Source organism: Desertivirga arenae (assembly GCF_017355785.1).
In the GTDB taxonomy this organism is placed as follows: Bacteria; Bacteroidota; Bacteroidia; order Sphingobacteriales; family Sphingobacteriaceae; genus Desertivirga; species Desertivirga arenae.
In genome coordinates, this window is the sequence record NZ_JAFEWE010000013.1 from 115,344 (window position 1) to 173,014 (window position 57,671).

51 protein-coding genes and 1 tRNA gene (2 of these 52 cut by a window edge) are annotated in these 57,671 nt (G+C 39.9%); 29 read left to right on the forward strand and 23 right to left on the reverse strand.

The window, feature by feature from the left end:
* The 3 genes from gcvP to ahcY all read right to left on the reverse strand — a co-directional run.
* Positions 1-647 carry the beginning of an aminomethyl-transferring glycine dehydrogenase gene (gene gcvP / locus J4N24_RS20000; RefSeq protein WP_207535504.1) on the reverse strand. 2,239 nt of this gene lie to the left of the window's left edge, so 647 of the gene's 2,886 nt are visible here — the first part of the coding sequence; its start codon is at positions 645-647; its stop codon lies off the left edge, out of view.
* A gap of 105 nt (positions 648-752) precedes the next feature.
* A complete protein-coding gene (locus J4N24_RS20005; RefSeq protein WP_207535505.1) occupies positions 753-1,475 on the reverse strand; it encodes a pyridoxine 5'-phosphate synthase in 723 nt (240 codons plus the stop codon).
* Between the two features lie 60 nt (positions 1,476-1,535).
* A complete protein-coding gene (gene ahcY / locus J4N24_RS20010; protein ID WP_207535506.1) occupies positions 1,536-2,852 on the reverse strand; it encodes an adenosylhomocysteinase in 1,317 nt (438 codons plus the stop codon).
* Between the two features lie 254 nt (positions 2,853-3,106).
* Here ahcY and J4N24_RS20015 point away from each other — a divergent pair, with 254 nt between their 5' ends.
* Both J4N24_RS20015 and J4N24_RS20020 read left to right on the forward strand, forming a co-directional pair.
* A complete protein-coding gene (locus J4N24_RS20015) occupies positions 3,107-3,316 on the forward strand; it encodes a hypothetical protein (RefSeq protein WP_207535507.1) in 210 nt (69 codons plus the stop codon).
* An 88-nt stretch (positions 3,317-3,404) separates the two neighbouring features.
* Positions 3,405-3,815, forward strand: a complete 411-nt coding sequence (locus tag J4N24_RS20020; RefSeq protein WP_207535508.1) for a BrxA/BrxB family bacilliredoxin — start codon at positions 3,405-3,407, stop codon at positions 3,813-3,815.
* A 103-nt stretch (positions 3,816-3,918) separates the two neighbouring features.
* Here the strand turns inward: J4N24_RS20020 and cdaA are convergent, their stop codons facing one another.
* Positions 3,919-4,710, reverse strand: a complete 792-nt coding sequence (cdaA, locus tag J4N24_RS20025; protein WP_207535561.1) for a diadenylate cyclase CdaA — start codon at positions 4,708-4,710, stop codon at positions 3,919-3,921.
* 73 nt (positions 4,711-4,783) lie between these two features.
* Complete coding sequence (gene folP / locus J4N24_RS20030; protein WP_207535509.1) at positions 4,784-5,644, reverse strand: dihydropteroate synthase; 861 nt, start codon at positions 5,642-5,644, stop codon at positions 4,784-4,786.
* A gap of 50 nt (positions 5,645-5,694) precedes the next feature.
* Here folP and J4N24_RS20035 point away from each other — a divergent pair, with 50 nt between their 5' ends.
* From J4N24_RS20035 to J4N24_RS20050, 4 genes are read left to right on the forward strand one after another with little or no spacing between them, the layout of a single operon-like run.
* Entirely contained in the window at positions 5,695-6,243 is a 549-nt protein-coding gene (locus J4N24_RS20035) for a DUF1599 domain-containing protein (RefSeq protein WP_242691746.1), read from the forward strand.
* 15 nt (positions 6,244-6,258) lie between these two features.
* Positions 6,259-7,449: a BT_3928 family protein gene (locus J4N24_RS20040; RefSeq protein WP_207535511.1), complete on the forward strand. Its 1,191-nt coding sequence runs from the start codon at positions 6,259-6,261 to the stop codon at positions 7,447-7,449.
* Between the two features lie 5 nt (positions 7,450-7,454).
* The gene (locus tag J4N24_RS20045) at positions 7,455-7,898 is read left to right on the forward strand and encodes a DinB family protein (protein WP_207535512.1); all 444 of its coding nucleotides are present in this window, start codon (positions 7,455-7,457) and stop codon (positions 7,896-7,898) included.
* Complete coding sequence (locus tag J4N24_RS20050) at positions 7,895-8,407, forward strand: shikimate kinase (protein WP_242691747.1); 513 nt, start codon at positions 7,895-7,897, stop codon at positions 8,405-8,407. Before J4N24_RS20045 ends, J4N24_RS20050 begins: the two co-directional genes overlap by 4 nt.
* On the opposite strand, the gene J4N24_RS20055 is transcribed toward J4N24_RS20050, so the two are convergent.
* The 3 genes from J4N24_RS20055 to rlmD form a co-directional block, all read right to left on the reverse strand.
* Complete coding sequence (locus J4N24_RS20055) at positions 8,395-8,901, reverse strand: phosphoribosyltransferase family protein (protein WP_207535513.1); 507 nt, start codon at positions 8,899-8,901, stop codon at positions 8,395-8,397. The genes J4N24_RS20050 and J4N24_RS20055 overlap by 13 nt on opposite strands.
* Positions 8,902-8,951: 50 nt before the next feature.
* Positions 8,952-9,344, reverse strand: coding sequence for a hypothetical protein (locus tag J4N24_RS20060; RefSeq protein WP_207535514.1), 393 nt, complete (start codon positions 9,342-9,344; stop codon positions 8,952-8,954).
* Positions 9,345-9,431: 87 nt separating this feature from the next.
* Positions 9,432-10,844 carry a 23S rRNA (uracil(1939)-C(5))-methyltransferase RlmD gene (gene rlmD, locus J4N24_RS20065; RefSeq protein ID WP_207535515.1) on the reverse strand — a complete coding sequence of 471 codons (1,413 nt, stop codon included), beginning with the start codon at positions 10,842-10,844 and terminating at the stop codon, positions 9,432-9,434.
* Positions 10,845-11,036: 192 nt separating this feature from the next.
* On the opposite strand from rlmD, the gene J4N24_RS20070 reads away from it, so the two are divergent.
* The 7 genes from J4N24_RS20070 to rodA all read left to right on the forward strand — a co-directional run bounded on the left by J4N24_RS20070 (position 11,037) and on the right by rodA (position 19,205).
* Positions 11,037-11,441 carry a GxxExxY protein gene (locus J4N24_RS20070; RefSeq protein ID WP_242691748.1) on the forward strand — a complete coding sequence of 135 codons (405 nt, stop codon included), beginning with the start codon at positions 11,037-11,039 and terminating at the stop codon, positions 11,439-11,441.
* A gap of 158 nt (positions 11,442-11,599) precedes the next feature.
* Entirely contained in the window at positions 11,600-13,126 is a 1,527-nt protein-coding gene (purH, locus tag J4N24_RS20075; RefSeq protein WP_207535516.1) for a bifunctional phosphoribosylaminoimidazolecarboxamide formyltransferase/IMP cyclohydrolase, read from the forward strand.
* Between the two features lie 229 nt (positions 13,127-13,355).
* Positions 13,356-14,378, forward strand: coding sequence for a rod shape-determining protein (locus J4N24_RS20080; protein ID WP_207535517.1), 1,023 nt, complete (start codon positions 13,356-13,358; stop codon positions 14,376-14,378).
* Positions 14,379-14,457: 79 nt separating this feature from the next.
* Positions 14,458-15,294 (forward strand): rod shape-determining protein MreC, encoded by an 837-nt coding sequence (gene mreC / locus J4N24_RS20085; RefSeq protein ID WP_207535518.1) that lies wholly within the window; start codon positions 14,458-14,460, stop codon positions 15,292-15,294.
* Positions 15,291-15,806 (forward strand): rod shape-determining protein MreD, encoded by a 516-nt coding sequence (locus J4N24_RS20090; protein ID WP_207535519.1) that lies wholly within the window; start codon positions 15,291-15,293, stop codon positions 15,804-15,806. Before mreC ends, J4N24_RS20090 begins: the two co-directional genes overlap by 4 nt.
* Positions 15,807-15,808: 2 nt before the next feature.
* Positions 15,809-17,944 (forward strand): penicillin-binding protein 2, encoded by a 2,136-nt coding sequence (gene mrdA / locus J4N24_RS20095; RefSeq protein WP_207535520.1) that lies wholly within the window; start codon positions 15,809-15,811, stop codon positions 17,942-17,944.
* Between the two features lies 1 nt (position 17,945).
* A complete protein-coding gene (gene rodA, locus J4N24_RS20100) occupies positions 17,946-19,205 on the forward strand; it encodes a rod shape-determining protein RodA (protein WP_207535521.1) in 1,260 nt (419 codons plus the stop codon).
* Here the strand turns inward: rodA and J4N24_RS20105 are convergent.
* Positions 19,198-20,100: a DUF8457 domain-containing protein gene (locus J4N24_RS20105; protein ID WP_207535522.1), complete on the reverse strand. Its 903-nt coding sequence runs from the start codon at positions 20,098-20,100 to the stop codon at positions 19,198-19,200. The two genes, rodA and J4N24_RS20105, sit on opposite strands and share 8 nt — an antisense overlap.
* 135 nt (positions 20,101-20,235) lie before the next feature.
* Here J4N24_RS20105 and J4N24_RS20110 point away from each other — a divergent pair, with 135 nt between their 5' ends.
* Positions 20,236-20,817 carry a thymidine kinase gene (locus J4N24_RS20110; protein ID WP_207535523.1) on the forward strand — a complete coding sequence of 194 codons (582 nt, stop codon included), beginning with the start codon at positions 20,236-20,238 and terminating at the stop codon, positions 20,815-20,817.
* On the opposite strand, the gene J4N24_RS20115 is transcribed toward J4N24_RS20110, so the two are convergent.
* The 3 genes from J4N24_RS20115 to J4N24_RS20125 all read right to left on the reverse strand — a co-directional run bounded on the left by J4N24_RS20115 (position 20,814) and on the right by J4N24_RS20125 (position 26,289).
* Positions 20,814-23,645 carry a S8 family serine peptidase gene (locus J4N24_RS20115; protein ID WP_207535524.1) on the reverse strand — a complete coding sequence of 944 codons (2,832 nt, stop codon included), beginning with the start codon at positions 23,643-23,645 and terminating at the stop codon, positions 20,814-20,816. The two genes, J4N24_RS20110 and J4N24_RS20115, sit on opposite strands and share 4 nt — an antisense overlap.
* A gap of 25 nt (positions 23,646-23,670) precedes the next feature.
* Entirely contained in the window at positions 23,671-25,077 is a 1,407-nt protein-coding gene (gene dacB / locus J4N24_RS20120; RefSeq protein WP_207535525.1) for a D-alanyl-D-alanine carboxypeptidase/D-alanyl-D-alanine endopeptidase, read from the reverse strand.
* A gap of 219 nt (positions 25,078-25,296) precedes the next feature.
* Complete coding sequence (locus J4N24_RS20125; protein WP_207535526.1) at positions 25,297-26,289, reverse strand: aspartate-semialdehyde dehydrogenase; 993 nt, start codon at positions 26,287-26,289, stop codon at positions 25,297-25,299.
* 52 nt (positions 26,290-26,341) lie between these two features.
* Between J4N24_RS20125 and J4N24_RS20130 the strand changes: the two genes are divergently transcribed.
* Positions 26,342-29,767 (forward strand): lamin tail domain-containing protein, encoded by a 3,426-nt coding sequence (locus J4N24_RS20130; protein WP_207535527.1) that lies wholly within the window; start codon positions 26,342-26,344, stop codon positions 29,765-29,767.
* 94 nt (positions 29,768-29,861) lie between these two features.
* Here J4N24_RS20130 and J4N24_RS20135 read toward each other — a convergent pair.
* Positions 29,862-29,935, reverse strand: a tRNA-Asn gene (locus J4N24_RS20135).
* A 305-nt stretch (positions 29,936-30,240) separates the two neighbouring features.
* Between J4N24_RS20135 and J4N24_RS20140 the strand changes: the two genes are divergently transcribed.
* The 3 genes from J4N24_RS20140 to J4N24_RS20150 all read left to right on the forward strand — a co-directional run bounded on the left by J4N24_RS20140 (position 30,241) and on the right by J4N24_RS20150 (position 32,920).
* Positions 30,241-30,600: a hypothetical protein gene (locus tag J4N24_RS20140; protein WP_207535528.1), complete on the forward strand. Its 360-nt coding sequence runs from the start codon at positions 30,241-30,243 to the stop codon at positions 30,598-30,600.
* A gap of 252 nt (positions 30,601-30,852) precedes the next feature.
* Entirely contained in the window at positions 30,853-31,575 is a 723-nt protein-coding gene (locus J4N24_RS20145) for a YebC/PmpR family DNA-binding transcriptional regulator (protein ID WP_207535529.1), read from the forward strand.
* 73 nt (positions 31,576-31,648) lie between these two features.
* Complete coding sequence (locus J4N24_RS20150) at positions 31,649-32,920, forward strand: hypothetical protein (protein ID WP_207535530.1); 1,272 nt, start codon at positions 31,649-31,651, stop codon at positions 32,918-32,920.
* 87 nt (positions 32,921-33,007) lie between these two features.
* Here J4N24_RS20150 and trhO read toward each other — a convergent pair whose 3' ends face one another.
* From trhO to J4N24_RS20170, 4 genes are all read right to left on the reverse strand, one after another.
* Positions 33,008-33,988: an oxygen-dependent tRNA uridine(34) hydroxylase TrhO gene (gene trhO / locus J4N24_RS20155; protein WP_207535531.1), complete on the reverse strand. Its 981-nt coding sequence runs from the start codon at positions 33,986-33,988 to the stop codon at positions 33,008-33,010.
* 142 nt (positions 33,989-34,130) lie between these two features.
* Positions 34,131-35,315, reverse strand: a complete 1,185-nt coding sequence (locus J4N24_RS20160; RefSeq protein WP_207535532.1) for an iron-containing alcohol dehydrogenase — start codon at positions 35,313-35,315, stop codon at positions 34,131-34,133.
* 219 nt (positions 35,316-35,534) lie between these two features.
* Positions 35,535-36,782, reverse strand: coding sequence for a porin (locus J4N24_RS20165; protein WP_207535533.1), 1,248 nt, complete (start codon positions 36,780-36,782; stop codon positions 35,535-35,537).
* A 284-nt stretch (positions 36,783-37,066) separates the two neighbouring features.
* The gene (locus tag J4N24_RS20170; protein ID WP_207535534.1) at positions 37,067-39,478 is read right to left on the reverse strand and encodes a DUF5686 and carboxypeptidase regulatory-like domain-containing protein; all 2,412 of its coding nucleotides are present in this window, start codon (positions 39,476-39,478) and stop codon (positions 37,067-37,069) included.
* A 238-nt stretch (positions 39,479-39,716) separates the two neighbouring features.
* Between J4N24_RS20170 and pheS the strand changes: the two genes are divergently transcribed.
* Genes pheS through J4N24_RS20185 form a run of 3 tightly spaced genes read left to right on the forward strand, consistent with a single transcriptional unit; the run spans position 39,717 to position 41,791 of the window.
* Positions 39,717-40,751, forward strand: a complete 1,035-nt coding sequence (gene pheS, locus J4N24_RS20175; RefSeq protein WP_207535535.1) for a phenylalanine--tRNA ligase subunit alpha — start codon at positions 39,717-39,719, stop codon at positions 40,749-40,751.
* A 21-nt stretch (positions 40,752-40,772) separates the two neighbouring features.
* Positions 40,773-41,213, forward strand: coding sequence for a Rieske (2Fe-2S) protein (locus tag J4N24_RS20180; protein WP_207535536.1), 441 nt, complete (start codon positions 40,773-40,775; stop codon positions 41,211-41,213).
* Positions 41,214-41,215: 2 nt separating this feature from the next.
* Complete coding sequence (locus J4N24_RS20185; RefSeq protein ID WP_207535537.1) at positions 41,216-41,791, forward strand: TetR/AcrR family transcriptional regulator; 576 nt, start codon at positions 41,216-41,218, stop codon at positions 41,789-41,791.
* A 27-nt stretch (positions 41,792-41,818) separates the two neighbouring features.
* Here J4N24_RS20185 and purN read toward each other — a convergent pair whose 3' ends face one another.
* On the reverse strand, positions 41,819-42,400 hold the full coding sequence (gene purN, locus J4N24_RS20190; protein WP_207535564.1) for a phosphoribosylglycinamide formyltransferase: 582 nt from the start codon (positions 42,398-42,400) through the stop codon (positions 41,819-41,821).
* A gap of 143 nt (positions 42,401-42,543) precedes the next feature.
* Between purN and J4N24_RS20195 the strand changes: the two genes are divergently transcribed.
* A complete protein-coding gene (locus J4N24_RS20195) occupies positions 42,544-43,104 on the forward strand; it encodes a type 1 glutamine amidotransferase domain-containing protein (RefSeq protein WP_207535538.1) in 561 nt (186 codons plus the stop codon).
* A gap of 62 nt (positions 43,105-43,166) precedes the next feature.
* On the opposite strand, the gene J4N24_RS20200 is transcribed toward J4N24_RS20195, so the two are convergent.
* Both J4N24_RS20200 and J4N24_RS20205 read right to left on the reverse strand, forming a co-directional pair.
* Positions 43,167-44,342 (reverse strand): zinc-dependent alcohol dehydrogenase, encoded by a 1,176-nt coding sequence (locus tag J4N24_RS20200; protein WP_207535539.1) that lies wholly within the window; start codon positions 44,340-44,342, stop codon positions 43,167-43,169.
* Between the two features lie 53 nt (positions 44,343-44,395).
* Complete coding sequence (locus J4N24_RS20205) at positions 44,396-45,145, reverse strand: SRPBCC family protein (protein ID WP_207535540.1); 750 nt, start codon at positions 45,143-45,145, stop codon at positions 44,396-44,398.
* A gap of 254 nt (positions 45,146-45,399) precedes the next feature.
* Here J4N24_RS20205 and J4N24_RS20210 point away from each other — a divergent pair, with 254 nt between their 5' ends.
* The 5 genes from J4N24_RS20210 to J4N24_RS20230 all read left to right on the forward strand — a co-directional run bounded on the left by J4N24_RS20210 (position 45,400) and on the right by J4N24_RS20230 (position 52,979).
* Positions 45,400-47,439 carry a TonB-dependent receptor gene (locus J4N24_RS20210; RefSeq protein WP_207535541.1) on the forward strand — a complete coding sequence of 680 codons (2,040 nt, stop codon included), beginning with the start codon at positions 45,400-45,402 and terminating at the stop codon, positions 47,437-47,439.
* A gap of 167 nt (positions 47,440-47,606) precedes the next feature.
* Positions 47,607-49,481 carry a PAS domain-containing sensor histidine kinase gene (locus J4N24_RS20215; RefSeq protein ID WP_207535542.1) on the forward strand — a complete coding sequence of 625 codons (1,875 nt, stop codon included), beginning with the start codon at positions 47,607-47,609 and terminating at the stop codon, positions 49,479-49,481.
* A 39-nt stretch (positions 49,482-49,520) separates the two neighbouring features.
* Positions 49,521-51,119 carry an ArnT family glycosyltransferase gene (locus J4N24_RS20220; RefSeq protein WP_207535543.1) on the forward strand — a complete coding sequence of 533 codons (1,599 nt, stop codon included), beginning with the start codon at positions 49,521-49,523 and terminating at the stop codon, positions 51,117-51,119.
* Positions 51,116-52,063: a glycosyltransferase family 2 protein gene (locus J4N24_RS20225; RefSeq protein WP_207535544.1), complete on the forward strand. Its 948-nt coding sequence runs from the start codon at positions 51,116-51,118 to the stop codon at positions 52,061-52,063. The genes J4N24_RS20220 and J4N24_RS20225 overlap by 4 nt, the downstream gene beginning before the upstream one ends.
* Entirely contained in the window at positions 52,041-52,979 is a 939-nt protein-coding gene (locus tag J4N24_RS20230; RefSeq protein ID WP_207535545.1) for a lysylphosphatidylglycerol synthase transmembrane domain-containing protein, read from the forward strand. Before J4N24_RS20225 ends, J4N24_RS20230 begins: the two co-directional genes overlap by 23 nt.
* Here J4N24_RS20230 and J4N24_RS20235 read toward each other — a convergent pair.
* Positions 52,951-53,907 (reverse strand): GDP-mannose 4,6-dehydratase, encoded by a 957-nt coding sequence (locus tag J4N24_RS20235; protein ID WP_207535546.1) that lies wholly within the window; start codon positions 53,905-53,907, stop codon positions 52,951-52,953. The two genes, J4N24_RS20230 and J4N24_RS20235, sit on opposite strands and share 29 nt — an antisense overlap.
* 271 nt (positions 53,908-54,178) lie before the next feature.
* Here J4N24_RS20235 and J4N24_RS20240 point away from each other — a divergent pair, with 271 nt between their 5' ends.
* Together J4N24_RS20240 and J4N24_RS20245 are read left to right on the forward strand one after the other, a co-directional pair.
* The gene (locus tag J4N24_RS20240) at positions 54,179-54,880 is read left to right on the forward strand and encodes an SDR family NAD(P)-dependent oxidoreductase (protein WP_207535547.1); all 702 of its coding nucleotides are present in this window, start codon (positions 54,179-54,181) and stop codon (positions 54,878-54,880) included.
* A gap of 90 nt (positions 54,881-54,970) precedes the next feature.
* On the forward strand, positions 54,971-55,369 hold the full coding sequence (locus J4N24_RS20245; RefSeq protein WP_207535548.1) for a hypothetical protein: 399 nt from the start codon (positions 54,971-54,973) through the stop codon (positions 55,367-55,369).
* 64 nt (positions 55,370-55,433) lie between these two features.
* Here J4N24_RS20245 and J4N24_RS20250 read toward each other — a convergent pair whose 3' ends face one another.
* Both J4N24_RS20250 and recN read right to left on the reverse strand, forming a co-directional pair.
* The gene (locus J4N24_RS20250; protein WP_207535549.1) at positions 55,434-56,252 is read right to left on the reverse strand and encodes an enoyl-ACP reductase FabI; all 819 of its coding nucleotides are present in this window, start codon (positions 56,250-56,252) and stop codon (positions 55,434-55,436) included.
* 162 nt (positions 56,253-56,414) lie between these two features.
* A protein-coding gene (gene recN / locus J4N24_RS20255; RefSeq protein WP_207535550.1) for a DNA repair protein RecN crosses the window boundary here: on the reverse strand, positions 56,415-57,671 show its 3' portion. The gene runs 405 nt beyond the window's last position; only the last 1,257 of its 1,662 coding nucleotides appear in the window; its start codon lies beyond the right edge, outside the window; its stop codon occupies positions 56,415-56,417.

Below are 57,671 nucleotides of genomic sequence, written 5' to 3' on the forward strand. Positions count from 1 at the left end.
TACTGGACAATTGCCCCAAACATATCCTCAGTTAAATCAACAGTTTCATGACTGCCAATAACAAGGTTGATTCCGTAAGGAGTAGACCTTGTTTTTAAAATGTCTATAGTTTGCGGAAAAAGCTCTTCTGATACGAAGAACGTATTGGCCTGCTTGTTTTTACGGAGACTATACTGCATAAACATTGCTTCAGCCGCAGCAGTACCCTCATCTAATAATGAAGCATTCGCTATTTCCATCCCGGTTAGATCTATAACCATTGTTTGGAAATTAAGAAGTGCTTGTAGCCTTCCCTGGGATATTTCTGCCTGGTAAGGGGTGTACTGTGTATACCATCCAGGGTTTTCGAAGATATTGCGGAGTATTACCGGAGGTGTTACGGTATCGTAGTATCCCTGCCCGATATAGGATTTAAATATTTTATTTTTAAGAGAAACCTGTTTGAGATGTTTCAGGTAGTCATATTCACTTTTAGGTGCAGGAAGATTAAGCGGAGTCTTTAATCTTATCTCAGATGGTACTGTTTCATTTATCAGTTGATCCAGAGATTCTGCTCCCACAACTTTCAGCATTGCTGCTGTATCTTTCGAACTTGGAGCGATATGTCTATCTTGAAATCTCTCCTGAAAATCAATGTTTAAGTTCATGAATATGAGGTATAAAAGAAGCCGCAAAAATACATATTTGCGGCTCCAGTTTCAATTTCGTCAATGCTTTAAATAGTTAATAACCTGTAAAGTTTTCAACAGGACTTACAAGTTCCCCAAACGTCTCTGATACATAGGAATAACGTTTTCAAGACCAAGATAAAGAGCGTCGGATACTAATGCGTGCCCTATACTTACTTCAAGTAGTCCAGGGATATTAACAGCAAAGTATTTTAAGTTGTGTAAGTCAAGATCGTGACCTGCATTTAGTCCTAGTCCCACTTGTTGAGCAACTTTCGCGGCTTCAATGTATGGAGCTACCGCTTGTTCTTTGTTGGCAGGATAATTATGGGCATATGCTTCCGTGTACAGCTCAACCCGGTCAGTTCCTGTTGCGGCTGCAGCTTCGACCATCTTTGGATCCGGGTCAACAAAAATTGATACTCGTATTCCCGCTTCTTTGAATTGAGCGATTGTGTCTTTCAAATAATCCTGATGTGTAATGGTATCCCAACCATGATTTGACGTGATTTGATTTAGGGCATCCGGAACCAAGGTCACCTGAGTTGGTTTATTAGCAAGAACGAGACTCACGAACTTCTGCTCCTGGCAATTTCCTTCAATGTTAAATTCTGTAGTAAGGACCGCTTTTAGATCATAAACATCCTGATACCGGATGTGCCTCTCATCTGGCCGGGGGTGAACTGTTATCCCCTGGGCTCCGAACCTTTCGCATGCCAGAGCTGCTTTTACTACGTCCGGATTGTTGCCTCCCCGTGAATTCCTTAGTGTAGCAATTTTGTTGATGTTTACTGATAGCTTAGTCATGGTATAAAAATAAGAAAACCCCGACTTTTGGTCGAGGTTTTCTCTTTATTGACACTAATATTAATATCTGTAATGCTCAGGTTTAAATGGACCCTGAACCTCAACTCCAATGTATTCTGCCTGATGGTTATCCAATACATCCAGTTCAACACCTATTTTCGCCAGGTGAAGACGTGCTACTTTTTCATCCAGATGCTTAGGAAGAGTGTACACCTTGTTCTCGTATTTATCGGTGTTTGTCCACAGCTCTAATTGAGCAAGAGTTTGATTTGTAAACGAATTTGACATTACGAAAGAAGGGTGACCCGTTGCACAGCCAAGGTTAACCAAGCGGCCTTCAGCTAATACAATAATGTCTTTGCCATCAATGGTATATTTGTCTACCTGAGGCTTGATCTCGATCTTTGTATTTCCATAAGTTCCATTTAACCAGGCCATGTCAATTTCATTGTCAAAATGTCCAATGTTACAAACGATAGCTTTGTCCTTCATGGAATGGAAATGCTCTGCGCGAACGATATCGCAATTTCCAGTAGCAGTAACAATGATGTCGGCTTCTTTAACTGCTGTTGCAAATTTCTTTACTTCGAAACCTTCCATGGCAGCCTGAAGAGCGCAAATAGGATCAATTTCAGTCACGATAACACGAACACCTGCATTACGCAATGAATCAGCAGAACCTTTACCTACATCTCCATAACCAGCAACAACAGCAACTTTACCTGCCATCATTACGTCGGTAGCACGACGAATTGCATCTACCAATGATTCGCGACAACCGTATTTATTATCAAACTTTGACTTGGTAACAGAGTCGTTTACATTGATTGCCGGAAGGTGAAGAGTACCGTTCTTCATGCGTTCGTACAGGCGGTGAACACCTGTAGTAGTTTCCTCAGAAAGACCTTTGATGCCTGCAATTAGTTCAGGATATTTATCAAAGACCATATTCGTTAAATCGCCCCCGTCGTCAAGAATCATATTCAAGGGCTGACGGTCTTCACCGAAATATAAAGTCTGCTCAATGCACCAATCGAATTCCTCTGCATTCATGCCTTTCCATGCATAAACCTGAATTCCTGCAGCAGCAATTGCTGCAGCAGCATGGTCTTGCGTGGAGAAGATGTTACATGAAGACCAGGTAACTTCCGCTCCAAGAGCTTTTAGTGTTTCAATTAATACAGCAGTCTGAATGGTCATGTGCAAACATCCAGCGATGCGAGCTCCTTTTAAAGGTTGCGACGCTCCGAATTCTGCACGTAATGCCATTAATCCAGGCATTTCAGCTTCCGCCAATTCAATCTCTTTGCGTCCCCACTCTGCAAGTGAGATATCCTTAACTTTGTAAGGAACATAAGTTGTCTCTACTGATGACATAGTTGTTATTTTATTTATTAGTTGCTCAAAAAAGCCAGTAACCTAGATGGTTGAGGTTGCAAATTTATCAATAAACTCAATATTTATTGTTTTTTAAAAGCAACAAAATTAGGGTATTACTTGAGATCGATTTGCAGTTTTGTGGCTTAACGTTCGTACCTTTGTCATAGGCTTATTTTATGAATAAAAACCTGCTTTTTCTCACAATTCTATTCTTGTTTCTATCCTGTAAGAAGTCTTCTAATAGTGTTTGCATGGATTGCATTGCTTACAATCTCGAAAGTTTAAATCCTGAGCTTCGTATCGGTGCTCCACTGAATCAAGAGGAAAATTGTGGCTCAGAGGAGGAGCTAAAAGATTGGGAGGACCGCTACTCCGCTCAATTTGCAGGTTCTCCGACCTACATATATTGTATGAAGAGAAGTGGTAAGGATACTACATATATCGTTAAAACAACAAGATAAATGTGACAGAGTCTTGATACCTTAGACTTTCACGTATAGTTGAATAGCACTAATTTTGCGTTTAATATACAATAGAAAATAAAAGAGTATGTATCCAGAATATTTAGTTGCCCCAATGCGGGAAGAACTTACTAAAGTTGGTTTTGAGGAATTGAAGACTCCTGAAGATGTGTCTGCGGCGATCAACACTCAGGGAACCGTATTTGTAGTGGTAAACTCTGTATGTGGCTGTGCAGCTGCCAATGCACGTCCAGCTGCCCGAGCTGCTGTTCAAAATGATAAACATCCAGACAAATTTGTTACTGTTTTTGCTGGTATGGAAAAGGAAGCTGTAAACGCCGCCCGTGATTTTATGTTACCTTACCCTCCATCTTCGCCATCTATGGCTTTATTTAAAGATGGGAAATTGGTACATATGATCGAACGTCATCAAATTGAAGGACGTCCTGCTCAGATGATCGCTGATAACCTTATTGGAGCTTTCGAGCAATACTGTTAGTATAGAACCACTGATAATTAGTGATTACACCGAGGTTGGATAATAACCATCGGTGTAATCATAAATAATCGGTGCAACCATTACGAATCGGTGTAGTTCTACCTTATAGATCTCCGAGTAAGAGCTTCTCTAAATCTTCTGCGTTGAGATTCATTTTGACCCTTCCCTGTTTGGCATAGGCGATAGTTCCCGTTTCCTCTGAAACTATTACAGCCACGGCATCGCTCATTTCTGATATTCCGATACCGGCTCTATGTCGCAAACCAAAGTGCGGTGGTAATTTTTCGTTATCAGTAAGAGGTAGAATACAGCTGGCACATCTTATTTTTCCATCAGATATTACCACAGCTCCGTCGTGCAATGGGCTATTTTTCTGGAAGATACTTTCCAATAAGCGTTTGGAAATGATAGCATCCATTTGTTCCCCGCTATTTTGATAGTACTGTTCATCAAAGTATTTTGCAAAAACGATAAGTGCTCCGGTCCGTGTCGCTTGCATATATTTACATGCATCTACAATTGGTTTAAGCGAAATTTCGTTGTCTTTAGCTGCTTCTTGTTTGCTTGCAAAGAATGTTTTCCAAAGGCGGTTACGATGAATAAATGCATTTTTGCCAATAAGAAGAAGGAATCGCCGGATCTCCTGCTGAAAAACTACTACTACAGCTAAAACCCCTACACCAACAAATCCTCCTAGAAAGTGACTTAGGAGGTGCATGTTCAACTGCAGGGTAACCAGATATACAAGGTAAATTATAATTAAACCAAGAAGAATGTTCAGTGCAATTGTTCCCCTTATTAGATTGTAAATATAGTAGATGATGAATGCTACTACTATAATGTCTATGATGTCTAATAGGCGCAAGTGCAGGAAACTAAGGTCAAATCCCTCCATAACTCTGTAAAATAACATTTTTTATTGAATTGAAATGATGGGTTGTTTGATTCTCCAGCATTCTTTAAAAGATTTATTCGGTCTCTAGTGCCCTAAGTAATTTTACAACCTGAGCAGCTTCTTTCACATCATGAACTCGGACAATATCTGCACCCTTTTGAAGCGCAATGGTATTTAAGATTGTAGTACCATTTAAAGCTTCTTCACTTTTAATTTTCAAAGTTTTCCATATCATTGATTTTCTTGAAATCCCGGCAAGCACTGGAATACCAGGAATTGAAAATCTTTCAAAGCTATTTAGTAGTTGAAAGTTTTGTTCAATCGTCTTAGCAAATCCAAATCCTGGATCCAGGATGACGTCTTTTACTCCCAGTTCTTTAAGCTTTATAGTTTTTAATGAAAAATAGCGGAGTATATCAGAAAAAATATTTTCATAATGCGTATGTTGTTTCATATCCTGTGGCGTTCCCCGCATATGCATAAGAATATAGGGAGCTTTTAACTCAGAAGCAGTTTTAAACATATTGTGATCTAATTCCCCTCCGGAAATGTCATTTATAATATGGCCTCCTTCACCTAAAGCAGCCCTGGCCACTTCGGCTCTAAAGGTATCTATAGAAATTATGGCGGCGGGATAGCGCTTTGAAATTTCTTTGATAATAGGAATAAGCCTTTTTTTTTCCTCATCCATAGAGATGTCTATCGCCCCTGGTCGCGATGAATATGCTCCTATATCGATCAGATCTGCTCCCTCTTCCAGCATTTCTTCGGTTCGTTGTATCGCTGTTTCTACTGAAGACACCCGGCTACCAGAATAAAATGAATCTGGAGTTATATTAAGAATACCCATTACTTTGGGACGGAGAAAATCAATTAGGGTTCCCCGCGCATTAATAGTCTTCTTTTTCCGAATAATCGTATTTTTATCGCTCATTAATGCAAAATAGGGGTTTATCCCCCGTTAAATCAAATATTAAACACGTTTTGGCTACTAACACATTAGAAGAATACAACGCAGTAATAAATGCATGTAAAGATCTTTTTATAAGGAAAACGCAGGATTACGGAACAGCATGGCGTATTCTTCGACCAAGTTCAATAACTGATCAGATTTTTATCAAGGCCCAGCGTATCCGTACTCTCGAGGAAAAAAAAGTATCTAAGGTAGGAGAGGGGATTATTCCGGAGTATGTAGGAATCATTAACTATTCCATAATTGCCATGATTCAGTTGGAATTAGAGGAGTCTGCTCCTATGGAGATAGTTGTTGATGAAGTTGAAAAACTTTACGACCTTAAAGTCAGAGAAACAAGGGATCTAATGTTTGCGAAGAACCACGATTATGGAGAAGCCTGGCGTGATATGCGTATAAGTTCATTAACTGACCTTATTCTCATGAAGATCTTCCGAGTTAAACAGATTGAGGATAATCAAGGAGAAACGATCGTTTCGGAAGGAGTTAAAGCTAACTACCAGGATATGCTGAACTATTCTGTTTTTGCCTTGATCAAACTTAATTATCCCGAATCCTGAAAAACTTAAAATATAATGAGTTACCAAAACGCTTTTAGTGAAAAGACCCCAACTCCCGTATTACTTCGGGTAACCAGTCTTCTTGTAGGGCTGCTTTTTATTTTTTCAGGCCTTATTAAAATAAACGATCCGCTTGGCTTTAGCTACAAGCTCGAAGAATTCTTTGAAGTTTTCCATATCACTTTCCTTAACCCCCTCGCTGTTACTATATCGATTACTTTATGCGCTATTGAGATCATACTTGGGGCTGCGTTACTGCTAGGGATTAAAGGTAGGCAGGTTGCTTTGGGACTACTAACAACTATTGTCTTTTTTACCTTTCTGACTTTCTACGCTGCTTTTTTTGACGTTGTCAGGACTTGTGGGTGCTTTGGAGATGCCATCAAGCTCACTCCCTGGCAGTCATTTGCGAAAGATGTGGTCCTTTTAATCCTTATTCTCTTTATTTTTCTGAATCGCCAAAAGATTCAACCGGTTTTAAGATCAGAGAAAGTTCAGAGCGGCGTACTTTGGATGATAACAATTATTGCTTTTGCAATGGGGTTGTATACTTATAACTATCTTCCTGTCAAAGACTTTTTGCCCTACCATGTTGGAGCTAATATTCCCGAATCAATGAAGATTCCTGATGGTGCTCCTGTCGATGAGTTTGAGATCACCTACAATTTGGTGAACAAGAGAACGAAAGAGACGAAGCAAATGACAGATAAGGAGTATATGAAGACAGAGGTGTGGAAAGATGCTGATTGGGAGATCAAAGGAGAACCGGGGAGGAAACTTATCAAGCGTGGCTTTGAGCCTCCTATAAAAGACTTGAAGATTGCTGATAGTCAGGGAACAGATTATACGAGTGAGTTGATGGAAAACCCGTATTATAATCTTGTTATTGTAGCATATAATCTAAACGCTGCTAACAAAAGGGCTATTGGTGATCTTAATGCCCTGGCCATCAACGCAGCTGAAAATTACAATGTCAGAACTATATTGCTAACCTCCAACTCGGTGGAAACAGCCGAGAACTTTAAAAAGAATAATAAGTTGGCAATGGAATTATTTTATTCGGATGCTGTGCCTTTGAAAAGTATGGTCAGAGCTAATCCCGGGTTATTATTACTGAAGGATGGTATGGTGATTAACAAGTGGCATTATCATACAATGCCTAGTTATCAGGAATTGGAGGAGCAATATTTCAGACATCAGAACTAATCTCTATGCTGGAAGATCTTATTAATTATACAGCTGTTGCTGATAAGATTATGATTGATGTACTATTGGCAACTGATAGAACAATGCCAAAAGCAGAAGGACTCTTTTCTCATATTCTAAATTCTCAGCATATTTGGCTGAGCCGGATTAATAAAAAAGGGGCTTTATTTGAACGCTTTCAGCAACAGCCCAGGGAACAATTGCTCTCACTACACTTGGAAAATATAAAGGAACTTAGTAAGGTGCTAAAGGAAAGAGATCTTAATGAAAAGATTAGATATTTCAACTTTTCCGGTGTTAGCTTCGAAAGCAGGTTGTCCGACGTGTTGTTCCACGTGGTAAATCATTCCTCCTACCACCGGGGTCAGGTAGTTTCACTACTTAAGTTAGCCGGAATTACCCCTCCGGTAACAGATTATATTATTTTAAAACGACAAGAGAAACTTTGAAAATATTTTTAGTAGGATTTATGGGTTGTGGAAAGACGACCTTTGGGAAAAAACTCGCTTCTAAGTTAGGCTACAAATTTGTAGACCTTGACAAATCTGTTGAAGAGAGTGTAGGTATGTCGATTCCTGATTATTTTGAGAAATTTGGCGAGACCGCTTTCCGTGAAAAAGAAAGAGCTATTCTGCAAACCAGGACTTATTCCGAAAATTCGGTTATTGCTACAGGCGGTGGAGCACCATGCTTTTTCGATAATATGCAGTGGATGAACGAGCACGGTATTACCGTTTATATTTCCCTTACCGCCAAAGCTTTGGCCAGTCGTTTGGAAAGTGCAACAGATGAGAGGCCGGTTCTTCAGGGATTAAAAGGTGAAGATCTTGAACGGTTCATAGCGTCCAAGCTTGCAGAAAGAGACATCTTTTATACCAAAGCTTCGATGATCGTTGAAGGCATTAATATTAGCCCTGAAAACTTTATTCCGAAGTTGGAAGAATATCAACGCAGATAAACCGCATCCTCCTGATTGCCGTTTAATAAAACATCTACATGTTCTTTAATAACGGTAGCTAGTTCAAGACCGGTAAAATCGGGAGTTACCGGGAAAATTCTGTGACTTCTATTTACTAAAACAGCCGTTCGTAACTTCTTCAGAGGAATATCAAGGAATACACCTAAGCCATAGGCCAAAGTGCGGCCGCTATTAAGCACATCATCAACAAGAATAACTACTTTATTCGAGCACACTTCTATTCCAATATCTGTTTCGGCCTGTAGGTGAGAGCTAGATTTATTAAGTTCTATCTTCATCAGGGATACTTCAATTCCTGATACATCCTCAATGGATTTCTTCAACCTTTCTGCAAGAATATACCCATAATCAGCAATTCCAGCAATCACGATGGAGGTTTCCTCCAGATTGTCTTCCCATATCTGATAGGCCATACGGGTGATCTTTTGTTGAATTTGAGTATTATCAAGAATTAAAATCTTCTTATCAGGCATCCTCTAAAAATTTTCGAAAAATAGATATTTGAAATGAATTACAAAATGATTTATTTGTACGGGAAGAATACAAAATTAGCGCCTTCCGGTACTATTACAAAAAGACACATAAAGTCCTCTGCATTTTTAAATTGCTTAATAAACCGCTCCTTCTTCTCTGGATGAATCACTCCCTTCTCAATAAATTCCTCCAGATACGAGGCATTTATCGACCAGGTTGTATTTAATTCTTTATGGTCCAGGATAGGTTCTCCTACCTTAACTTCATGCTGATGCGCAATGAATATTGGGTAAGCAGAAAGCCCTTCCACTATAATCTCAACTGAAACTTCTTTTATTGATTCGCTATAAAGCTTCAAGTCCTTTTCAAGACTTTTCAGTGGACTTTCCTTTTTGGGAGTTTCACCGCCCCCAGGTTGATTTAATAATTCATTTAGTTCCATAAACTTTATCCCCTAAAGGAATTTTAACCTTCCAAGGTTTCTATTATTTAAAGATGAATGTTTGTAATTGACTCTACCTGCTAAATTCTATTGTTGATTTAACTCTAATAAAACAACATTCTCCACATGTTGTGTGTGTGGAAACATATCCACAGGCCGGATCTTAGTCACAGAATATTTTTCTTTTAATAAAGCAATATCCCGTGCTTGAGTAGCAGCATTACAACTAACGTATACGATCTTGGGTGCTTCAATCTCCAATAAACGCCCTACAACATCCCCGTGCATTCCTGCTCTGGGAGGGTCGGTGATAATTACATCAGGTTTACCATGTTTTTCTACAAATTCAGCAGTAAGGATATCCTTCATATCCCCGGCGTAAAATGTTGTATTTGTTATGTTATTGATTCCCGAGTTAATCTTGGCGTCTTCGATAGCGGTTGGAACGTATTCAATTCCCACCACTTCTTTCACGCCACGTGCCACAAAGTTTGCAATTGTACCTGCTCCTGTGTACAGGTCGTATACCAGTTCATCTCCTTTAAATCCGGCAAAGGCTCTGGTGATTGCATATAATTCATAAGCCTGGAGTGAATTGGTTTGGTAGAAGGATTTAGGACCGATCTTGAAAGTAAGACCTTCCATCTCTTCGAAGATATAGTCGCGGCCCGCATATACATTGATATCCTGATCAAAGATCGTGTCGTTCTTCTTTTGATTAAGGATATATAATAAAGAAGTAATTTGAGGAAAACGCTCTTTCACAAAGCCCATCACTTTTTCAACTTCCTCTTCATTAGCATAAGCAAAAACAACTATTACCATCAGTTCTCCGGTTGTAGCTGTTCTTATAATAAGGTTTCGGAGTGCTCCCTCGTGGGCTCTTAGATCATAAAATGAAATATTGTGTTTCAATGCGAATTCCCGAACACTATTCCTTATTTCATTAGAGGGATTGCTTTGAAGATAACAGGTTTCAACATTAAGGATTTTATCGAAACGTAGAGGGACGTGAAAACCCAATGCATTCATCTCCTGATTGTCTCCCCCCTGAATATCCCCGTCAGTCAGCCAGCGCTTGTTAGAAAAGGTAAACTCCAGCTTGTTTCTGTAGTAACGCGTCTCAAAAGAGGGCAGGATTGGTTCGATGATAGAAGTATCCACTTTGGCAAGTCTCTCGAGCGAGTTAACAACGCTTTTTTGTTTGTACACCAATTGCGCTTTGTAATTCATATGCTGCCATTTGCAGCCGCCACAAATCCCAAAATGCGGACAAAAAGGTTCAGTGCGGTGTTCAGAAGGAGTAATTAACTGAGAAATTTTAGCTTCAGCAAAATTTTTCTTTTTACGAAGAAGTTCAACGTCTACTACATCGCCCGGAACTGCTTTTTCTATAAAAAGGACTAGTTCGTCAGCTTTTCCAACGCCTTTCCCTTCTTCGGCAATGTCTACTACTGTTATGTTCTGAATGTGCTTTCTCTCAGCGGGAATTCTTTTCATGTGGCCGCAAAGATAAGGACTATGATTCGTATGATTCAATGATTACTATGATTCGTATGATTTAATAATTACTACGTTTCAACCATGCATCATCTACTGTTAAAACTATCGGGGATAAGCTGAGAGTGCTTTGCGTCATTGTCTACAAGGAGAGGCTTCTATATATTAGGACGACCTAAATAAGAACAATTAATGACCTCAAGAATTATGAATGCAGAATACCCGCTAAGTGAACTTACGGGAAAAATTATCGGGTGTGCTATGGAAGTACATCGGAAGCTAGGAAACGGTTTTCAGGAGTCTATTTACCAACGTGCTTTAGCCGTTGAAATGGATTTACAGAAACTGAATTTCAGTAAAGAGCATGAAATGGAGATATTTTATAAGGGAGTTTATCTCGGGAAAAGAAGAGTTGACTTTTTTATAGAAGGGTTGATAATGCTGGAACTGAAAGCGGTTATCCAACTTGAGGATGCCCATCTTGCTCAGGCAATTAATTATCTCGAAGCTTCTAAAATGAAAATTGGCCTCCTTATAAATTTCGGAAATAGGAGCTTGCAATTTAAAAGAGTTATGAAGCCAGGAAGCAAGCGTTGACGCTACTAAAGTTTCATTAATTTAAAGTGTGGTTTAGCTCAGTCATTTCCCGCTTTATGCACAGCTTTTCTGTAAGGTTAAAAAAAGAAAAAATCATCGAATAATCTTAAAATCATTCAATCGTAGTCCTTATCTTTGCGCCTTCAAAATTTCACTCAATGAGCCAACCTGTTAAGATAAAAAACGCTTTAATTTCAGTCTATTACAAAGACAACCTGGAACCTCTTATTCAAAAGTTAAACGAGCTTGGGGTAACATTTTACTCTACTGGTGGAACAGAGAAGTTTATCAGAGACCTTGGATGTGATGTAGTACCTGTAGAAGATTTAACTGGTTACCCTTCGATTTTAGGAGGAAGAGTGAAGACACTTCATCCGAAAGTTTTTGGAGGAATCCTGTCCCGAAGAGAATTACAGGAAGATGTTGCTCAGGCAGAGCAGTACGAAATTCCTGAACTGGACCTGGTAATTGTTGATCTTTATCCTTTTGAGGAAACGGTTAAGGCTGGTCTTCCAGAACAAGATATTATCGAGAAAATAGATATTGGAGGAATTTCTCTGATCAGAGCAGCTGCTAAGAACTTTAAGGATGTAGTTATAATTGCATCTAAAAGCGACTATACGAATTTGCTTGATATCATTAGTGAAAGTAATGGTAGTACTACCCTTGAGCAACGTAAAGCTTTTGCAAAAAAAGCATTTAATGTTTCTTCTCATTATGATACTGCTATTTTTAACTATTTCAATCACGAAGATTCATTAACCGTTTTTAAGCAGAGCGAACAAATAGCTCAGACCCTTCGTTACGGAGAGAACCCACATCAAAAAGGATATTTTTACGGAGATCTTGACGCCATGTTCACAAAGTTGAATGGCAAGGAACTGTCTTACAATAATCTGGTAGATGTTGATGCCGCGGTAGCCTTAATTGATGAGTTTACAGAACCTACTTTTGCTATCCTTAAGCACACGAATGCCTGTGGTGTAGCCTCCAGAAATAACCTTACTGAGGCTTGGAAGGTTGCTTTAGCTTGCGATCCGGTTTCAGCATTCGGTGGTGTGATTATCACAAACCGTGAAGTAGATGGAGAAACAGCTAAAGAGATCAACGGTCTTTTCTTTGAAGTTTTAATTGCTCCTACGTTTACGCAAGAGGCCTTACAAATTCTTACTGAGAAGAAGAACCGTATTCTGCTTCAGAGAAAAGAAGTTGAATTGCCTAAAAGATTGTTCAAAACCTTGTTAAACGGGGTTATTGAGCAAGATAAAGACGCAACAGTTGAAGGCCCGGAGCAAATGACTCCGGTAACGGAAATAAAGCCAACTGCCCAACAGCTTGAAGACTTGTATTTCGCTAACAAAATTGTTAAGCATACGAAATCAAATACTATCGTATTAGCAAAAGACGGACAGTTGCTGGCTAGCGGTGTAGGCCAAACATCACGCGTTGACGCGTTGCGTCAGGCCTTAGAGAAGGCTAAATCTTTTGGATTTGACGTTACTGGTTCTGCAATGGCTTCAGATGCCTTCTTCCCTTTCCCAGACTGTGTTGAAATAGCTGCAGATGCCGGAATAAGCGTTGTGCTTCAACCTGGAGGATCAATAAAAGATCAGCTTTCGGTAGATAAAGCAAACGAAAAAGGAATAGGAATGGTCGTAACAGGAGTACGACACTTCAAACATTAAAAATAGAAGCATTAACCCTCTTAAATTTTGAAATTAAGAGGGTTACTTGTTTATAAACGGGCATAACTTTTTGCCTGAATTTACGTTTACCTCTCAGAGTAAGAAAAACAGTATAACTTCTGCCTGAAATTAGCCTGGAAAAAATTGATACTTCGGTTTAAGCAAAATTTAAAGGCAAAAAAAAATACGTAAGTTTGCACCTTTATTAAAAACGTTTAACATTTCTTTAATGGGTTTATTTAACTGGTTTACACAAGAAATCGCAATTGACCTTGGTACTGCAAATACCCTTATCATACATAATGACAAAGTAGTAGTTGATGAACCTTCTATTGTCGCTTTTGATCGCACAACAAACAAAGTAATTGCTATCGGAAGGCAGGCTATGCAAATGGAGGGAAAAACTCACGAAAATATACGCACAGTTCGTCCCTTAAAAGACGGTGTTATCGCCGACTTCAACGCAGCTGAGCATATGATCAGAGGCATGATCAAAATGATTAACAGAGGTAAGGGCTGGTTTTTCCCCTCCTTACGTATGGTAATTTGCATCCCTTCAGGTATTACTGAGGTGGAAAAGCGTGCAGTACGGGATTCGGCTGAAATTGCAGGTGCAAAAGAAGTTTATCTTATCCATGAACCAATGGCAGCTGCTGTAGGTATTGGCATTGATGTAGAAGAGCCTATGGGAAATATGATCATCGATATTGGTGGAGGAACTACTGAAATTGCCGTTATTGCTCTTTCAGGTATCGTTTGTGATCAGTCAATTCGTGTAGCTGGAGATAACTTTGATAGTGATATTGTACAGTACATTCGCCGCCAGCATAATATCATGATCGGTGAGCGTACTGCTGAGAAGATCAAAATTGAAGTTGGCGCGGCACTGCCGGAGTTACAGGACCCACCAGCAGACTTTGCAGTACAGGGACGGGATTTGATGACCGGAGTTCCAAAGCAAATTACAGTATCCTATACTGAAATAGCCCATTGTCTTGATAAGTCGATCTCAAAAATAGAAGAAGCTATATTAAAAGCTCTGGAAATTACTCCTCCAGAATTGTCTGCTGATATTTATCAGACAGGTATTTATCTTACAGGAGGCGGTGCCCTTCTTCGCGGCCTTGATAAGCGTGTAGCTGCCAAAACGAAATTGCCTGTTCACGTTGCAGAAGATCCTTTGCGTGCTGTTGTTCGTGGAACTGGTATCGCTCTTAAAAATATTCACGGCTATAAATTCTTAATGCAATAATTACAGTGAATGAATGGGAGGCTGAGTGAAGGGATTATTTCATTCATCCTCTCATTCACTCATTCAATCCTTAAAAAACATGCGTAATCTTTGGCTTTTCCTAAGTAAGTATAACGCATTTTTCTTTTTCATAATTTTCTTCTCTATCTCAATAGTCCTTTTTGTTAGGAATAATTCTTTTCAAAGGGCAAGCGTGCTGAATTCTTCCAATCAGATCGTAGGGAAAGCTTACGAGACTACAAATTATCTGAAATCCTATTTAAACCTTGCTGTGGTTAATGATAGTCTTGCTGCAGAGAACGCAAGGTTAAGGGGAGAAATGAAGAGTGCATTCTATTCCGACAGTATTGTAAAAAGAGAAATTGTTGATACCATTCAACATCAGCAGTATTCCTACATCGTGGGTGAGGTGGTAAACAATTCCATTCATCATAAGGATAACACCATTACGATCAACCGCGGACGGAAACATGGAATTAAGAAAGGTATGGGAGTAATAAGTCCAACGGGGGTTGTAGGCCTGGTATTAAACGTCTCAGATAACTATTCTACGGTTCAGTCATTATTGCATAGTGACACACGTATAAGTGCCTGCATAAAGGAAAATAACGCTTTTGGTTCTTTAACCTGGGGAGAAGAGAATTATGATCCCATGGTTGCCTTACTAAAGGATATTCCGAACCATGTAAAAGTTACCAAGGGACAACATATTATTACTTCCGGATATTCTACCCGTTTTCCTAAGGGAATAGCGATAGGTAGAGTAAGGCGAACGGGAGTAAAAGGAGGAGAAAGTTTTCTGAATATAGAAGTCCAGTTAAGTACCGATTTTTCGACCTTACAATATGTGTATGTAGTTAATAATTTATTAGCTGCAGAGCAGGAACAAGTAGAAGCAATACAGCCGGCAAAATGATCAGAATAATTATTAATAATTTAATCCGATTTGTTGTTCTTGTTTTTATACAGGTATTTCTGTTGAAAAATATTGGCTATTACAACCTGGCTACGCCTTTTCTATATATCCTTTTTGTTCTGCTACTTCCGTTTGAAACACCAAACATCCTTCTATTTGTGTTGTCATTCTTGTTAGGTTTAACTATTGATACTTTCTACGACACCCTGGGGATCAATGCTGCTGCTACCTGTGTGTTAGCTTTTGTGCGGATAATATTTATTAATCTTACTGTGCAACGCCAGGGTCTTGAAACGGAGCCTGAACCAAAGCTGGGGATCATGGGATTCCGGTGGTTCTTCTTTTATACTCTGATCCTGACGTTATTCCATCATCTCACCTTGTTCTTGCTGGAAACATTTACTTTTTCTGATATCAAGTATACACTAATTCGAGTGGTTTTAAGTTCTATATTTACAATAGTCTTAGTCCTGTTATCAGAGTTTATCTTCTTCCGTAAGAAAGAACGCTAAAAATGAATAGTTTTTTTGAACGTCGTTTTGTAATCCTGGGAATCTTTATATTCATAGCCCTCGTCTTACTTTCACGACTTTTTTATATCCAGGTAATTGATAAAAGTTATTTTTTATCAGCCAGCAATAACGTATTACGTAAAAAGATCATATATCCTGCCCGGGGGGTTATCTTAGACAGGCACGGGAAAATATTGGTTCAAAATGAACCGGTATATGATCTGATGGTTATTCCAAATGAAGTAGAAGCGTTTGATACCCTGGAATTTTGTCGCCTTATTGGCCTGGATAAAGCAGGATTTGATAAGCGGTTTTTAAAGGCAAAAAATTATTCACCTTACCGGGCTTCCATTTTTGAAAAGCAAATATCAGCAATAACCTTTGCCAGCTTTCAGGAGTCTTTACAGGAATTCAAGGGCTTTTATGTACAGAACAGATCTGTGCGAAGATATCCGGATAGTCTTGCCGGCCACTTTCTTGGATACATTGGGGAGGTTAACGATGCTGAAATAGAAAAATCCGGGGGCTTTTATCGTCCCTCAGACTATATAGGAAAAACTGGGGTAGAAAAAGCGTATGAAGAGTTATTAAGGGGGCAGAGAGGAGTAGAGAACTTGATGGTAGATGCTTTCAATCGTCCTAAAGGTCACTTTGCTGATGGCAAGTATGATACACTTGCTGTAGCAGGGGAAAGCCTTGTTTCCTCTTTAGACATACGCATCCAGCAGTTGGGTGAAAAATTGATGCAAAATAAGGTGGGAAGTATTGTGGCTATTGAACCAGCAACAGGAGAGATCCTTGCTTTCGTAAGTAGTCCCGGTTATGATCCTAACTTACTTGTAGGTCGTCAGCGGGGTAAAAACATGAGCGGCCTTTTCAAAAATCCTTACACTCCACTTTTAATTCGACCTATCCAGGCTTACTATCCACCCGGCTCTTCCTTTAAGCCAATGGATGCACTGGTTGCATTGCAAGAAGGCCTGATTCAACCTAATACAACTTTCCACTGTCCTGGAGGCTACAGGGCTGGTAACCATTGGGTAAGATGTGAGCACGTGGATGGAACCACGGATCTTACAAAGGCAATTAAGATGTCTTGTAATACATATTTCTGTTATGTATTCGACAAGTTGATGAATCGAAACGGCCCCAAGAACATTCGTTATGCTTTTAACGACTGGCGTAAGCACATAAATAGCTTTGGTTGGGGTGAAAGATTAAATATCGACTTACCTAACGAGAAAAGAGGCCTTGTACCTGAGGATGAACGTTATGACAGGATCTTTGGAAAGAACAGGTGGCGTAGCAGCACAATTATTTCATTAGCGATAGGTCAGGGAGAACTTCTGGCCACTCCTTTACAATTGGCCAATGCCGAATGTATAATAGCCAACAGGGGCTATTATTATACACCTCACTTAATTAAGAGTATAGGTAATAGAAATATAGTAAAACCAGAATTCCAGGTTAAGCACCAGGTGGGGGTAGATTCCAGATATTTTGAACCGGTAATAGAAGGAATGCAGCAAGTTATTGAAAGCGGTACTGCTGTTGCTTCAAGGATACCAGACGTAACCTTTTGCGGTAAGACAGGTACTGTACAAACCCGGGGAAAGAACCACTCTGTATTTGTTGGTTTCGCTCCACGTGAAAATCCTAAAATTGCAATTGCTGTAGTCGTAGAAAATGCCGGTTATGGCGCTTCATGGGCTGCTCCTATTGCCAGTTTTGTTGTCGAAAAGTATTTAAAAGACAGTATTACCCGGAGACCTTCCGGCATTGACGTGAAACGTTATATGAGTGCTAACCTATTGCCAATGCTGCCGGGAATGAAACCTCAGGATAAGAGGACAAAACTACTTGACTCATTGAAGGTATTGAAAAAGGATAGTATCAAAAACAAGGAAAAGATCATCAGCCTGAAGAAGGCTATTTATCTTACCTATGCTAAAAAAGATACGGCGAGAAAAGCGGGGATAGCCAAACCATTAGCGGGAAATGATAGCTTGAAAAATAAGACCCCAGCCAGACCTTTGGCAAAGCCGCTTAAGCCAGCAGCAGATGGAGGTAGAAGCAGGAAAGATACATCAAAGGTTAAACCTAAAGTAACGACAGGAAGACCGATTCAGGGTAAATAACATGAAAGATCAGAGAAGCCTTTTATTTAATGTTGATTGGGTGATTATTTTGATCTACCTGGCTTTATGTATCATTGGTTGGTTCAATATTCATGCTGCTGTTTATGATCCTGCAAATCCCAGTATTTGGGATATGGATACAAACTATGGAAAGCAATTTGTGTTCCTGCTTGGCGCTGTAATCCTTGGTTCACTTATTCTATTGATGGACAGTAAGTTTTTTAATTCCATCGCGCCTATCTTTTACGGATTTACGCTCCTATTGCTGATTCTCGTATTGATAGTGGGTAGAAACGTAGGGGGAAATCAGGCATGGATCCCAATTGGAAGCTTCAGGTTACAACCCTCTGAATTTGCAAAGTTTTCTACATGTTTGCTGCTTGCAAAGTATTTAGGTACTAATAACCTGAAACTTAATGATTCAAAAACACTGATCATTAGTTCGATTATCCTTTTAATTCCAATGGGGCTTATTATGCTTCAGCCCGATACCGGATCAGCTTTAACCTTTACCTCTATTGTTTTTGTACTTTATAGGGAAGGCTTATCGGGTTACTTTTTGGTTATTGGTGTGCTTTTTATTGCGCTATTTGTTTTGTCTTTGATGTTTAATAAGTTCCTCGTAATTGCGGCTTTACTGATCATTGGCGCACTTGCTATTTATTTCAATAAACGAAACAGGAACCTTATCACGGTGATAGCCTCTGGAGTCATTATTTCAATTGCCTTTATTTTCTGCGTTGATTTCGCTTATAAGAACGTTTTACAGTCACACCAACGAAACCGTATAGATGTTATTCTAGGGAAGATCGACGATCCGCGGGGACAGGGATATAACCTTAACCAATCTAAGATCGCCATAGGCTCTGGTGGATTATGGGGAAAGGGATATCTTCAGGGAACACAGACGAAGTATGATTTTGTTCCCGAGCAGAGTACCGACTTTATTTTCTGTACAGTAGGAGAGGAATGGGGATTTATCGGCAGCCTTGTAGTAATTGGGCTTTATTTAACACTTCTTATCCGTATTGTTAACGTTGCTGAACGCCAAAGGGCTAGTTTTTCTCGTATTTACGGCTACGGGGTTGCATCCATTCTATTTTTTCACTTTTTTATTAACATAGGAATGACCATCGGTCTTGTTCCGGTAATTGGTATTCCATTACCGTTTTTAAGTTACGGAGGATCATCCCTATGGAGTTTTACCATCCTGTTGTTTATCCTGTTAAGGTTGGATTCAAACAGAATGGGATTTATCTAGAATATCTTCTTTGCAAGATGCCATAAAACTTCTCTACAGTATCCTGCTTTGCAGGCCAGTTATTTTTTGCAGAATAATTTGTCTTAAGGAAAGTTTCTGCTATTTCAAACGATTCAAAACGGTTCAATATTTCAATAGCTTCACTGTAGGCAAGGCTATAGCCATTAAACAGCTCTTTTATAAATAGAAGTTTGTCGTTCAAACTGATCGCCGTTTTTAGGTCAGTAACAGGTTGTGAACTATACTGAGTGGTCTGGATAGACTGAGCTTTTTGAGCAGAGATCAGATCATTTAAGGTTGGTGGCGCAGTCGGTGCTTCTGCAACATCAATCGTTGTCACTTTCTCGGGGATGACTACTTCCTTAATCACCGGTTCTTCCACTATGGCAGTTACTTGAGCAGGCTCCGGTAAAACAATTTCTGGCGTTTTATTTTCAGTAGCAGGAGCTGGTGTAATTTCTTCTGCGACTAGGGCCGGCGGGGTTACAGCTTCTGCCTCCTCTACCGGTAGCTCCTCAATTGGTTCCGGTATTTGTTCATCAACAGGCTCGAAAAGAGTTGGTAAAGGTTTAACCTCAGTGGCAGCTTCCTTTTTTTCAACCGGCTCAACTGGGGGTTTAAACTCATTAGTAACCAAAGCAGGGAACGGTGGCGGTTGAAGAACTTTGGGAGGCTCAATCGCAGAGGATTGGGATGACTTAGGCAATGGAGCGCCCCCTTTATTGATTCTTCTCAATATCTTAACATGTTCCGAAAGAAAGTCGGCATTAGCCGAGAATAGCTCTAGCTCAAGGTCATTCAGCTGTTCAGGATTTTCAGAAAGATATTGATACTGTTCGTTTATCTCGACTACTATAGATCCAATTTTCTTAAAAATCTCTTTTTGTTGTATCATGAACAGAATAAATAAGTGTGTTATTAATAATGGTAATGCCTATCAAACTTAGAGAAAATTTGGTAGAATAAGCAACAATGGCCGTCACTTCAAGCAAAAATTCTGATATTCGCGCTGAGCAAAGGGTGAGTTAATATGTTATTCAGTGAACTGCATTTCAGGACCGGTTCGGGACCAAAGGGAAGTATTGAGGTAATTTGCGGGTCGATGTTTTCAGGTAAAACTGAAGAGCTTATCAGGCGGCTGCGCCGGGCACAGATAGCAAAGCTTAACGTTGAAATATTTAAACCAAGGATCGATACGCGTTACAATGATAGCGATGTTGTCTCTCACAATGCAAATTCAATTCCATCCACTCCAATAGAAAATTCCTCCTCTATATTATTATTGGGAACCGATACACAAGTAGTAGGAATTGACGAAGCTCAGTTCTTTGATGAGGGCTTGCCTGACGTATGTATACAACTGGCAGCAAAAGGTATCAGAGTAATCGTTGCAGGTCTTGACATGGATTTTCAGGGAAAACCTTTCGGGCCCATGCCAGCTCTTATGGCTATTGCAGAGGATGTAACGAAAGTTCATGCAGTATGTGTTCAATGCGGGGCACCAGCTACATTTTCTTATCGCACGGTAGCCAGTGGATCGAAGATCTTGTTAGGAGAGATGGAAAGTTACGAGCCTCGTTGTCGTGTTTGTTTCAACACTACCGCTTATTAATGTATAATAATCGTCTTTAAAGTTTTAGTCCTCCCATTAGTTCGAAGTTTGTAGAAGTAAGGGCCGCTGGCCAGGCTCTCCGTATTCAATACCTGGAAATTATACTTACCTTTTGCAAAAGAGCCACTCGTTACTGAATTTACCTTCTGGCCCAACATATTATACAAGTCTAGTTGGATATCGGAGCGTTCCGGCAATGAAACTGACACATAAGGTAAGTGATCACCAGAATCATAGTAAGTATAAAGACTGATATCTTGAATTTCAGGATTATCCTGTCTGCTGATCAAATTATAAGATGACAGGGCAACATTGGCAGTTTGATAAACCTGATCAAGATTGTCCGCACCTATATAGGCAAATGCGACTTTTATGGAACTGTTAGCGGGTATAGTAAAAGGACCATATCCTGTTACAAAAGATACATCAGTTCCACTCCCAGTAGTTCCAAGTTCTGTTGCAGCTATACCACTTGACAAAGAAAGGAACTTTTCCTCATCAGTAAAGTTGTCATTCACTAAGAGGTTTCCGGAAAGGCGGTTGCTTAAAGGATAATAAGCAGGATTCGCATTGCTTAAAAGCTTGACGGCAGCATAGGGACTGCTTGAACTGCCTTTATCATATACATAGGCAATCTTATTATCAGTATCGAACTGAGTCGCGTTAGTTGCCCCACCGTTAACATCCCAATCATTAAACATTCCAATGTAAACATTATTCCGGGTAATGTTATTCTGATTAAAAACTTCATACTCTATAATGAGGAAGTTATCCGTTGTATTATTTGAAATAATATAAGACTTTTGCTTTACGTATACATTTAGCCGGTCTGGATTACCATTGTCGTTAAAAGCAGCAGAAGCGTTGATGGTATCAGCAATTTGCTCTCCGCTAACTTTGACCTGTCTTACAAAGTCATCATCTGTAGATGATTCTGTAGTACGAACATTATTAGAAATTGTTTTTGAAGAGGAACCTATCATCAGTCCAGCTTCGTATAATAATTGTTCCCCCTTATACTGGAATCCATTAGTGCCTTCTTCTCCCCCAGCCTGCAAAAAACCTAATTTTCCATTGCTGGTCACTGTTGTTGCAATAGTGGAGGTTTGAAGGTTGAGGTAGTCCCGGTTCACCTGTACCGTAAATCCTTCGAAATCAATATAACTTTTGTTAGGGGTACTGTATTCAAGCCGGAGCTGAGCAGTGTAATTCTCAGGCGTTTCAGGTTTAATAAAGAATTTGAAGGGTCCTATATTAGAAGCCACTCCCAATGTGCCCAAATTAGGAATTGTGGCTTCAGCATTTGTTACTATAATGTTATCCTCACTGCTTTTCAAAGTAATCGTAAGGTTACTTACAGGATTAAGAAAGTTTTTTATGTCAACATAGAGGGTTATCGTATCTCCTGCTGCAAAAGTGCCGCTCGCATTGTCCATGTACCTTATCGCTTGTTTTTTGATAGAAGGCTGGCTTTCAGTTAATGCACGATAAACATTTAGTCTTCCCTTTCCTAGTTGCCCAGCAAATACAGGGTTAGTTTGATCGATATTATCTGTTGTAACCCTGATTTGTTCTCCCACTTGCTGCATAGACAAATTGGGGAAGTAAGCTTTAACTAAGGCAGCAGCGCTGGCAACAACGGGCGAAGCCATAGATGTCCCCGTCTTCGTATTATAGTTTTTATTGAAGACAGTACTTATGATATCCGTTCCCGGGGCAGCCAACGAAATATATGACCCATAGTTACTGGAAGAGTTTTTAACATCATTCGATTGTACATTAGCTACCGCCAGCACGCCTGAGAAAGCTGCTGGATACTGAGGAACATTACTACCCTCATTGCCTGCTGCCGCCACAATAAGGCAGCCTTTGCTAATAGCATAGTTTATAATGTCCTGTCCATAAAAGCTTGTAGATTCTGAACCCCAGGAGCAATTAATGATTTGAGCACCATGGTCCGCAGCATATTTAACCGCTTCATATCCTCTTAAAATATCTGTCCCATTGTCATCTGCAGCCGTTTTAAGAATCATCAATTTCGCACAATTAGAAGCAACGCTTGCAACCCCCTTAGCATTATCTGTTACAGCTGAAGCTATTCCGCTTACATGCAGACCGTGGTCACTGTTAGAGCTGATAATATTGGGGTTATTATCTTCCGTAATATTGTTACCTGACGCACCTACAAAGTCCCAGCCCTTATAGTTATCAATATAACCATCTCCATCATCATCTTTTCCATTCACAGGGTCACTATTATTCAAATATATATTTGCGGCAAGATCGTCATGTTCAGTATCTGAACCTGAATCAACTATTGCTATCACAACTTTTTCTCTTCGATCGTTTCTGATAAGATCCCAGGCTAGAGGAGCTTTAATTTGGTTTAGGTAGGATTGCAAACTGATGTAGGTATCATTAGGACTGTAATTAGCACGGTTGATGAAGACTGGTTCAGCGTACTCAACATTTTCATTTTTTCTTAAGTCGGTTATAACATCCCAAATATCCCTGTTTCCCGGAAGTACCAGTTCGTAGATTCTGTTAAGCCCAAATTCTTCTTGTTTCTTTAAAACTGCTGCATTTAATTTTAGCTTACCAGCAGGGAACTTTTGTTCAATCTTACTAACAACTCCAAGTTTCAAACCAAGGTCATTATCTTGCGAAAGTGTCTTAATATTTTCTACTGATGTTTTAAGTTTTACTATCACACGATTTGGAAGGTACCTTGAACTGGTTTTCGCACTGGTGTGGTTGGTCGACTTTCCCTGACCGATCGCCTGCGTTGCAAAAAGTAATATATAGAAAGCAAGTAGAAGTATTTTCATTGGGGTAGTCTGATTAGTAATCTCATTATTTAAGAACATCCAGCACTTTAAAGATTTTTTGTTTGATAGCCGAAGTTCCACCATTGTAATTATTTGTAATAATACTAAATACTACAGGGGTTCCCTCAGCTGCCGTCTGATATCCAGCATAGCACAAAGCATTGCGAATACTTCCACTTTTCATTTTTATATTGTTGTATAGTGGAAAGCTATCGTAATAATTATTGAACCAGTTTTCCTTTTTCGCAGATAAAAGTATTCGTGCTAAGGCTTCTGTAGTTACTTTATTTTCCGGCGATAGGCCGCTTCCGTCCAATACCTCTAAACTATTTGGGTCAAGCATAATTTTGTCACGCCAGAATTTTTTAATTTCTTCTGTGCCAGTGTCAAAGGTGCCTGGTTTGCCTTGTTTTACTGCTATAGTTTTTAGAATATTTTCCGCATACAAGTTAAGGCTTTTTTGATTTAACCAATACACAACTTCGGTAAGCGAAGGCGATGAATGAGAACTCAGAATTTTTTCAATGGGCTGGTAAGTAATGCTTTCAGCGTTTAGTTTACGCCAGGTCGTAGCGGCCCCCCCTAAAATACCTGCTGATGATAATTTATTTTTAAACTCAATAGCTAATGATAAAGCAGGATCAGGACAGGAAATTTTAATGGTTTTTTCAAGATCAAGCCCATAAGTACCGCGTAAATAAACAATGTGGGTATAAGGTGCAGAGTAGGCATATACGTTGTCGCCTGATCCTGCAGATCCAGTTGTTACCTCATTTATAACCGATAAATCGAGTAGGGAAGGAAACATACCTGTAAGCTTACTTGGACTTCCCGGTTTACTGCCAGCTTTAAAGTTTACCCCAATTTCATTCTCACGCCAGCTCACTGAGCTTGCTCCTGCACCGTAGTAGTTTCCTATATCCTGCCATATCCATCCTTGCGGAATAATTTGAGTGCCAAATAACTGGTCATCTGCAATAATTCGTCCTTCAATTTTTCTTATCCCGGCCTGTTTTATTGCCTTGCTCCACTTTTCCAGGATTACATCAGCTTTCGTCTCCTCATACCTGTTACTCCCAAGGGTAGGGTCTCCGCTTCCCTTAATGATCAAATCGCCCTTTAATGTTCCGCTAATAATAGTTCCATTATAACCAATAGTTGTTTCCCACCTAAAATCTTTGCCAAGAACATTAAAAGCTGTTGCCGATGTAACTGTTTTTAAGGTGGACGCGGGAGACATCCCTGTCTTCTCATTTTTAGCGAAAATTATATCACCAGTTTTGGCATTAATAACAGTCAGAGAGGCTTGTCCGTACTTAAGTTGCGGGTCGTTCTCCAGGCTTGCGAAGGCTACGCTTATTTTTTGATTTAAAGATTGCGTAAATGCGGGTATTGCAATAGTTAGCAGGATTGTCAGGAGTTTCAGTTTCATCGTTGTATTATAATACAAAAAAACTTCAGGAACAAGTACTTCAGATCATGTAAGCAAAACCTTAGTAGTCACCTTTTGTGAACTTGAAATTCTAGAGAAGTTCCACTTTAGGTTTTTCTTCGAAGGATATATAGTTTCCGGATCCGGGGCTTAAATTATTGGTTAAATAAAAAAGCGGCACATTTTCATATGCCGCTTTTGAATTATTTGTTTATAATCTTAACCTAAAAGACCTTGTTTCTGAAGATATTCTGCAATTTGCACTGCATTGGTTGCTGCTCCCTTACGAAGGTTATCTGCCACGATCCAAAGATTTATGGTTTTCGGTTGAGACTCGTCACGACGAATGCGTCCAACAAAAACCTCGTCTTTTTCATGAGCATCTTTTGGCATTGGATAAACTGCATTTGCAGGATCATCCACGACTACAACACCTTCTTGCTGTTCTAAGATGCTACGAACTTCAGCTAGATCAAAGTCGTTTTCAAATTCGATGTTAACAGCTTCTGAGTGTCCGCCCATAACTGGGATACGAACAGTTGTAGCTGTAACTTTAATTGAATCATCTCCCATGATCTTATTCGTTTCCTTGATCATTTTCATCTCTTCTTTAGTATATCCGTTATCCTGGAATACATCAATTTGAGGGATTACGTTAAGGTCGATCTCATGAGCATATGCTTTTGGTCCTTCAATACCGTTACGCTCGTTCATTAATTGTTCTACAGCTTTAACTCCAGTTCCTGTTACAGACTGGTAAGTAGAAACAACCACGCGTTTGATCTTATATTTCTCGTGAAGTGGTTTAAGTACCACTACCATTTGAATTGTAGAACAATTAGGGTTAGCAATGATCTTATCTTCAGACGTTAAAACGTTAGCATTAACTTCAGGAACAACTAATTTTTTAGTAGGGTCCATACGCCATGCAGAAGAGTTATCAATTACTGTTATCCCTGCTTCTGCAAACTTTGGAGCTTGCTCCAAAGAGGTTCCACCGCCTGCTGAAAACAATGCAACTTCTGGTTTAAGCGCAATTGCCTGGTCGGCCGAAACCACCTTGTACTTCTTTCCCTTGAATTCAACTTCCTTACCAACACTTTTTTCTGATGCTACGGGAATCAATTCAGTTACCGGGAAATTGCGCTCTGCTAAAACTTTTAACATCACCGAGCCTACTAAGCCCGTAGCGCCTACAACTGCGACTTTCATTTTGTTTTTTTAATTTTACTTTGTTTATTTATAGTAATAAAATTCCGCAAAGATGAGAAAATGTTTAGTCTTTTCCCTGATCTTTTTTGCGAAATTTGCCTTATCACAAGTGAATGACAATTTTGATGATGGAAATTTCGTCAGTAATCCGGCCTGGACAGGGAGCAATTCAAGTAATGATTTTTCGGTAATTAATAACCAATTAAGATCAAATTCAACAGCGGCCAACAGCAGTTTTTATCTAAGTACTGTCAATACCCTCGCGACTGCCTGTACATGGGAGTTCTATTGTAATCTCCAGTTTGCCACGTCCGGGTCTAACTATGTAGATATATACTTAATTTCAGACCAGCGAAATTTGCTGTCCGCTGCTATTAATGGCTATTTTGTTCGTATAGGAAATACCAGCGATGATATTTGCCTTTACAAGCGCAGTGGGGCAAGTAGTACCATTACTAAGATTATTGACGGAATTGACGGAAGTGTTAATAGTAGCACTAACAATCGGATCAAGGTAAAGGTAACGCGGTCAGCTGCTGGTGTTTTTACCCTTGAACGCGATATTAATAATTCGGCAGGTACTTACATTACGGAAGGGTCTGTCGCTGATATTAATTTTTTGACCTCTGCTTTCTTTGGATTTCTGGTCCAGCAATCCACCTCTTCATTCTTTCAGAAGCATTTTTTTGACGACGTGGTAGTCCGGCCACTAATAACGGATAATACTCCGCCGGACATATTATCAGCTAAAGTCCTTTCAAAGCAATCAATAGAAATAGTGTTCGATGAGGAGGTCGAGGATGGTACAGCTAAAATACCAGCTAATTATTTTCTAAACAATAATGTTGGATCACCTGCTTCTATAACTTCTGGTGTTATTCCCAACAGTTATATTCTGACATTTTCTAAAGACCTGATTACTGCAAATTACACCCTTTGCGTGTCTAACGTTGCCGACCGGTCAGGTAATACTATAGTTGCAAATACTCCGGTTAATTTTCAATTTCTTGCACCTTATACTGCAAAAAAAGGAGATGTGCTATTCAGCGAGATCTTTGCAGATCCATCACCTCAGGTTGAGTTGCCAACAGTTGAGTTTGTTGAAATTCGAAATGTTTCTGATCAAACTATTTCTTTACAGAATTGGAAATTTTATGATCCTACGGCCATAGCTACACTTCCTCTTATAGTTTTAGAGCCTGATGATTATCTGATAATGTGCGCTAAAGCTGATACCAGCGAGTTGAAAAAGTTCGGAAGGGTTCTGGGTGTTTCTCCCTGGCCCTCATTAAATAACACTGGTGATTTTATTGGTCTAAAAAATGAAAAGGGTGCTTCAATAGACTCTGTAGAGTATAGGGATGATTGGTTTAAAGATGCTGAAAAGAAAGGTGGAGGTTGGACACTTGAGCTTATTGATCCAAAAGCGGTGTGCAGGGGGACTCAAAACTGGACTGCAAGTACAGACATAAGTGGCGGTACCCCGGGTAGAAAGAATTCGGTGAAAGACCTGGATACTGCACCAATAGCATTGAAAGGAGCTACTGTATTAGATAGCGTTACCATTCGTTTAAGCTTTAATCGACCCGTTGATAGTCTTTCAGCCTCTGTTTTCCGCAATTATGTTTTAAATAAATCACTTGGAACTCTTATCAGGGTAAGGCCTGTTTCCCCAGGGTTTGTTGATGTGGATCTGATTTACGATCAGGAAATTCCGTATGGCAGCAAGTATGAGATTGTGGCGAAAAACATCACCGACTGTGCAGGGACAATTATTCAGTCAACTAGTAATACGGCAGTTTTTGATTATGCTGCACCTTACGTTGCTGCAAAGAGAGATGTAGTGATTAACGAAATTTTTGCAGATCCTTCTCCCCAGCTAGGTCTTCCTCCAATGGAGTTCCTTGAGCTATTTAACACGACCACGACCCCTATCTCCCTTCACAATTGGAAGGTTGCCGACCATGCATCTTCAGGAACTCTGCCACTTCTATCTATTCAACCCGGCGAATATCTGATTCTCTGTGCTAAAGCAGACACTGCCGAATTTAAACAATACGGAAGGGTTATAGGGATCTCGCCCTGGCCAAGTCTTAATAATTCAGGCGATCTGCTAAAGCTGATAAGCAATAAAGGAATTGTTATTGATTCGGTAGATTACAAGGATAGCTGGTATAAGGACTCTGAAAAGAAGTCGGGTGGATGGACATTAGAGCAAATGTATTTAAACGCCAGCTGTAAAGGGATTCAAAATTGGGCAGCAAGTATAGATGTGAGTGGAGGTACCCCTGGTAAGTTAAACTCTGTAAGTATGTTACCTCTTCCTCAAGAAGTATTATCAGTAAAGGAAGCCGTGTTAATAGATAGTATCACCCTCAGAATTGGTTTTAATCGTAGTGTTGACAGTCTCTTTGCCTCCTTCCCTGAAAATTTTGCTATTAACAATGGAATGGGAAAACCAATTTCCGCGAGAGCAATGGCGCCCGGTTTTATGGATGTTGAACTGCAATTTGATAAAAATATAGGTAGGGGGAAAGTTTATACTGTTACAGTGTCTCACGTCACCGACTGTTCGGGAACTCTCATAAAAGATGGAAATAATTCTATGTCTTTTACCTGCCCCGACAGGTCAGGAAAAGAGGAAATATTGATTAGTGAAATTCTTTTTAATCCAAGACGGGAAGGGGTTGATTTTGTGGAGATTTACAATAATTCAGAGAAGGAATTTGATTTAAAAGACCTGGCGATTGCGACAGTAAAGGGAGGGGCTGATAGCCTTGTCAGTATTAAGCGTCTCTCCACAACGCAAGTGTTGTTTAAGCCACATAGCTATCTGGCTTTAACAATAGATCCGGAAAACATAAAGAAAGAATACGCTTCAGCAAATTCGGAAGCTTTATATAAAATGTCATCAATGCCGGCCTTCAATGACGATGCGGGAACTGTGGTTATAGTTTCAAATGGAGTTAGAGCTGATCAGTTTTCATACTCTGAGAAAATGCATTTTCCTTTAATAAAGGATGCCGAAGGCGTGTCATTGGAAAGAGTTAGTTTTAGCAGAGCATCCACCGAACCAGGGAATTTCAGGTCTGCAGCCTCTTCGGCCGGATTTGCTACTCCTGGGTATAAGAACTCTCAGGCTTTTGAAGCTTTTTCCGGAGATGAGGAAGTTTCTTTGGTATCTAAAACCTTTTCGCCAGACAATGACGGATTTGAAGATGCATTAACTCTTCTTTATCATTTTGGTCAAAATGGGTTAGTTGCTAACGCCTCAGTTTATAATGATAAAGGTGTATTGATCCGTAAGCTTTACAGGAATGTAACTTTGTCAACAGAAGGGGCACTGGTATGGGACGGAATGGATGATCATGCTGCTCGCGCCTCTGTCGGTATCTATGTGTTGTATCTTGAGGTGTTCGATTTGAATGGAAAGGTAAAGAAATACAGAAATAGTTGTGTGCTTGCAGCAAGGCTTTGAAAGAGTTAGACTCTAAGGTCTTCAGTTACGGTCTATATTTCAGCCAGTCTAGCCTTTAAACTAAAAAAGCCAACTTTTTCAAAGTTGGCTTTTGCTCCTGAAGCTGGGCTCGAACCAGCGACCCTCTGATTAACAGTCAGATGCTCTAACCTGCTGAGCTATTCAGGAGTATTTTATAATTGGGATTTCTCCCGCCTTATTATGGCGCAATATTCGGGATTTTGATTCAATTTTCAAATATTAATAATGTTCTGCAGGATGCATTTTAAGGAACTTCCTCATTCTCCGATAATTAATTTTTCCTTTAGGAGTAATATCTTCCCTAAGTTCCTGCATTTGCTCATCTTTTTATTACCGGAACATCATATATTGCATAAAAATTATCACGATGATCCTACATGAGTACGAGATGCAGCCATATTGAAGAATAATGGGTACTCATAATTGATTCAGGTGTAGTAACAATTATCGCAATGAAAAAAAGTTTTACCGTTCTGATGTTGCTTGGCGCTTTGGGGATGAAGTCCAATGCTCAAACTCGTATCGACGCCAGCGAAATTAGTAAGCATCTTAATGATTCTGTAACTACTTCTCAGAAAATTTCTGGAGGAAGAGTGCTTGAACGCGCCCATATTACACTCCTGTATCTTGGAGGAATTTTTCCTGAACATCTTTTTACGGTTGTTATTAAAGAACCGGCCCGCTCTCTTTTTAAGATCAAATCTCCCGAAGATTTAAAGGGAAAGGATGCAAAAATTACAGGGAGGGTTACTGAATATGGAGGGCGACCTCAGATTGCGGTTACAGATTTAAGGCAGCTGAAAATAGAATAAAAAAGCCCTGCGTTCATGAGGAACATCAGGGCAACCTAAACCTTATCACAATTTGTTATTATAACGCTATTCCCCGCCAGATGTTTCAAGAAATTTAGTTTTAAACGCCTTTTATCTAATCTATTGTTTTGATGCATTTTACTCTGGTAAGTTCTTTTAGTATCCGAAAAAACTTATCCCTTGTCTTTCCTTTTAATTGTTAATTTTGCCCCTCTATTTCAATTTTTTGGACAATAAATTTTAAGATATACAATGGGAAGAGCATTTGAATTCCGTAAAGAAAGAAAATTTAAACGCTGGGCCAAAATGGCTGTGCAATTTACTCGTTTAGGAAAAGAAATTGCCATGGCTGTTAAAGCTGGAGGACCAAACCCGGATGGCAACTCTCGATTGAAAACTGCAATTCAAAATGCTAAGGCGGTTAATATGCCTAAAGACAGGGTGGAAGCAGCGATAAAAAGGGCATCAAGTAAAGATTCCTCTGATTACGAAGAAATTGTTTATGAAGGCTATGCTCCCCATGGTGTGGCTGTCTTAATTGAAACTGCAACTGATAATACAAACCGTACAGTAGCTAACGTTCGCAGTTATTTCAACAAAGTGGGTGGTGCTCTTGGAAAAACCGGGTCATTAGACTTTATCTTTCAGCGTAAGGCCGTTTTTCGTTTCCTGCCTGGTGAGTTGGACCTTGAAGAACTCGAGTTGGAGTTGATCGACGCGGGGTTGGAAGACCTTTTTGTGGAGGATGATGAGGAAGGAAATGACATTGCTGTAATTCACACCTCTTTCGAAGATTTTGGAAAGATGCAGAAAACGCTGGAAGAAAAGGGCATTGAAGTGAAAAGTGCAAAGTTGGAAAGGATAACACTTTCAACTGCGGAGGTGAATGAGGAGCAGGCTGCAGACGTATTAAAACTGATAGACAAATTGGAAGAAGACGATGACGTGCAGGCAGTATATCATAATATGGCCTAATCAGTTTCTTTAAAAAATTGGATCGCAATTTGTTTTTATTCATTTAGCCCCTTGATCCCCAAAGAAAATATAAATGACTTTTGAAGAGTTTTTTGTTAAGAAGAAAATTGATCTTGATGCATTATCAAAGGCAGATCCGGAGCTTTTTGCAGAGTTCAGGAGTCATTATAATCAGATGGGGGAAAAAAGCTTTGATCATACAAAAAAGTTCTGGTTTAATAAATTAAGGAGACTGTATCATCTTGTTACTCCTGAGAAGGCGGTTACTCAGCTTGAAACTAAAATAGCATCTCAGGCAGAGCCCTTAAGTTCTCCAACAATAGAGCAGAAGCCTGTTTCGACTGACGGACCTATTGAGCCAACCAAAGCTTCTCCTAAGCCCGCTTTCAGGGCAAGAAATATACCGGCAGCGAAAGCCGAAGAGAAAAAAGACGAGTCTTCACTAAATGAAAGCACGGAGAGCCAGGTAACTCCAGTAAAGAAACCGGGCTTTAAACCAAGAAATATTAGTCCAGCTGCTCAGAACTCTGAGGACGCCAAAAGCCTGGAAAGCAGGCCTGGTAAGACTGAAGTATCAGATACTCCCATCGTTAATTCTGAAGGAAATGAAGATATAGTTTCGCAACAGGCTTACAAGCCCAAGTTTAAAATGCGAAATATACCCAGGAATCCAGGCGGTGAAGCTGAACAAACAGGAGACTCAACTGAGGAAAAGCTAATCCCGGAATCGAACAACAACCTTGGGGATGAGCCAAAGTCCGCCGAATCTTCAAAACAGGCGTATAAGCCTAAATTTAATCTTAAGAATATAGCGAAGGGAAGAGCTGAGGGCGATGAAACTGTTGCTGGAGAGGAGAAAGTTGATATCCTTCCAAAGGAAGATACTGTTAAACCATCTGAGCCTGTTGAGAAGCCAGCATACAAGCCTCGCTTTAATATGAAGAACCTTCCGAAGGCTAAACCTGAGGAGGATGTAGTTCAAGAGCCGGAGAAAAGTCTAATAGAAGAAGTTCCTGATCAAAAAGTGGGAAGTGGGGATAATGAAATTAAAGGTGATGAATCAGGTAAAGATGAATCTGTGGAGTCTGTTGCAAAGCCCGCTTACAAGCCTCGCTTCAACATGAAGAACCTTCCCAAGGCCAAATCGGAGGAAAATGTGGTTCAAGAGCCAGAGAAAAATTCAGTACAAGAAGTGCCGGTTCAAAAAGTGGCAAGTGAGACTGCTGAAGATAAACGAGATGAATCAATTGCAAATGAATCGGAGGTGCCCGTGGCGAAACCCGCTTACAAACCTCGCTTCAATATGAAAAATGTAAAGCCGAAACCACCAGGAGAAACAGAGTAGATTTCTTCAGTTGGCGATTGAAGAGTATATTGATAAGAGAAAGGTGTCTTAGGTATTGCATTGCAAATACTAAGACACCTTTCTTTATTATGTCATTACCGGTTTAAGACCTTCAATAAATTCCGACCGGCCTTTCTTATTTAAATTCACCTGCTGCGGCACTTTCACGTAGTACCCTGTTCCATCATATGGGCGTTTACGAGGGTGAGCCTTGCAAGCATCAGAGCAACATCCATCCAGCTTGGTACCGCAATCATCACACTGCGTAAAATGTTCATTGCATTCAGGATTGGCACAGTTGATCATTTTAGCAGTAATAGTACCACAATTATAACATTTAGAGATAACTACTGGATTAACACTATTCACCTCTACTGCAACACGGTTGTCAAATACATAACATTTACCATCAAAGTCTTGACCACCTACTTCTTTTCCGTATTTAATAATTCCGCCATGCAGTTGATAAACCTCAGGAAAGCCTTCATGAAGCAGTAAAGCGGAAGCTTTTTCACATTTAATACCGCCTGTACAGTAAGTAAGGATCTTCTTGTCTTTGTACTGTTCCAATTCCTTAATTTTCTCAGGAAACTCCCGGAAGTTATCGATATCAAGCGTTACCGCGTTTTTAAACCTACCTATCGAGTGTTCATAGTTTGAACGCACATCAAGAATAACTACATCTTCACGGTCTTTCATTTCCAGAAAGTCCTTTGGTTCTAAATGAACACCAGTTTTTTTGGTTGGATCGATAATGTGTGGATCCCGCAAGCCCGAATGAACAATTTCAGCTTTGTAACGACAATGCATTTTGATAAAAGAAGGTTCATCTACTTCGTCGATCTTAAACTCTGTAGCATTAAACCGACCGTCAGCATAAACGGCATTCATATAAGCCGTGCAAGCCTCAGGTGTACCAGAAACAGTTCCATTCAAGCCTTCGTCCGCTACTATTATTCTTCCGACAAGTCCTAAGGAATTACAAAAATTGAGGTGGTCAGCGGCAAATTGTTCCGCGTTTTCTATTGTACTATAACAATAGTAGAGTAATGTTTGATATTTCGCCATAGTTCATTAATACTGCTGCAAACAGCGTGAAATGCGGAGTAAAGATACGGGTTTACAGGGATTTGTAAAATGGCTGATTCAAATGAAAAAAGCCCGCATTTCTGCAGGCCCTTCGCTTTATATGAGTATTTGGGTTGAATCTTCAGGCAATGGTTGCATTTGTTTGTAATATACCCTTATAAGCATTCATATAGATTGCCTTAATATCATCTACAGCCACCTCCCTGGGGTTGCCTCCTGTGCAGACATCCGCCATTGCCTGATGAGAAAGTTTTTCTATATCAGCAGGGTTAAAACTTGTTTCTGATAGTTTTGGTATATTAAGCTTCTCAGCCATTTTAGCAAGCGCGTCAATTGCTTCAAATCTTGCTTCATCTGCTGGTAACCCGGTTACATCTCTCCCTAATGCGGCTGCTATTTTTTTGAATTTTTCAGAACATGCCTGCGAGTTATATTCCTCAACGTAGGGTAGGAGGATAGAATTAGCCACACCATGAGGAAGGTTATATTCTGAACCCAGCTGGTGAGCCATAGAGTGAACGATACCTAATCCACAATTGGAAAATGAAAGTCCTGCTATATAGGAAGCCCAGGTCATTTTAGATCTTGCTTCCAGATTTGTTCCATCTGCCACGGCTTCTTCAAGGGATTCGCCAATTAACTTTATGGCTTCCAAAGCAAGCGTATCAGACAAACGGAAGGCCCCTTTGGTAATGTATGCTTCGATCGCGTGAGTAAGAGCATCCATTCCGGTAGCGGCTGTAAGGGAAGCTGGTTTCTTTATCATTAACTCAGGATCATTTACTGCAACACTTGCCAGGCAGTTGGGGTCTACCATTACCATTTTTATCTTTCTTAATTCGTCTGTAATCACATAATTAATTGTCACTTCAGACGCTGTTCCTGCTGTAGTGTTGACCGCGATGATCGGAACAGATTTATATTGGGATTTTCCAATTCCTTCGTAATCTACAATATTGCCTCCGTTCGTCTGTAGAATTCCAATAGCTTTTGCAGCGTCTTGAGGAGATCCCCCTCCAACAGAAATAAGCCCATCGCAATTCTCATCCTTGAAGACACGCAAGCCGTCAGTGACATTTTTACAAGTAGGATTAGGTTCTACCTCATCAAATACAACAAAATCTATTTCAGAAGCTTTCAAAACAGCTGTTACTAAATCTACCACACCTATCGAGCGTAGTACTTTATCCGTTACCAGTAAAAGCTTGGTAAGACCAAGTTTCTTAACTTCAATAGCGACTTCTTTTACTGCTCCGGGGCCAATCAAATTAATTGCAGGCCAATAAATTCTTCTAAATCCTTCCATAAAATAAGATTTGTTTATTGATGCAGGAGCAAATTAATATTGCTCCATTTGCTGCAAAGTTAGTTTTAGGCTCCCTTGAAAAAATGACTAAGCTTACTGGTTCGGGTGACGCTGGTTAAGGGGGTAGGTGAGCTAGGTAAGGTTGGTGGAAGATATCTGACATCCTTAAAACAACAAGGCCTTCCAGAATAACTGAAAGGCCTTGTTGTTTAAGTATATTTAAAAGTTGAGCTGGGCTTGTATCCTTAAAAGATTACCTTTTTGCCAATTAAACGGTTTTGCTGCATCTTCGAACTTTCTTTTGGTAAGGGTATATTCTGTTACCAGTTCAAAATTCTTATGTGGTTGCCATTCTAAACCTAACTCAAGTTCTCTAACATTATAGCTTCGTGCATCTAACTCGTGTTTTTTACCACCATTATAGTAGTGGTATCTTGTAAAAGGAATCAGGATCTGGCCCCCCGCTTTAGTAAGGTAAGAAGCAGTTACATAACCACCTTCAAGATGTCTCTGTGCAATTTCTCCTTTTCCGTTTGCTCCGTTGCTTACAAACTCAGGCCCCGTTCCCCAGTTGTACTCTGCCTGAATACCAAATGGTTGAGGGTAAAGAACAAAAGTTGCAGCTACCCGTTGATCGGTATATTCATTTTTCGTTTTTGAAACAACTCCTGATGTTAAACTTGTTAACACATATTTTCCGGTATATGCCTGAATTCCCGGCTCTATAATTTGCTTTTTCCCAATCTTGATTGGATAAGTTAAACGCGATACGATGTGCGGAGTATTATTAGCTTCGGGCTTATTCGCTGTTTGACCGTTATAGGCTCCAAAGGCGAAAACGCCATAATCACCACTTCCCTTCAATCCCGAACTTACTAATGTGGCGAATAGATGTCTGATCTCTTTTGGTGCCCAGTAAAAGAACACTCCAAGGTCACGTTCGTTTGCAACTGCACTATTTACTCCGTCATTCCTATCCAAAGGAAGACGATTTTGACTTGACTGCATATTTTCAAACCCGAAAGGAATTTTACTTTGCCCTACACGAAAACGAAATTCATTATCATTGTCAATTCCCAAATCAACGTACGCATCTCTCAATTGGCCAAAATGTAAATTATCAGAGGATGCAGATGAGGCGAAGTCGGGTTGTACGTAAAAATAGACTTTCTTATGGACCTGACCCGAGAAGATTACACGAACTCGTCGAAGGAAGAATCCTCCGTTAGAGCCAATAGAGCGGTCCCCTTGTTCGTTTCTTACCTGACCATTCGTTTCCAATAAGCGGTTGTAGCGAGCTTGGACGTATCCACGTATGCTTATCTTTTGATACCATTCTGATTTCTTTTCCTCTGTGGATGGTTTCACAGGTTCTTTCTTAACGGTGTCCTGTGTCGATTGCGCCCAGGTGGTAGCTGTCGTAATTGAGAGAAAAGCAATGGTAAGAGTTTGAATTAAAGTCTTCATTTTCTTTGAAATTGAGGCGAAAATAGTACTTGTATTAACTCTGCTTAAATTTAGAGTTAAGCATAATGCTGATTTAATTAAATGGTTATACAGTGTTAACATGAACTTAACATTGCTCTCTTAATGTTAATTTTATGTTAACCGCCGCATTCTAAATCAAACCTAATTCGTCAAAAATTCCTCCATGAATTTTTAAAAGTAAATATTTAATAGAAAAATAATATTAAGATGCGTTGAGAGGTAATTATGCCGAAAGATCAGCTGTGGACTATTTAAAACCTGTACTAGAATCCATAGAACAAGCGGAAAGCCTTTTGAATAGGGCGTCCCGGCACCCATGACCATCCGTAATCGAACCTAAATATAAGACGTTGTATACCAATGTATACTTCTTTATAATCTTTCAGAGGCTGTGTTAAATAAGCTCCACCAACAATTTCCTCAAGGTTCAATCGCCTGATGAGAGGTACTTTCTTCAGTACAGCGCCTGCGAAATTATGTTCGTAGTGGGCTTCAAAGTAGCTATTGTTGGTAGCATAGGAGTAGTAGTCCAGAAAGTGGAAATTTGGAAAAAGAGGATTATAGACTGCGGTTTGATTTCCCGTGAAGTGCCGGAGATCAGGGAAGAAAAGGGACTTCGAAGAGAAGAATTTTCCGGCCGACATATAGAATGAGCTGTAACCCATTAATCCTGTTTTTAACTTATCCTGGTAAAGGTCTATCGATCCGAAGTCGTAGTCAACCGCCGAATTTATTACACCTTTAATGCCTTTCCTATAAGTAAGTTTTAAGGTAGGATACCGGGCAGGTTCGTAAATTTTTCCGTCTGGCCGTCTCGTATAATGCTGGCCATAGGTATATGAGAGCTTGGTTTCCAAGCTGAAGGCATTGTTCACCGGAAATAGATTGTCTCCAGGGAACAGGCGATTGAAATCAGCGAAACTAGAATCATTAGCACTATTTCTGATAGGAAACCTCTTTGCCATTTCTACCCCTCCGGTAACCATCAGCCCATCTGTTATTTCTCGTTGTGCACTTAAGGATAAAAAATTTGATTTATACTGTCTTAAATAGTTTTTCCCCTCAAAGAGGGAGGTAAGAGAGTTGTAAAATAAATTAACTGTTCCCCTGTTATTTAAATCCAGAAAATCACTTCCGCCTTTAATAGTAAAGCTTTCATGCATCAGTGTATCAGTACGATAAGTAAGCTCGGCGTTTAGATTTAATAATTTATTGTTAGAACTATAGCGTGCGTTGGGCTCAAACTCCAGTGATCGCTTGAAGTTGAACTGCTTCGTATATCTAACTTTCACGTCAGCTCCCCAACCCTCAGTAGTGTTATAAAATAAGGTTCTGTTTAAAGGGTAAAAATACCAGGAACTCCTGTTGCTGAAGTTGTTTAATGTATAGCCGGTAAAAGCATATCTAACCGGATTAAATTTGTTTCGTACCCTCTGGATAGAATCAACATAAGCCTTCGAGCGTTGTAACTCCTCTAAGCTGTCCTTCACCGCGTAGTTCCAGTCTTCTTCTTCACTCAGAGGGATCGGACGGTTCTCCTCCCACCATTCGGTGTCTTTTTTGTTCACGTCGTTTGGCATATGAAGGATTTCGTCTGTGAACAAGTCTTCCCGAAAAGCAGGATTCGTAACATAATTACTGTATAGTCCGGTAAAGTAACCCGAAAACCCGAATCCAAGAACCCGGCCGCTAAACTTAAAAGTTATATCTGATGGCAGCCAGTATTCATTGTCTACTAAGCGAAACTGCTGACTGATCCTTAAGGTGTCAACAAAGTTAATGCGTGCATCGCGGGTAAGGAAGAGGTCAATGCTATAGATCCTCCAGGTGCCACCAACAAGGTATAAATATCCCCTGAATGCCGGGTCATACTTATGCTTTGGAGAAATTTGAATTTTGTGTATTTCTTTTCCGTTAATATTGCTCGTTCCGAGTAGCTTGAAATTATAATAGTTAAACGCAAAGTCTGCTACGGGCGAAACAAAACTTTGATTTCCCCATGCTTTCCACTGAATCAGGTTTTGGTACAGATTCACCTGAAGGTCGAGAGCCCTGTTAAAAGAAAACCCTTCCCGGTCTCCGGCTACCTTAGAGGCAAGCATTTCTTCTTTTACATGAGGGTAATTGAAGTAGAATTTAGACTTTGTTTCCGACTGATAAATAATTCCTCTCCGGTTTGAGTCTAAGTTTAAAGTCTGTTTGACATCTTGTCCTAGTAATCGTTTAGGTGCATCTACAAGTTTTTGCACCCCCTTCGTATAAACTTCACAGCTGTAAGAGGGCGTTTGTCGCAAATATTTACGGTTAGCCATTACTTTTTTGATCATTGCATAAGAGGGGTCTTCCTGTTTACCGATCACTACTTCCTTCAACTCGTAAACGTCAGGTTTTAGAATAATATCTACAGTATCCGATCGGGTTAAATAGACTTCCCGTTCAGCTTCTTTATAACCAACATATCTGAATAACAACGTATGGTGACCGGTATCAATTTTGAGAGAGTATCTGCCTGCATCATTAGCCATAGAGCTAACGCTTGTTCCTTTAAGGTAAATAGAAGCAAAAGGGATAGCATTACCTTTAATATCAGTTATTGTCCCGCAAATTTCAAAGGTGTCCTGAGAATAAGCTGATGAAGAGATAAATAGAAAAAAGACAATAAAGTACCGGAGCATTGGAGCTAAATAAGCTTTAAATAAAAAATTACCTTAATATGTTTTTAATATAATATAAAGTATAACGTTTTATACGTAGAATTTATTGAAAGTGGTTAAATAAAAGTACTTTAATCGCATTAATTGTGAATTTAATAGTATTAGGGCTAATGCATACTAATTAGGTAACTAAGCCTTTTCTTTTTTAGAATATTTAACGCTTCTTCATTGATATTTTAAAATTTATCTTTGCAGCCGTATGCAGGAAAAAATCAACCAATATACTTCGGAAATAAGTGCCTTTGAACCAAAGTCAGTAGATGAACTTGAAGCTTTTCGCATCAGGTTCCTGGGAACAAAAGGGATTATTAAAGATCTTTTCGATGAGTTCAAAACAGTTACTCCAGAAGAAAAAAGGCTTTTGGGGAAGGTTTTGAATGAATTCAAGAAGCTCGCCGAAGAAAAACACCAGTCATTTAAAGAGCAGTTCGAATCGGGCATTCATTCGGGCGAAGCGAAGCAGGATTTAAGCTTGCCTGGTGAAGGTTTTGAAGTGGGATCACGTCATCCGCTTTCCCTTGTAAGAAAGGAGATCATTGAAATTTTCAAAAAACTAGGCTTTAACGTTGCTGAAGGACCAGAGATTGAAGATGACTGGCATAACTTCTCCGCGCTGAACTTTCCAGAAGAACATCCGGCAAGAGATATGCAGGATACCTTTTTTATTAAAAAAGATGCCGGTAATGGTGATATAGCGCTGCGTACACATACATCATCAGTACAGGTGAGGATGATGGAGAATGGCCAACCGCCATTTAGAGCAATAATGCCAGGACGGGTTTACAGAAACGAAGCTATTTCTGCAAGGGCTCATTGCTTTTTTCACCAGGTAGAGGGCTTATATGTTGATGAGAACGTCTCTTTTGCTGATCTGAAGCAAACGCTTTTTTATTTTGTACAGGAACTGTATGGCGAGGGAACTAAAGTTCGCTTCAGACCATCCTATTTCCCATTTACAGAGCCTTCAGCAGAGATGGATGTTTCATGTTCAATCTGTAAAGGTGCCGGATGCCAGATGTGTAAGCACACTGGATGGGTAGAGATCCTGGGTTGTGGTATGGTAGACCCTAATGTGCTTGAAAATTGCGGAATTGATAGTAAAAAATATACAGGATATGCGTTTGGTATGGGTATTGAACGTATTACTAACCTGAAGTATCAAATAAAGGATCTTCGTTTGTTTTCAGAGAACGATGTACGGTTTTTGAAACAGTTTCAAAGCGAATTGATTTAGGTTCAGGTTAGAGCAATAGCGATGAAAGGACATACATCAAAGATTACAATTCAAGGCCTGATAAGGCTCATTGCTATTGTCCTTGTTTCTAGTATTTTTCTCGCATGCGGAAAGGATTCGCTTGGTATCCCTGATGTTCCTGTAGATTATCGGATCTCAGTACAAGAGTTTAATATAAGAAATAAGAACGGGATTCTTGTTGTGAGCGGGCATGGCGTAGCGGGATTGATCATAACAAAAAATAGTGGTGCCTACCTGGCATTCGATCGCTGCAGTACGGTAAACCCTGAGTCCCGTTGTCCTGTAAATCCTGAAGAAAGCGGACTTACTGCAATAGATACCTGCAGTGGCGGTGTCTTTTCACTATATGACGGTGCTCCCGTTAAAAGTCCTGCAAAGAAGAACCTTCGACAGTACTCCGTCTATATTACTGGCGGTTCCTTAATTCAGGTTAGCAATTAAGTATGGAGACAGATAAGATAAGAGAAGAAATTATCCGTTCTGCACAGGATCTTTTCCGTAAATATGGCTATCATAAAACCAGTGTTAACGAAATTGCAAAGAGGGCCAAAATTGCGAAAGCTACTATTTACAAGTATTTTGAGAGTAAGGAAGTATTACTGCATACCATCCTTATGGACTATCTCCGCATAAGTGTGAATGAGATTATTGAAAATACTAACGAGGAAACTAATAAGTCTGCCTACATAAGTAATCTTATTCTTAAAACGAGCAGGCTTTCTTATGCTGTTTGTAACGAATTTATAGGTTGGGATTTTATCAGGGAGAACACGAACTCTCAGGAATTTTTGAAGACTCTATCTGATGATCTTGAAAAGTTACTTATAGGTTCATTTCTTGAAACGCATATGTTTCAGCAAGAGGAAAATAGTATAGAGAAATTGAACTTCTTAATCAAAGCAAGTAAAAGCATTGTCTTTTCCTTTGCTTTTACATCCGTCAGCGATTCTGACGTAAGGAAGAACTTTGTAAGCTTTCATAAGGAAATTTTGCCTTATTTGGTAAAAGCTGCAATTTGAAACCTCCTTAAATAATCAAAAAAACGACTAAAAACTCTTCATTTTTTTCAGCAGGCTTTCCACTACTTTTGGGAAATGAGTATGCTCCAGCTGTTGTCCTTTAAACTTGATCATCTCCAGGTCATCACCTTTTTCAATTTTGAATCTTGATTGGTGGATAATTTCTCCTTCATCAAAGTGTTCGTTCACAAAGTGAATGGTAATACCAGATTCTTCCTCTCCATTTGCTAATACGGCCTTATGAACGTTATCACCATACATTCCCTTTCCACCATATTTAGGAAGCAGGGCAGGATGAATATTAATGATCTTATTAGGAAAGGCCTTTAAAAGATTTTCCGGAACAAGCCATAAAAAGCCTGCTAATACAATGATATCTATTTCAAGGCTTTTCAATAAATTCACTACAGAATTGGTCTTATAGAACTCGTACCTGTCAAAAACGTGAGTCGGAATTTCAAAATTATCAGCACGTTGCAGCACGTAAGCATCCGGGTTATTTGTAAGTACAATAGCCACTTCAGCCTCATTGTGCTTTTTAAAATGTTCCATTATTTTTTGAGCATTAGAGCCCGATCCTGACGCGAAGATTGCTATGCGTTTTTTGATATCCATAATTCAGCGGTGAGCAAAGATATGTTGTAAACAGTTGTTAATATCGAATTAAAATTGAAAAAAACAAATAGAATTTGCCTCTGTAGATACTAAAAGCTTAAAAAAGAGCTACCTAGAAGAAAACTAAATTTTGAATTATGCCAAGACTAAGTAACAGAAGGATTGCAATTTTAACAGAGACCGGTTTCGAGGAAGTAGAATTGACAAGTCCGCTTCAAGCCTTGCAGGAGGCTGGTGCGACTGTTCAGGTGGTATCGCCACAACAAAGTACAGTGAGAGGAATGAAAGATCATGAATGGTCGATTGAGGTTCCCGTCGACTTGAATATTGCTCATGCAAATCCGGATGATTTCGATGGTTTACTTCTTCCTGGCGGTGTTTTTAATCCCGACCAGTTAAGACAAAATCAGCAGGCAATAGATTTTATCAAGGCTTTTTTTAAGACAGGAAAGCCCGTAGCTGCAATCTGTCATGGCCCTCAATCTTTGATCACTGCCGAAGTTGTAAAGGGCAGGCGTTTAACTTCTTTCCCCTCTATTGCTGTCGATTTGATAAATGCAGGAGCAGAATGGTCAGATGCCGAAGTGGTAGTAGATCAGGGACTGGTAACCAGTCGCAACCCTGGAGATCTTCCCGCTTTCAACAAAAAAATGGTAGAGGAATTTGCTGAAGGAGTGCACGCGGGTCAACACGTCTGAAATAAAATAATAGATAATAGGAAAGCCGCCTCGAACTAAGCGGCTTTCCTAACTCTTTTATTTTACATGTTAGGCAGAAACACTGCTCTCATGCAATTATCCGTTTTATCATTGAACATTCCATAGGCTTCGGGCCCGGCTTCCAGTGGCATTGGGTGTGTTAAAAGAAAAGAGGGATCAATTTTATCCTGAAGGATCAGATCGATCAGCATTTGAACATAGTGTTGACCGTGCATTTGACCACCCCTCATAGTTAAACCCTTATTCATCATTACCCCCATGGGGAATTTGTCTATCAGGCCCGCGTAAACACCCACAACAGAGATAGTTCCTCCTTTTCGGCAAGCCATTATTGCTTGTCGCAAAACTGCAGGCCTGTCTGATTCGAGCCTTAGTTTCTGTTTAGCCTTATCATAAATCTGCTCTATCCCGGTAGTTCTTGCTTCCATACCTACGGCATCTATACACACGTCGGGGCCTCTGCCGCCTGTAGCTTCCTTCAACGCGTCCAAGATATCTGTACTTGTATAATCCAGTGTTTCTGCTTTCGAAAACTTTGCTGCAGCTTGTAGCCGATAATCGAAGCTGTCTATCGCAATTACTTTTTCGGCACCCATTAAATAGGCTGTTTGAATTGCCATTTGTCCAACTCCTCCTGCTCCCCATACCGCTACAACATCACCTGGCTTTATATTTCCCATTTCTGCAGCCATATAACCCGTAGGCATAGCATCAGAAATAAAAACAGCCTTTTCATCAGGCACTTCCTCCGGGACCACAAAAGCACCGTTATCAGCAAAAGGTACCCTGATATACTGCGCGTGACTTCCGGCATAGCCGCCAAATAGGTGTGAGTAGCCAAATATGCCAGCAGTTGAATAATTGTAGGCCTTTTCCTGCATAATAGCATGGGGATTGCTATTATCACACAAAGACCAGGACCCACTACTACAGTAATGACACTCCCCGCAACCAATCACGGATACTACAACCACACGGTCACCCTTTTTAAGTTTCCTTACATCTTTACCTGTTTCAACCACCTCGCCCATGAACTCGTGGCCAATAATATCTCCTTCACGCATAGAGGGTACAAATCCATTATAGAGATGAAGGTCAGAGCCGCAAACAGAGCTCATTGATACTTTTATAATGGCATCACGGGAGTTTAGGATAGTAGGATCTGGTACAGTTTCTACTCTGAGATCTTTAACTCCGTTCCAACAAAGAGCTTTCATATTTTTTGAGTTTCAAAAAGGTTGATAATTTTTTCCATTCGCCGTGCCGATACTTACTTTCTTCCTGAAGGTTGTCCGGTGGTTGTTGGTACTTCGCCAGCTTCAATATATTGCTTAAAGTTCCTTACATCTTCGCGAATAATGTTTTCTGCTACAGGATTGAAAAGCTTAGCGATACCTGTGGCAATACCACCTACGGGAGCATGATAACTGAATACTACCTGCACCTCTGTACCCCGACCGCCAGGCGCATCTTTAAACTCCACCTTCCCGGCATTTTCTATTACCGAACCTTCTAGCGCACTCCATCCGATAAATTCATTTTCACGTTCTTTGACTATCTGAGCGTCCCAGCTTACTGATGGTAAGTATGAGCCAAACTTTGCCTTCCAGTGTGAATGTTTTTCATCAGTCTGCGTTACTGATTCCAGGTGACGCATAAATAGAGGCAGGTTTTCCAGTTTGCGCCAGAATTGGTAAACCTCCTCCCGTGGTTTGTTAACAGTAAAATATTGTTTTATGTTGATATTCTGTGGCCTCACTCCATCAGTCCCTGTTCGTTCGTAAATTGGGCAGTGACCACTTGCTCCTCTGGCAAATAACACACTACCAGCAACTAGTTTAGAAGCTGCCGCTACGGGATGTCCTACCAGGCTTTTGATACCACTATAGATCAGGAAAGTTCCTGCAATTACAGAAAAGATACGCTCAGGTGTATTTACATTTATAACCTGAGGATCAGTCATCATACCAGTATGATCTTTACCAGTGTTGCGGTACATATCAGGATAAATTATAGCCATGTTTTTTAGGTTTTTTGTCAATGTTTAATTCGTTCTTTCTCAGCAATAAAAACACGCATTGTCTTTATCTCTGTCCGAGTTTCTGGTCAGGCGTGTTTTTATTATCAACGCCCAGCTTATTATTGAGTTTAACTTATTTTTAAATTCCAGACAATCTGCGGGAAATACTGTTATGGTTAAGAATGAATAGAAATTGTCATTTAAGCACCTACTTGGAGATAATCTAATACATATACTTGTTGACGGAATTATAAATGAAAAAAGCCATCCTCTTTATCCTTGCATTGATTTTTCACAATTCGTATGGTCAGCACCTCAGAGACAGTTCGTCATTAAAGGAAGTGCATGTAAAAGCTTATTTTACAGAGCAGCCTTTGTTGAAAGTTCCTTCTTCTATAAGTGTTATTCCTGGTACCGCCCTTCAGGATCAGAATCCCTTTTCTCTGGTACCTTCGGTAAACACTATGCCAGGAGTCAGGATGGAAGAACGTTCCCCGGGCAGCTACAGGTTCTCAATCAGGGGTAGTTTGTTGCGGTCTCCATTTGGTGTAAGAAATGTGAAAGTTTACCTTGATGATTTTATCCTGACGGATGCTTCAGGCAACTCTTATCTGAACCTGATCGATCCGCGAGCAGCTTCTTCTATAGAAGTGATAAAGGGTCCTGAGGGAAGTATTTATGGTCCAAATACTGGTGGCGTGATTTTGGTTCGCCCATTTGTGGGGGAAGACAGTCTCTATATTAATGCATCCCTGGGGGCTGGATCATACAACACCCTTAATCAGCATTTATCCTTTTACAAACAAAACCGGAAGTTTAGGATAGGAATCCATGAGGGCTTCCTTAGGTCTGATGGGTATCGACAACAGAGCCGTTCAGAACGTAAGTACATTCATTTAACACCCGAATGGAATTATTCTCCTGTATCAAAATTAAAGAGTCTCTTGCTTTTTTCCGATCTGCGCTATCAAACTCCCGGAGGTTTAACCCTTTCACAGTTTGACAATAGTCCGGATAGTGCGCGGAGACAGGCAATAGTTCAAAAAGCGAATGTAGCTAATAAAACGTGGCTTGCAGGACTAGCACATGAATTGCAAATTAGTCCAAGGTTAAAACATGTTGTATCCCTTACTGCTTCCGGAACAGACTTTGAAAATCCTGCTATTGCAAATTATGAAATAAGAGATGAGAGTTCTCTTGGACTAAGGACTTACCTTGAGTTTGATAGTAAGCAGTTCATTTTCCCTTTTAGCTTTCAGTTAGGCTTTGAGGGTCAGCAGACAAAAATGCTGAAGGAAAACTTTGCAAATGAGACAGGTATGAAAGGAGTGCAACAGCAGGGAGCTGACCTCAAAGCCCAGCAGCGCTTTTCATTTGCTCATTTTTCAGCAACTTTATCGAAACAATTATCAATTGAGTCAGGATTAAGCATTAATCACTACCGTTATAATTATGGCTCACTTTTTCCTGAAAGATCAGCAGTATTGAGGCGCAGTTTTCAAGATGAACTAATGCCACGTTTTGCAATTTTGTACAGGCCGGTTTTTTCTCTTAGTTTCAGAGCTTCTCTCAGTCGCGGTTTTTCTCCACCCTCCTTAGAAGAGGTAAATCCCTCCGGAACGGCAATCAATACAGTTATCCAGGCAGAAAAAGGTTGGTCACGGGAGTTGGGTTTCCGGCTGTCTCTCCTTAACAACCGGGTTTACTGGGATGCCGTGTATTTTAATTATAGGCTTAATGATGCCATCGTAAGAGGAATTAATCCCAACGATACAGATTATTACGTTAATGCTGGTAAAACCGATCAACAAGGATTAGAATCCGAATTGTCTGTTCAACTACTGCCTTTCAGCCAAACCAGGGTGGTAAGGTCAATACAATTTAAAAATAGCCTGACACTTAATCATTTCCGCTTTAAGGAGTATATTTTCAACCGTAACGGCCTCAAGGATTATTCCGGAAATGAGTTAACTGGAGTTCCGTCAAAAACGATTGTATCCTCTGTTAAGGTCAGTTTTCCCTCCAGTATCTCGTTTTTTGTTCAACATAGCTATACTTCCGAAATACCTTTAAACGATGCTAATACAGCTTACGCCGCTACTTATAACCTAATTAGTGCTCGTCTTTCCCTGAAATCCGTAAGCAGAAAATATCCAATAGGTTTGTACGCCGGTGCTGATAATCTGCTTAATCAGAACTATAGTCTGGGGAACGATCTTAATGCAGCTGGTGATCGTTTCTATAATGCTGCTCCTAAAAGGAATTATTATTTTGGTTTAACCTATAACTACTAATACCCGGCTTTCGGTTTGGTAACTAAGAATGATCTATTCTTTGTAAATGAAATTATAGGATGAATTTTTTTGTATAGAAAGAAATTATTTTTCTCTATTTAATTGGATAGGTTATATTTAACGGTTCGATTGATGAGTTTTTCGTAAAGCTTCCTGCGGGATAAAAAATGGAGAAAATAAACTTAAACCAGTCTGTTTTTCAGAATCTTCTGGAGAATATGCCGGGCATGCTATATAGATGCGAATTTGAGTCGGGTCGACCAGTTTTGTACGCAAGTAAAGGCAGTTATGATTTAACAGGGTATTTTCCTGAAGAGTTAATACAGGCAAAGGTAGGATTGGGAAGTCTGATTCTTCCTGAAGACAAGATATGGCTTTGGGAACTTTTTACGCAGCAGTTGGGAAAAAATGAAGATTGCAGTTGCGAGTACAGGATCATCACAAAAGCCGGCAGGCAAAAGTGGGTTAGAGAAACAGCAACAGGAATCTTTAATAGTGATGGCATATTACTCTATCTGGAGGGATATATTGTAGATATTTCAGATAAAAAGGAGCATCAACAGATCATGTCGTCGCTTGAAACGCATGTTACTGCCATGGATACGAGTGAGCGAAGGCTTAAAGCATTGCTGAAAGTAATTCCAGATTCCTTGCTTCGAATTAATACAGCTACAGAAAAGTGTTTCCTTTATTCCCAAGACGGAGGTATGAGCGATTATAGAAATCCTGATCTTGAAGGTCCGCTTTCCGCCCTCTTTCCACAGGAAATTTATGAGGCCTTACTGGCTCTGGCCAGGCGAAGTATACTATCTGGCCGGATGGTAACTCATGAATATCAGCTTCGGGAAGGACTTGATGAGTGGTATTACGAGGCTCGCATGATGAAAAGTGGAGAAAAGGAAGTTATGGCGATCATAAGGAACATTTCAGCTACTGTTTTTGCTCAAAAGGAAAAGATTAAGGCCTGGGAGGCCCTTAGCAGACGGGAAGATCATTTCAAAGCCATTGCTGAGAGCTCGCCAGTGCTGATCGTGGAAGTAGACAGACAACTGAAGATTAAATACATTAATACCCTGGTCGCACGAAAACCCGAAGAAGTTATTGGTCAATCTGTTTTCTTTTTTACTGACGCGAATTATACGGAGATTTTTAAAGAGAAGCTGGAGCTCTGTTTTCAAACTGGTGAAAAACAGCGTCTGGAGGTTGTGGCTCAAGGGGCATTTACCCAGGAAGAATGGTACGATATAAACGTTGGACCAGTTAAAGACCGCGTTGGTAACATTGAGAGCCTTGTACTTCTTGCTCAGAATATTACCCATATTAAGACGAGTGAAAAGGAGCGAGAGCAACTGCTAAAGGAACTGAATCATCGATACAATGAATTGATGCAGTTTAATTATGTGGTATCACACAACCTGCGTGCTCCGGTAGCAAATATTCTTGGCATCTCTTATCTGCTCGAAAATGGCCTTCCTCAGGAAGAAACAAAAGAGGTATTGTCTAATTTGGGTAAATCGGCAGAGGCAATTGATGACCTGATAAGAGACCTCAATGATATCTTAGCGGTAAGATCTCCGCTGAACGAGAAGAAGGAACTTGTATACCTGCAGGATGTTATTCAAGGTATTTCACATGACCTCCAATCGCAGATAAAACAATCGCAGGCTTCGATCTCAACTGACTTTACGGAGGCAAATGAGTTGGTAAGTATTAAGAGCTATGTTCAAAGTATTCTTCATCATCTGATATCAAACGCAATTAAATATAAGCATCCGGAAAGAAAACCTGCGATCTTAATCAAAGCTTACCGGGAGGAGGAATCCACGTACATCGAGGTTAGTGATAACGGAATGGGAATAGACCTTAAGCTTTACAAACATCAGATCTTCGGACTCTATAAGCGCTTTACTAATGTAGTTGAGGGTAAAGGACTGGGTCTTCATATGGTAAGATCTCAGGTTGAATCTATGGGAGGGAGTATTTCATTAGAAAGTGAACTGGGATCCGGCACAGTATTTAAAATCAGATTAAACAATATTTAACAAACCTCAACCGAGCTTTTTCTATCTTTGCTGCCTTAAATGCAGTCAATCGATAACTATTTCGAAAAGTATCCGGAAAGGGTCTTCACCTTTCTTATAATACTGGCAATTCCTGCCTTTTTTATTAATCTTGGATTGTTACCACTGTTTGCCGACGAACCCACCAGGGCTAATGTTGCACTAGAAATGATCCTTAGCAAGAATTATTCGGTACCAACGGTTGGGGGAGAATATTACTACAATAAGCCCCCGCTTTATAATTGGTTGCTGGCTGCATTATACCTGATTTCGGGAAGCTATTCAGAATTTATAACACGGTTGCCAGCCGAAATTCCGATGTTTCTGTTTGCAATAACTATTTTTGCCTCGGTTAATTATTTCCTGAAAGACAAACGGATAGCTCTGGTAAGTGGAATGTTGTTTATGCTAAACGGCAGGATGCTCCTATACGATTCCATGCTTGGTCATATAGATATTTTCTATTCCTGGCTTACCTTTATCTCGTTCATGTGCATGTTCTATTTCTACCAGAGAAAGCAATGGTTCCTGCTCTTTTTATCAACTTACATCATTACTGCTATAACTTTTCTATGTAAGGGTTTGCCTTCTATTGTTTTCCAGGGCTTTAGTATAATAACACTTCTGCTTTACACCCGTAATTTTAAAAAGTTTTTCAGCTGGCAACACATACTATCTGGCATCATCTGTTTGTTCATAATAGCTGCATATTTCTATAACTACTCGCTGCATAATCCAAACCTCGAAGGCTACTTCGCCACCATTTGGGATCAAAGTAGTCAAAGGACGGCGGGTAGGGCAGGGCTGGCAAAAAGTATAAAACATCTTTTAATGTTTCCCGTGGAGCATTTAAGTCATCTGTTCCCCGTCAGTCTTATGCTGCTTTTTTGTTTTCATAGAGAATTCCTTAGGGGCATCAGGAAAAATGAATTTCTGAAATTTATTTGCCTGATCTTTCTTGCAAACATTTGGGTTTACTGGCTCTCACCAGAAACTCGTCCACGGTATTTATTAATGCTTTATCCTCTGGTTACTATAGTATTTACGCATGCTTACTTTACCTATCGGAAAAAAATTCCATTGCTTGATAAAATAGTTAACGTTATTTTCCTGGTAATAGGTATCCTGGTGTTGCTGGCGGTTCCAATTGCTGTAATAGCAGGCAAACTACCATCAGTGTCTTTCCTGCTTGTTAAAGCAATTTTTATAACAGTCTTAATTGGAGTAAGTCTGCTGGCAATATGGAAGGCGAAGAACTACAAGATCATTCCTTTCCTGGCTCTGCTTATTTTCGTAAGGTTGGGATTCAGCTTATTTATTCTTCCCGAGCGGAATGCTAAACATGAAGGCAATTATTACAAAACAGTGTGTACTGAAATGGGGAAGACCAGCACTAACGCAGCATTCTATTTCTACCAATACCATCCTGAAGTTGTAAGCATTCCTTTTCACGACAGGCTTATTTTTTACATTGAGAGAAGTAGAGGCTCGAAGGTTAAATTTACTGAGGTGGATAGCAAGCCAGGTTATTATCTTACCTTTGACCGCGATTTGAAAAATCCTGCTGCAGTCTTGCTTAAGACATTTGAAGGCAATCTGAAATTATTTAAAGTACAATGAGGGAACTTTCTGTAGTAATTACAGTTTTAAACGAGCGAGAGAATATTACTCCATTGATTGACGCTATTCGTAATGCATTGAATGGGATAGATTATGAAGTAGTTTTTGTAGACGACGGGTCGAGTGACGGAACTCAGAGGGAAATTAAGAAACAGGCAGATGACCGCATTGTGCTGGTTGAGTTGAGAAAGAATTACGGACAGAGTACGGCTATGACGGCTGGAATTGATCATACTACTGGCAAATATGTAGCCCTGCTTGACGGCGACCTTCAGAATGATCCTTCTGATATTCCTTTTATGCTGCAAAAGTTGAAGGATGAAGATTGGGATGTTGTTGCCGGAAATAGAAAGAATCGTCAGGACGGTGTTTTCCTTCGCAAAATTCCTTCAAAAATCGCAAATGCTCTTATCAGAAGGATGACCGGCGTATATATTAAGGATTATGGCTGCACGCTGAAAGTCTTTAAGAGGGAAATTGCGGAAGATCTTGGAATTTACGGAGAGCTCCACCGCTTTATTCCTGTATTAGCAAAATTGCAGGGTGCAAATATCACTCAGGTAGACGTAAAGCACCACGCACGGATGTTTGGAAAATCTAAATACGGATTGAACAGAACATTTAAGGTGATGTCAGATTTGATCACCATGGTTTTCTTCCGTAAGTATATCCAGAAACCTATGCACCTTTTCGGCTCACTTGGTTTTATTGCGCTTTTCCTGGGGATTGTCATTAATTTATACCTGCTTGGATTAAAAATTATGGGACATGATATTTGGGGGAAGCCTATTCTTATCCTCGGTCTGATTTTTCTTCTGGGAGGAATTCAGCTGATAACCATAGGAATATTAGCCGAGATAAATATTCGTACATACTTTGAAGGAACTAACCGCAAGACATATCAGGTAAGAAGAGTGTTTAATGGACAAGAAGAAGCTAACTAATGCCGCTAAGATCTTATTAAAGATCGCGGTAACAATCCTGTTGATCTTCCTTATCTCAAGAAAGATCGATTTTGTTCAGGTAAAAAACATTTTCCTGAAAAGCGATCCTCTGTATATCTTTTTAGCTCTTGTTGCTTATTGTCTTTCCCAGATATTTTCCTCCTGGCGTTTATTAGACTTTTTAAAAAGCATTGGGATGGAGATAAGTTATGGCTACAACCTTCGCTTATACCTTCTTGGCCTATTTTATAACGTTTTCCTTCCAGGTGGAATAGGAGGAGACGGTTTCAAAATCTATATCCTCAGAAAAAAATATCAGTTGCCCACGAAGCGTATCTTTCTAGCCTTGTTCTTAGATCGTTTAAGTGGCCTATGGGCTATAGGAACATTGTGTGTTGTTCTGATTATTTTGATTCCTCAGGTAAAGATCGCGCTTGCACTTCCAATTGCTATCCTGGTGCTTGGTACAATTGTTTATTACGTTGTTCTTAGGAAGTTTTTCCCCGACTACTCCAAATGCTTTTTACCAGCGCAGTCCAAAGCTTTAGTCGTACAATCCTTTCAGTTACTTGCCGTGATCTGTATCCTTCTATCGCAGCAATTTGTTGGTAAATTTTCACCTTACTTATTCAGTTTCCTTGTTGCTTCAGTGGCCACTATTATTCCAGTAACCTTTGGAGGCTTCGGATTAAGAGAGTACGTTATGACCCATGCTTCCAGCATCTTTAATATGGATCAGTCGCTGGCTGTCTTTGTTACCCTGGCGTTTTTTATTGTTTCTACCATTGCAGCTTTACCAGGAATGTATTTTGTTTATCGCTCAAACGAATTTGCCAACCCGCCTAGTGACGAAGAAGCAGCGCAATTCGAAAAGGAGGCAGACCGCTCTATTGAACAACAGTCTCCTTCTGCTTAAACCACTCAAAAAATGACTGTAGTCCGTCCTTTAGATTAGTTGAAGGGTTATATCCAAGAAGCTCCTGTGCTTTTGTTATATTAGCATAAGTTTGAGGAACGTCACCTGGCTGTTCTGCTTGTCTGTCAATAATTGCTTTCTGACCGCAAGTTTCCTCTACAGCTTCAATCAGCTCGCTCAGGGTAACTGTCTTTCTGTTACCGAGATTGATAATTTCAAAACTACTTTTTTCGTAATCTATTGCTGCTAACACCCCTTTTACAGTATCAGCAACATACGTGTAATCCCTGCTGGTACTACCATCGCCATAAACGGGGATAGGTTGGCCCTTCAAGATTGATTTAAAAAACTTGTGGATAGCCAGGTCAGGGCGTTGCCCTGGTCCATACACGGTAAAGAACCTTAATGCAATAAAGCGAATTCCGTAAAGGTGACTGTAAACATGACCTAGCATCTCTCCTGAAAGCTTTGTTGATGCATAAGGACTAATTGGAAGTAGTTTCTCTTCCTCATGCCATGGCACATTCTGGTTTACACCATACACGCTGCTTGAGGAAGCAAAAACAAACTGTTTAATCCCTCTTTCCTTCGCAAATTCAAGCAGGGTTTGTGTTCCGCTAACGTTGACATCCTGGTACAAGACAGGGTTATTAATACTAGGTCTTACCCCAGCCTTTGCTGCCAGATGTACTATAATATTAACGTTCTCAATTTTCCTTAAGTCCTCAATATTCCGGATATCACCCTCAATAAATTCGAAGTTTCCATTCTCTAAGAATGGCTTTATATTTAATCTTTTCTGCTCAATGGAATAGAAAGGATCAAAGTTATCTATACAGCTAACGTAAGTATCTGGGTCTTTCAGTAATTCTTTAATCAGATTACTACCAATAAATCCAGCTCCGCCTGTAACCAGAATATGTCTCATGCACGTGTTATGAACTCAAGGCCAAGTGGTACCTGCGTTATTCAGGAAAGCAAATCTACCTTGAAAATAATTTGCAAAGCTACAGTTTTAAATCTTCCTGCCTATAACTACGGCTCATATTTAAGTAAAACCTTTCTTTAGAGGTCAAAATTAAGCTTTTGGGGCACACCATCATTTCACCACAGCGTTTAAGTAATATTATTTACTTTCGCAGCCAAAAGGTACAGTTTTAGTATGGCTGTTCAGGATCTTAACTATAAATGTATAAACGATGAAAATTCTTATAACAGGGGCAAGTAGCGGAGTTGGATTTGAAGCAGTTCTTGAGCTGATCTTAAAAAATGATAATGAAGTAATTGCACTTGCACGCTCCCAGGATAAGCTAAAAAGATTATATGAAATTGCAAAGGATCTGAATCCGGAAGCGAACTTGTTTCCTGCAAAGTTCGATATCGTTCACGACGATTACAGTTCCCTGGCTAATTTTGTACAAGAACGTATCGGAAGCATTGATGTATTGATAAATAATGCAGGGCAATTGATCAACAAACCTTTCGCTGAAACTACACAAATTGATTTTGTCGAGATGTTACAGAGCAATCTGCTAGGGCATGTTAAAATGATTCAGAATATGTTGCCGCTGTTAAATGAAGGGGCACATGTCGTAAACATTGGTAGCATGGGAGGGTATCAACATAGTGCTAAATTCCCTGGTCTGGCTGCTTATTCAGCCAGTAAGGCTGCTTTACATACTCTTACTGAATGTTTAGCTGCAGAATACGCAGAGCGGAATATGCGCTTTAATTGTCTTGCCCTCGGATCTGCACAAACAGAGATGTTGGAGCAGGCCTTTCCTGGATACACCTCCCCGGTAATGGCTTTTGAAATGGGAAAATATATTGCAGATTTTGCATTGACTGGGCATAAGTTTTTCAATGGAAAGGTAATCCCTGTCGCTCTAACCACGCCTTAGTTGAGAAGGCTGTGGTATTGGAAAAAAAAGTATTTTTTTCTGTTACAAAGGAAGGATAGCTGTCGTCTAAGTAAAACACACACTTAGATTATGAAACTTTATCTGACCTTACTTGCACCATTACTACTCCTCTTCTCAGCATGTCAGAAGAATGAGTATGTTGACGTTATTGATAACAGGACGATCATTGTTAATGTTCCAGCAACAAGTTGGACGTCGACAAATGGGGGTAAAAGCTATTTCGCTACGGTTGATATGCCCGAAATTACGAATGAGTTTAACGAAAGGGGAGGTGTTCTTGTCTATTTAACTTTCGGAAACAGAACATATGAGAAGCTACCCCAAGTTTCCAATGGTGTATCCTATAGGTTCACCTCCAGTCCGGGACATATTGACCTAGGCTTGGAAAGCTCTGACCCCGGTGTCACTATTTCCCCTCCGGGACAAACAATAACAGCGAAGATAATACTTGTAGAATCCCAATTCTGAATATAAATAAAGAAGCCGGCCTGTAATCAGCGCCGGCTTTTATGTTGTGTTGTTTTTGTCTTTATTAGCTTGTAATGCCCATTTTATTCAGTACTTCTGCACTTACACCTGTAGTGGAGTAACCACCATCGTGGAATAAGTTTTGCATCGTAACCATTCTGGTTAGATCAGAGAATAGAGCCACACAGAAGTCGGCACAAGAGGCTGCATCAGCATTTCCAAGAGGGGAAATTGCATCTGCATAATCAAAGAAATCACCAAAGCCTTTGATTCCAGTACCTGCAGTTGTTTTGGTTGGGGACTGAGAAACGGTATTGATTCTCACTTTTTTCTCAACACCATAGTGGTATCCAAAGCTGCGGGCAATAGACTCTAGCATAGACTTGATATCAGCCATGTCAGTATAAAAAGGATAAGTACGCTGGGCGGCCATATAAGTTAAAGCCACAACACTACCCCATTCGCTAATTGCATCGAGTTGTCTTGCAACACTTAGCATTTTGTGGAATGAAAGTGCAGATATATCAATACCTTTTAAAAAGTAATCGTAATTAGATTCTGTGTAAGGGATATTCTTACGCATATTAACACTCATACCAATAGAGTGAAGAACGAAGTCTATTTTACCTCCAAGTACTTCTTGTGATTGAGTAAATAAGTTTGTTAAATCTTCAATACTGGTTGCATCGGCAGGAATAACCTGAGAATTAGTTTTTTCTGCTAAGGCATTTATTTCTCCCATGCGCATTGCAACAGGAGCATTGGTAAGAACAAAGGTAGCACCTTCCTCATGCGCTTTTTCTGCCACCTTCCAGGCAATCGAGTTTTCATTTAAAGCACCTGTAATAATGCCGCGTTTACCTTTTAATAAGTTGTAAGCCATTATCAAATAATTTGGTGGGCTAAAATAAGGAAACTAATTGATTTCGGTCCAAAGATTTAAGAATTCAGTCTTATAGCTTCAAATGGTTGTCTACTACGCTTGAAATACTCGTCAACAGTATTTCCAAAATCGTAATTCGTAAATCTAAAATCGTAACTCTACCTATCCTTCCAGCAATTCCTTTGCATGTTGCAGGGCAAACTCTCCAGGGTTCTCACCACTTAGCATTTTTGCAATTTCAAGAACCCGCTCATCCGTTGAAAGCTCTCGGATATTGGTATGAGTAATATCTTCTCTGTCATCCTTATAAACCCAGTAATGCGCATTACCCTTGCTGGCAATTTGCGGAAGGTGAGTAATGGCCAGTACCTGCATGCTTTCCGAGAGCCGTTCCATGATACGGCCCACTTTCTGAGCTACTTCTCCTGATATACCCGTATCGATCTCGTCGAATATAATAGTCGGTAAAGCAATATGACGGGAGATCAGAGATTTTATCGCTAGCATCAATCTTGAAAGCTCACCTCCCGACGCTACTTTATTCATTGGCGCAGGTTCCTGACCTTTGTTAGCCGAGAATAAGAACTGAACTTTGTTTCTGCCATTGCTGTTAAACTCATCTTCAGACAGAAGGACGTTCTCTATCTTTAATACCGAATTAGGCATTCCTACATCAGCAAGCATCTCTTTCACCTTTGCTTCTATAGAAGGAATCACTTCGTTCCGACTTGCAGATAGCGTATCGGACAATACTACCAGCTCTGCTCTTAAATGCTCAATTTCGATCTTCAGTTTATCCAACTCTTCTTCAGATGAAGAGATTGAATTAAGCTTTTCTGAAAGGCTCTCCCTGATCGCAATTAATTCTTTATTACTTCCAACACGGTGTTTCTTTTGAAGTTTATAGATAAGATCCAACCTTTCATTTACCTCCGAAAGCCTTTCCTCATCTATATAGGTGCCTTGCTCCAGCGTTTCTATCTCCGACTGGATATCTTTGATCTCAATCAAACTGCTTTGCAAGCGTTCTGTTAAACTACCTGCATCAGGCAAAAACTTCTCAATCTGTTGCAACTGATTTAAAGCCTCTTTCAAATTTAAAAGTACTGATCTCTCGTCTTCGCTTAATACAAATGAGGCAGCAAGAAGATTTTTCTTGATTTCCTCCGCATGAGTAAGGCTGTTAAGCTCCTGTTCCAAACCATCCTGTTCGTCTTCAGCCAAGTTAGCCTGATCAAGTTCCTCAAACTGAAACTGAAAATAATCCTGATCTGACTTAGATTGAGCATTGATCTCTTCCAGTTCTTTCAGACGGTTAACCGATTTGCGATATGCTTTGTAGTTCTTCTGGTAATTCTGTAAAAGTGTTTCATTAGCAGCCAGAGTATCTACAACCAGTAGTTGAAAACCTTCATCGTT

What these genes read in the sequence shown, in the direction of transcription:
- J4N24_RS20115 (WP_207535524.1), bottom strand. Translation starts at nt 23,645, where the DNA reads ATGAAAATACTTCTACTTGCTTTCTATATATTACTTTTTGCAACGCAG.
- J4N24_RS20015 (WP_207535507.1), top strand. Translation starts at nt 3,107, where the DNA reads ATGGATTGCATTGCTTACAATCTCGAAAGTTTAAATCCTGAGCTTCGT.
- trhO (WP_207535531.1), bottom strand. Translation starts at nt 33,988, where the DNA reads ATGGCGAAATATCAAACATTACTCTACTATTGTTATAGTACAATAGAA.
- J4N24_RS20210 (WP_207535541.1), top strand. Translation starts at nt 45,400, where the DNA reads ATGAAAAAAGCCATCCTCTTTATCCTTGCATTGATTTTTCACAATTCG.
- J4N24_RS20170 (WP_207535534.1), bottom strand. Translation starts at nt 39,478, where the DNA reads ATGCTCCGGTACTTTATTGTCTTTTTTCTATTTATCTCTTCATCAGCT.
- J4N24_RS20060 (WP_207535514.1), bottom strand. Translation starts at nt 9,344, where the DNA reads ATGGAACTAAATGAATTATTAAATCAACCTGGGGGCGGTGAAACTCCC.
- J4N24_RS20165 (WP_207535533.1), bottom strand. Translation starts at nt 36,782, where the DNA reads ATGAAGACTTTAATTCAAACTCTTACCATTGCTTTTCTCTCAATTACG.
- dacB (WP_207535525.1), bottom strand. Translation starts at nt 25,077, where the DNA reads ATGAAACTGAAACTCCTGACAATCCTGCTAACTATTGCAATACCCGCA.
- cdaA (WP_207535561.1), bottom strand. Translation starts at nt 4,710, where the DNA reads ATGGAGGGATTTGACCTTAGTTTCCTGCACTTGCGCCTATTAGACATC.
- J4N24_RS20225 (WP_207535544.1), top strand. Translation starts at nt 51,116, where the DNA reads ATGAGGGAACTTTCTGTAGTAATTACAGTTTTAAACGAGCGAGAGAAT.
- folP (WP_207535509.1), bottom strand. Translation starts at nt 5,644, where the DNA reads ATGAGCGATAAAAATACGATTATTCGGAAAAAGAAGACTATTAATGCG.
- J4N24_RS20090 (WP_207535519.1), top strand. Translation starts at nt 15,291, where the DNA reads ATGATCAGAATAATTATTAATAATTTAATCCGATTTGTTGTTCTTGTT.
- J4N24_RS20080 (WP_207535517.1), top strand. Translation starts at nt 13,356, where the DNA reads ATGGGTTTATTTAACTGGTTTACACAAGAAATCGCAATTGACCTTGGT.
- J4N24_RS20205 (WP_207535540.1), bottom strand. Translation starts at nt 45,145, where the DNA reads ATGGCTATAATTTATCCTGATATGTACCGCAACACTGGTAAAGATCAT.
- J4N24_RS20160 (WP_207535532.1), bottom strand. Translation starts at nt 35,315, where the DNA reads ATGGAAGGATTTAGAAGAATTTATTGGCCTGCAATTAATTTGATTGGC.
- J4N24_RS20220 (WP_207535543.1), top strand. Translation starts at nt 49,521, where the DNA reads ATGCAGTCAATCGATAACTATTTCGAAAAGTATCCGGAAAGGGTCTTC.
- J4N24_RS20040 (WP_207535511.1), top strand. Translation starts at nt 6,259, where the DNA reads ATGAGTTACCAAAACGCTTTTAGTGAAAAGACCCCAACTCCCGTATTA.
- J4N24_RS20110 (WP_207535523.1), top strand. Translation starts at nt 20,236, where the DNA reads ATGTTATTCAGTGAACTGCATTTCAGGACCGGTTCGGGACCAAAGGGA.
- J4N24_RS20005 (WP_207535505.1), bottom strand. Translation starts at nt 1,475, where the DNA reads ATGACTAAGCTATCAGTAAACATCAACAAAATTGCTACACTAAGGAAT.
- mrdA (WP_207535520.1), top strand. Translation starts at nt 15,809, where the DNA reads ATGAATAGTTTTTTTGAACGTCGTTTTGTAATCCTGGGAATCTTTATA.
- J4N24_RS20145 (WP_207535529.1), top strand. Translation starts at nt 30,853, where the DNA reads ATGGGAAGAGCATTTGAATTCCGTAAAGAAAGAAAATTTAAACGCTGG.
- J4N24_RS20045 (WP_207535512.1), top strand. Translation starts at nt 7,455, where the DNA reads ATGCTGGAAGATCTTATTAATTATACAGCTGTTGCTGATAAGATTATG.
- J4N24_RS20055 (WP_207535513.1), bottom strand. Translation starts at nt 8,901, where the DNA reads ATGCCTGATAAGAAGATTTTAATTCTTGATAATACTCAAATTCAACAA.
- pheS (WP_207535535.1), top strand. Translation starts at nt 39,717, where the DNA reads ATGCAGGAAAAAATCAACCAATATACTTCGGAAATAAGTGCCTTTGAA.
- J4N24_RS20240 (WP_207535547.1), top strand. Translation starts at nt 54,179, where the DNA reads ATGAAAATTCTTATAACAGGGGCAAGTAGCGGAGTTGGATTTGAAGCA.
- J4N24_RS20235 (WP_207535546.1), bottom strand. Translation starts at nt 53,907, where the DNA reads ATGAGACATATTCTGGTTACAGGCGGAGCTGGATTTATTGGTAGTAAT.
- J4N24_RS20185 (WP_207535537.1), top strand. Translation starts at nt 41,216, where the DNA reads ATGGAGACAGATAAGATAAGAGAAGAAATTATCCGTTCTGCACAGGAT.
- J4N24_RS20140 (WP_207535528.1), top strand. Translation starts at nt 30,241, where the DNA reads ATGAAAAAAAGTTTTACCGTTCTGATGTTGCTTGGCGCTTTGGGGATG.
- J4N24_RS20070 (WP_242691748.1), top strand. Translation starts at nt 11,037, where the DNA reads ATGACCTCAAGAATTATGAATGCAGAATACCCGCTAAGTGAACTTACG.
- J4N24_RS20180 (WP_207535536.1), top strand. Translation starts at nt 40,773, where the DNA reads ATGAAAGGACATACATCAAAGATTACAATTCAAGGCCTGATAAGGCTC.
- J4N24_RS20215 (WP_207535542.1), top strand. Translation starts at nt 47,607, where the DNA reads ATGGAGAAAATAAACTTAAACCAGTCTGTTTTTCAGAATCTTCTGGAG.
- J4N24_RS20230 (WP_207535545.1), top strand. Translation starts at nt 52,041, where the DNA reads ATGGACAAGAAGAAGCTAACTAATGCCGCTAAGATCTTATTAAAGATC.
- J4N24_RS20130 (WP_207535527.1), top strand. Translation starts at nt 26,342, where the DNA reads ATGAGAAAATGTTTAGTCTTTTCCCTGATCTTTTTTGCGAAATTTGCC.
- J4N24_RS20200 (WP_207535539.1), bottom strand. Translation starts at nt 44,342, where the DNA reads ATGAAAGCTCTTTGTTGGAACGGAGTTAAAGATCTCAGAGTAGAAACT.
- J4N24_RS20125 (WP_207535526.1), bottom strand. Translation starts at nt 26,289, where the DNA reads ATGAAAGTCGCAGTTGTAGGCGCTACGGGCTTAGTAGGCTCGGTGATG.
- ahcY (WP_207535506.1), bottom strand. Translation starts at nt 2,852, where the DNA reads ATGTCATCAGTAGAGACAACTTATGTTCCTTACAAAGTTAAGGATATC.
- J4N24_RS20105 (WP_207535522.1), bottom strand. Translation starts at nt 20,100, where the DNA reads ATGATACAACAAAAAGAGATTTTTAAGAAAATTGGATCTATAGTAGTC.
- mreC (WP_207535518.1), top strand. Translation starts at nt 14,458, where the DNA reads ATGCGTAATCTTTGGCTTTTCCTAAGTAAGTATAACGCATTTTTCTTT.
- J4N24_RS20150 (WP_207535530.1), top strand. Translation starts at nt 31,649, where the DNA reads ATGACTTTTGAAGAGTTTTTTGTTAAGAAGAAAATTGATCTTGATGCA.
- J4N24_RS20020 (WP_207535508.1), top strand. Translation starts at nt 3,405, where the DNA reads ATGTATCCAGAATATTTAGTTGCCCCAATGCGGGAAGAACTTACTAAA.
- J4N24_RS20250 (WP_207535549.1), bottom strand. Translation starts at nt 56,252, where the DNA reads ATGGCTTACAACTTATTAAAAGGTAAACGCGGCATTATTACAGGTGCT.
- rlmD (WP_207535515.1), bottom strand. Translation starts at nt 10,844, where the DNA reads ATGAAAAGAATTCCCGCTGAGAGAAAGCACATTCAGAACATAACAGTA.
- purH (WP_207535516.1), top strand. Translation starts at nt 11,600, where the DNA reads ATGAGCCAACCTGTTAAGATAAAAAACGCTTTAATTTCAGTCTATTAC.
- rodA (WP_207535521.1), top strand. Translation starts at nt 17,946, where the DNA reads ATGAAAGATCAGAGAAGCCTTTTATTTAATGTTGATTGGGTGATTATT.
- J4N24_RS20245 (WP_207535548.1), top strand. Translation starts at nt 54,971, where the DNA reads ATGAAACTTTATCTGACCTTACTTGCACCATTACTACTCCTCTTCTCA.
- J4N24_RS20195 (WP_207535538.1), top strand. Translation starts at nt 42,544, where the DNA reads ATGCCAAGACTAAGTAACAGAAGGATTGCAATTTTAACAGAGACCGGT.